The sequence below is a fragment of the Euzebya sp. genome, assembly GCF_964222135.1.
Classification (GTDB): domain Bacteria; phylum Actinomycetota; class Nitriliruptoria; order Euzebyales; family Euzebyaceae; genus Euzebya.
In genome coordinates, this window is record NZ_CAXQBR010000002.1 from 1 (window position 1) to 55,213 (window position 55,213).

Genomic DNA, 55,213 nt, shown 5'->3' on the forward strand with positions numbered 1-55,213 from the left:
CCCCCACCCGGAGCTCGTTTCCCCACGCGGCGCCCATCGCGTTGTTGAGGGCTGCGACTTGTTCCTCACCGGAGAGGTCTCCCCAGTCCTCGGCGTGTTCGGGGAACAGCCGTAGCTGTGTGCCCTCGGTGAGGACCGCGGCGTGGCGACGCTCCAGCGCCGCGTGGATCGCCGCCGTGCTGCTGGACGCCAGCCGCTGCATCAGGAGGACGAGGAACCCGACAGCGGGCCGGTTCTGGGCCAGCGCCTGCTTGTAGCCGTGGCGGACGTACTCGGTGACCGCGTCGTAGAGCTGCTGCTCGATGTGCCGTTCGCCGTAGGGGATGCTCCGCAACGTCGTAGTACGGGGCAGGAACAGCGGGTTGCCGTCTTGGTCGGTGGTGCGGCGCTTGTCAGCACGAACGACCAGCGGGCCGACCGTGTCACGGGTTGCCTCGAGCCCGTGGATGAAGCGGTCGTCGAGCAGCCCGAGCAGGCGGGCGAAGGCGTCGGACTTGCCTGGGTGGGGGGTGGCCGACAGCAGCAGCACGTTCGGGGCGCACTCGGCAAGTCTTCGGGCCAACTGGTGACGGGCGACACTCGGGTCGCTGCCGGCGACGTGGTGAGCCTCGTCGATGATGACGAGATCCCAGCCGGCGTCCACCAACGCGTCGACCCGGAGGCGGTTGTGCTCTTCGACCCGCTGGGGTGACCACCCTGCACGTGCCGTCAGCGGCTTGACCGCGTCCAGCGAGCAGATCACCTGGTCGAAGGTGGACCACGGATCGATCCCGGCGTCGAACGGCACGCCGCCGGGCCCCACGCGCACGAACTCCTCGTCGAAGTGGTCGGCCATCTCAGCCGCCCACTGCAGCTGCACGCCCTTGGGCGCGATGACGAGAGTGCGGCGGACCCGTCCACGGGCCTTCAACTCGGCGTGGATCAGTCCAGCCTCGATGGTCTTACCGAGACCCACCTCGTCGGCGAGCAACAGCCGAACCGGGTTGCGGGCGAGTCCCCGCTCGAGCGCGACGAGCTGGTGCGGGAGGGGGGCCAGGCGCGTGCCGTGCACGCCTGCTGACCCTGGTGGATCGAGTTGTTGGATGGCACGGCAGGCAGCTGCTCGCCACGCGACCTCTGCCGGCGCCCACGGTCGCGAGGTCAACGTCGCTAGCTCAGCCGTGGGACAGCGATGGACGGCCGCGCGGCTGGGGATGACGATCTGAGCCGTCTCAACCCGGTCTATCGAGGTCGTCCCCAGGACGCGCACGACCTCGTGGCCGGTCGGCCACCACATCCACTCGGTCACCATCAGCGGACGAGCATGTCCGCGTTGTCGACGTAGTAGCGGAGCGTCGGCTCGTCGACCAGTGCATCGGCCGGCAGGCGGCGACCGACGGCGACGATCAGGTCGTAGTCCTGGCGATCCCACGCGTCGTCGAAGCCGGCCTTCACCGCTTCTGAGCGGAACGTCGCGATCCTGCCGGTGCCGGCGGTCAGCGTCTCGAACTCCCGCAGAAGCGCGCGGGTGCGGAGCTTCTCGAGGTCGGCGGCCTTCTTAGGATCGGGGACGTACCAGCGGCCATCGTCGTCTTGGATGAAGTTCTCAGCCAGCAGCTCCCGCAGCTCTGGAAGCTGTTCCCAGTCCGCCAGACTGTTGCCGAGCTCTCGGAGGAAGGCGGGTTGGATGTCGCTGTAGGCGAGCGGGCGACTGCGTGCCTTGAGGTGTTGCCTCAGCCATTGGACCGCGGATGATTCGTCGGTGATGAAGAGGGTGTCGGCGAGCAGCTCCTTGAACGTCAAGCGGTGACGTTCGTAGGTCTCGACCTGTGTGTCGAGGAAGTACATGCCGTCGCGCACGGGGAACCGCTGGTCGAGACCCTCGTAGAACTCCGTGGTGGTCAACGGGACCGGGATCTTGCGGCTGACGTGGTAGGCGATCATGCGGTCGTACAGCCGATCGGCCATTCGCTCGCGGATCGGCACGGCTTCACCGCGCCGACCCTCGACGACCTGCACCTTGCCGAGATGCTCCGTGATGAACGCCCAGGCCGTCTGCGGGTCCCCGTCACCGATGGCGGCGATGTCCGGCGAGGGGACGGTGGGCTTGTAGCAGGAGATGACCAGGTCCTTCTTGGCCGCGGAGTCGGCAGTGACCTGTCGGTAGGACAGCTGCTCCTTGTCGAGGATGCGGGTGTCGGCGACCAGGAAGCCCGCGTGCTCGAGCGCCCGTTGGACGGTGAGCCACACGTCGTTGCTGTGGTTCGAGAACTCCACGGTCATCCACCGGCCGGGCTTGAGGACCCGGTAGAACTCCGCGAAGCAACGGGCCATGACCCGGCCGTACTCGCCGAGGCTACGGGGCACCGTCTTGCTCTGGTTCTCGATGGCCTCGTCGTCAGCTGACGTGTACACGCCATGCCATGCTTCGATGAGGTAGGCGAGGTCGGCGTAGTAGATGTTGGCGCCGAACGGCGGGTCGACGAACACGTAGTCGATCGAGTCATCCGGCAGGTCGATCGAGGTCGACGAGCCGGTGGAGATCATCACCTGGTCGAGCTTCGCCGGGGTCTGCTGCCAGGTCTTCACCAGCGTCTGCCGCTTCCCCCTCGCCGGTTGGCTGCCCTCCAGGTTGTAGCGAACCGAGCACTCAGAGTGGAGGGAGGGCACGTAGTACACCCCCGTCTGTTGGCGATTCACTTGTGAGTGGTCGGTCGGCTTGTAGCGGTTCTGCCAGGAAAGCCCCCACAGCGCCTGTTCGATCCAGAACTTCAGCGCGAACCTGGTTAGCGGTTCTGATTCGGCATTAGCTTCCGTCCAGAGCCAGGCGAGACTGTGGAGTGCGCGGTCTCCCCAGAGGTGGTGGACGCGGGTGAACCCCTTCTTGTCCATCGGGGCTCGCTCGTGGGTCATGTGCATGAACGGGAACTCGTGGTCGGGGACCGGACCGGCGAGCGGCGTGGTGGCGATGCGGTCCAGGACAGCGAGGTCGGCCTCGTCAGGCGCCTTGTCGTACCGGGCGCCGCCATATCGGTAGTGGATGCGGACGGGGCGCATCTCGATTCGAGAGGTGGTGTCGCCGACCGGGGTACGGACGGTGGTCAACCGTCGTTCGAGCCGCTTCTTGTCCTGCTCGGCGCCACAGGTGGGGCAGGGGAACGGCTCCTCGACGCGTCCGGTGCTCGCGTTGTACGCGACGTCGTAGAAGACAACTGGAGACGCGCACTGGTTGCAGGAGAAGACCTCCGACCAGACCGTGTACTCGATCTTGGCGGGGCTGCCGTTGCTGTGCGTCGTCTCGTACATCCAGCCGAGCTCGGTGTCGAAGCGCTTCAGCAGCGCCGCCGAGGCGATGTCGAAGGCGGCAGCGTCGATCGGCAAGTTCAGGCCCGCGGCGATGATCGATGCGGACGGGCCCAGGTCTGTCAGCACCGCCCGGCGATACCCCCACGACACCGGCCCGAGCTCGCCCTCGATCGTCTCCTTGGTCTTGGCGTCCGGCGCCCCGCATGCCTGGGCGGCGAGGCCCGTGGCGCCGGTACCGGCGAACCCGTCCAGGACCACGTCCCCGGGACGGGTGTAGTGCAGCAGGAAGCGCATGATCGCGGGGTGCGGCACCTTGGTCGGGTAGCTGTGCGCCTTGTAGAAGAAGTTGCCCTTGCCGACCGAGACGTCGGTGGCGAACGGACCTGGGTCGGGGCGCTCGTCGTCGGTGGTACGGACCCGTTCGAGCCACTCGGCCATGAACGGGTTGGGGCAGGTCGCGTGGTACGGCGGCAAGCTCGCGTCGACGATCGCGTCATCGTCGCCGACGGGGAACCCCTCCGTAGTGCGGACGTGGTCCAGTTCCTTGCGAAGCCCGTCACGTGCGGTGGCGATGTCCCAGTCGCCGGTCGATCCGGCGGTTGGGAAGAGCGGGTCGGTCATGCGTCGGTCTCCGGTGCGAGGACGATGCGGGTGCGGTCGGGGGTGTGGCCGTCGAGCAGGGTCTCGAGGAGCCCGTCGAGGCGTGCCCGTAGTTCCTCTGGTGCGGCCGGGGAACTGCCGGGGAACAAAGCGGCGCTCAGGTCGGCGGTGCTGACGGTGCGGATCTCGAAGCGCTTGAACACGAGGTCGACGGCCTTGACGAACTCGACGGTGACCGGGTCGGGCAACGTGCCGGTGTCGCGGAAGTGCTCGACCGCGTCCCTGACGCCGGCGTCGAGCAGGCCGATCTGTTCCTGCAGGTCGGGCTCGGCGAGGTTCTCGGCCAGCGTGGCGGTCCATCCCTCGTACAGCTCCAGGACTCGGGTTTCAAGCTGCTCGAGCCTGGCGTCGGCGGACGTTCCCTCGAGCGTGCCGGGTTGGCGACCTTGGTGGATCACCGACGTCGTCAGCGCAGAGGCGTCGAGGCTCATGATCGTCGGGATGTCGGCGAGCTCCTGCTTCAAGGTCGTGAACACGCCACCGGGCAGCATCTTGATGGTGGCCAGTCGTTCGACGACGATCCATTCGGGACTGGTCCGCAACTGCTCCTTGCGCTTGTCTCCAGCGGCGTCCAGGTAGTTGTGCGTGTAGGCGGCTGCAGCAGCCTTTGCGAAGTCTTGGCGGAGCTCGTCGGCTCGGGACGTGAGCGTGCTGACGGCGGCAGGGTCGATGGGAGTCGACTGCAACGTCGCGAGCATGTCCTCGCGAAGCGCCTTGGCGTCGTCGGACAGGCTGTGGTGCTCGCCGAAGGCGCTGACCGCCTCGCGCAGGTAGCTGGCCACACCGGCGAGCTTGGTCGCGGACTTGCGGAGGAGATCGAGGTAGGCGATCTCGTCCTTACCGGCCGTAGCAGCCTCGATCTGCGCAGGGGGCAGGTTCAGCTTGTTCAGCTTGCCTATGGAGTTGCGCGGCACGATGTCCTCGACGAACGCCTTGAGTCCGCGGATGCGGTGCCGGCGTTCCTCTCGGAGGTCGACGAGCTGGTCGCCCCAGAACTCGATGCCGTCGGCCACGACGTCTTCGAACTCGCTGATCCTGGATTGCAGCTCGACGGCACGGGTACCGAAGGTGGTGACGAGGTCGGTGGTGGCCCCTGTGGCGGGCACAGCACCGGGCGCAACGTCCAGAAGCGTCGCTGCAGCCTTGAGCGCGTCCGTGGGGGTGGCTGCTGGTGGTGCGATGTGGGAGAAGGCGACCAGTTCGTCCTGCGGCTTCTTCGCCAGCTCTCCTAGGGACAGGGCGTCGATGGTCTGCCCGGGGTAGGCCAGCTCCGCGTGGCCGAGGTGAACCAGTGCGGCGGCGACGACGACGAGCCACTCGGGCTCGAGGTGCCATGGGGACCAGCTCCACAGCCCAGGGTCGCGCTGGGTGAGCAGGTCGGTGCGGTTGAGCACCTTGGGGGCCGCATCGTCGAGGAACTTCAGCAGTGCCGCAGCGTATGTGCCGTCGGCGTTGATGGTTCCGGTGTGGTCCAAGAGCCCCAGCGCCGAAAGGACCGCACGGCTCGTGCTGGTCGACTTGGCCGGGGTGGCCAGCTGGTTCAGCCCGGCTCGTGCGGCCTCCATCACGTTGCCCGGTGTCACCTCGACGGTGAACGTGGGGTAGCCGGGGTAGCGCTGCCGGAAGTGGTCGGTCAGGATGTGCGACCAGACAGCCCGCAGCTGCTCGCGGATCGAGGTAGCCGGTTCGGGGACCTCGTGCAGCCACTCCGCGAGGGTGCGGGTCTCGCCCTTGTAGGTCAGGGTGACGGCATCGCGCATGTTGGTGCGCAGCCATGTGACGAGTTCCTGCCGGGCAGCCTGCGCCTTCGCGTCGTAGATGGGCCGCCGCTCCCCGGTCGACTCCTTCGCCAGAGCCAGCGCACCGGCGTACCGCTTCAGGACGGAGCGGAAGGTGTCGTCAGGTGCCGCGAGTCGCTGGAGCACCTCGTCGGACTGCTCCTCGTCGAAGAACTTGGGGGGGTCGTAGGGCTGGATGAAGAAGAGGTAGAAGTCGCGTGGGGGCTTCGCGGTCGAGCGCTGGTTGGGTGCACCCATGAACAGGTAGCCGCGGCGTTCGCTCTTCTTCTCAGGCCACGACAGGTCGTACTCCCACGTCTTGTAGGCGCCCTTGTAGGGGTCGTCTCGAACCCCGAGCGTCTCCTCCATCGCGACGTAGTAGGCCTCGTCCAGCCGGTTGTCATCTAGGGACTCGGCGCGTTGCGCGATCAGCTGGTCGTAGTCGACGTCCTTGTCGAGGTCGAGGTAGTACTGGCCGTTGTCCTGGTTCTTGCTGATGTACTCGCCGGACACCGCGACGAGCGTCTTCTGCAGGATGGACTCGAGCGTGATGCGGAGGAACGACGCGTCCTTCTTCGGCAATCCGGGCGGGAGGGGTAGGACCTGGTCGCGCAGCTCCTCGATCGTCATCCCGATCTTGCTGCGTGTGTCCTCAGTGGTCATCCGGTGGACTGCCAAGGCGTCGAGCAGGCGGGTCGCTGTCGGGATGAACTCCTTCTCGGGCAACGCGGACTGCACCTTGGTGCGGACGTCCTCGCTCTTGTCGAGCACCTCGGCCACCTCGGGCACCATCCGCGCTCCTGGGTCGTCGTCCATGCGCTGGCGGTAGCTGTCCAGGCATACGAGGCCGGGCTGGTCGTCCGGCACCTGCTGGTCGGCCAGCCGTAGGATCTCGTCCTGGATGGTGCGGAGGATCTCTCGCTTCTCGACCAAGCGGAGCTGCTCGAACGTGCCGAGGTAGGATGGGTGGACGGGGAACAGATCGACGAAGTCCTCTAGGCGCTCGGCCATCCCGTCGTACAACGGCGTGAACGTGGTGAGGTGGTCGCGGATGCGGTCGCGTTGCGTCGGCGACTTGGGCAGGAGGCGGTGCTTGACGACGAACGACACGTCCTCCTTGCTGATCCGCAGCTGCTCGAACCGGGCCTTGACCCGTTGCACCGCGCTGGCGGCGCCCTGGAAGCGTGGGTTGTCGAACAGCGATTCCTGCAGGCCGATGAGGGTACGGAACCGCGAGTTCTTGGAGGACTCCCCGACCTCTCGGAGGAAGGCAAGGTCCTGGAACAGCTCGGCGTCCTTGCGGCCGCGCAGGTAGTCGAGCAGCTCGTCCAGCGCGAACAGCAGACCCTTGTCAGGGTAGACGGCCTCGAAGGCGGCCATCATCTCGACCAGGTGATCCTTGGTACCGCTGACCTGGTCGAAAGGCGGGAACTGGTAGTCCACACCCATCGCGGCGAGGCCTTTGGTGAGCTCTTGGCAGACGATGTCGCGCAGCGACATGCCTGAGGCCCCGATGTCGAAGCGGATGACCTGGAAGGTTCCACGCAGGGGCTCCAGCGCCGTGCGGACGGTCTCTTTGGTCACAACGTCGAGTAGGTCCGGGAACTCCGCGATGCCCGCGATGACCGCCATGAGGTGGGTCTTGCCGGTCCCGTAGGTGCCGACGATGAAGAGGCCGCGGTTGTCGCTGGGTTGGTCGAACCGCAGGTGGGGGAGGACCAGCGTGGTCAGTTGATCGGCCATGCGGTCGGAGATGACGTAGGTCTCGACGTCACGGCGAGCCTTGTCCTCGCTGGCGGAGTCGCGGACCTGCTTCACCTGCTCGAGCGGGGGCGGGATGTCGATGACGTCGCGGTATTTCATGTCAGGCGATCTCCATGCGGTACGGAACTTCGTCGGGGAACGTGGTGGCGCGTGGATGGAGGATGACAAATCCTGTCGCTGGCGCATCGACGTAGTCGGCACGCCCTGCTGCGCTGTAGGTCAAGCGGTTGGCACGGACCGTGCCGGGCCATGCCGCGACCAACGGCGCGCGCCGGGAATGCTGCTTCAATAGCGCCGGAACATCGGTGGCCAGCATGGGGTGGAAGAGCACGTCGAAGTCGGTGAGGACCGTCGGCTCGTTGATGGCTCGCACGTGTTCGAGGACGTCGTGCGGTTCGTGCGCGACCTGGGCCACGAACTGGCCGATGGAGGTCAGGGTGACCGAGTGTTCCAGGGCGTCCAGCAAGACGGGGGTCGCCGGGTCGTGCTGAGGGAAGACCGCGGGACGTCCCCGTTCGACGTGGACCCGCAGCGGTTCCAGCACGGTGGTCCATCGCGTCATGCGTGGGGGCCGATGCTCGTGATCGTCCACGTCCGCGTGTCGTCGTCGACGTCCCAGTAGATGCGCAGGCACTGATCGGGACTAGTGGCCTCGTCGACCTTGAGGTGTGGGGACGGCTGGGCCCCGTAGCCGAACCCTCGGCGGGCGAAGAAGTCCGCGGGTGGCTCGCCGAGGTGGTCGTGGTGCACCAGCGCGCCAGCCTCCATCACCGCCTGCGTAGCGCGGAGTAGCTCACCGGGCTTCTTGTAGCTGGCGAAGCCGCGGGCAGACATGATCGCACCGTCGGTCAGCTCGACCTTGCCGGCGTACCACGTCGTCTCGGCCAGCTCCTCGATGCGGTCGACCGCGTCCGCGACCGTTGCTGGCTCGGCCGCGTCGACTGGACCGACAGGCCGGCCCCGGTGCTTCACCGCCTTGAACTGCTCCTCCAACGCCTCCGCTTTGGCTCTGGTGCGTGACAGATCGGTTTCAAGGTCGACCGCTCGTTGACGTTCGTCCCGCAGGTGGGCTGTGAGGTCCTCGTTGTCTGCCTCGTAGAGCTGGAGAAGCTCTCGGAGGTCGTTGACGTCGGAGCCTTCAATTGCCGCACGTGCGGCGACGCGTCGATCCTCGCGGAGCTGTGCGCGGGCAGGGTGTTCGGTGACGGCGGCAGCGGCCAGGGTGCCCATCCACGAGCGGAGCTGGCCGACGGTTCGGTCGCTGATGCGGTCCGGGAAGGTCAGGCGGTGCCGGTACGGGTCGTCGTCGGGGGTGAAGCTGGGGAAGTACACCCGCAGCGCTCCGTCGTAGACCGAGAGCTGCGCACCAACGACGTCCGTAAGCGTCCACGAGCTCTGCGGTGTCGACATGACGCGCACGTGGGCCATGCCCGCCAGCTGTCTGGACAGTTCCACCGGATCGAGCAGCAGGTCGCTGCCTCGGGACGTCCGGCTGACCACGATGACGGGCAGCCGACGGCTGTCGCTCTGCATCAGCGTCACCAGGTCCCCGACCTGTGACGGGCCCACCTCGGGGACGGGGTCGGCGTGGCACTCGTGCTCACCGTCGTAGACGTCCAGCTCTCGGAGCAGCGTCCGGACGAGTGCGGGTGACTTGAACTCGTACTCCAGCGGCGCGATCGAGCCTGTGGCGGCAGCGCGGATACCGATCCGGATCGTGACGTGTGCCCGCTCGTCGGGCGCCCCGTGGAGGATCTCGGTCCGCCACTGGACACCGTTGAGGGTCTGCTCCAGGCGGCAGACGCGACTGCCATCGGATGCATCGTCGATATGGATGAGCGCGCTGCCATCGCGGTGCTTGTCCATCCACTCATCAATGAAGGGCCGTGCTCGATGATTGGTCGATTCGCGGGCGTAGAGCGCGGCCGCGTAGAGCTCACGCAAGGGTGCCTCCTCCGTCTTCCTGTTGACGGCCCCAGCAGCCTGGCTGAAGGGCAGACGTTCGTTCGATTCGCCGCTGCACCGTGGGTGAGAGCTGATCTGAGCTAATGACCGTGACGCGTCGGCTTGACCGAGTGATGGCGGTGTACAACAGCTGTCGGGTGGTGCGGCGGCCATCGGGTGGCAGGGCGATGACCACGTCGTCGAACTGGGAGCCGTGGCTCTGGTAGATCGTCATGGCGTGGACGGTTTGGAGGCCGTGGAGGCGGCGAGGGTCGAGCGGCTGAAGGCCGGTCGAGGTGTCGAATGCGATGCGCAGGCGACTGCCGTCGCGGATGACGATGCCGAGGTCGCCGTTGAAGATGCCGAGGCGGTAGTCGTTGGTCGTCGCGCGGACCGGGCGACCGGGATAGGACTCCGGGCCCCAGGCGGGGATGCCCCGCGCGTCCACGAGCGCGTCCGCGCGTGGCGCTCGGTGGACGATCAAAGCCTCTGCCATGTCTGTTCTGGCCCCCTCGGCGCGACAGTGTTGCACACCTACCGAGGCGGACGGTGTTGCATCGGCGTCGGCGGATGAACCACTCGCAGTGCAGCACGGAAGGACAGACGGGACGAAGTGGGACGATCCCGCGCCTTAAGAGCTCTTGCCGCGCCCCCCGGCGTTGTCGGGCGCCCACGTGTCGCAGTCGGAGTCCGAACACTTCGGCGGGCTTCGCGGTGCTCAACGGCCCGGCGCCACAACGAACGGGCTGGTGGCAGACGGTTTCTGCTGAGGTCTGGGCGGGTGCGGGACGTAGGCCTACTGGCTCCTGAACGCGGTTGCCACCCTCAGCTCAACGCCGGTGGCAACAACGAGGGCGAGGGTTCTTGGCTACGATAAGTGCCGAGCGGAGGACCATCGGGAGGTCATTGATGAGTGCCGAACCAAAGGCTGAGGACTTGCTGCGCCCTTTCGAGGGTTACCGGCCAGGTGCCGTGCAAGGCCTGAAGCAGTTCTCATTTGTCCCGGACGAAGTGCGAGACAGGCTTGCCTCTCTCGCCTTGGATGAAGACTGGGGCGAGAACAACTTCGTTCTAGTGAAGTATCTCGCCGTTCAGGTGCCACTATCTCTTCAACAGGGCCGGTACACCTGGTTTAACAACCAACTCACCTTGACTGCGGGTACGCTGCAAACAAGGTACGGCACCCCGTTATACATCATCTTCGAACGGAACGAACGACCGGATGCCGCCCCGTGGTTCATGCGTATTGCGACTGATCGTCCGATGGCGGATGAATTGCCTCAGCCGGCCAACCTTCCCGATTGGCCTGATATTGCACTGAACTCTGAGATTGTCATCGCACACGAGCACATTCTTGATGATAACAAATCCCGAGTTGCATTCCTAGAACACACACCCCCCGTTGCGCAAATGTGCGCGGTCGCAGGAGCTATTCAATGGTCGATTCATCGCAGGCTATACATACCGCAACTCTACTGGGGAACGACGAGTTACTTCGTGCCGGTCTACCTCACGAGCCGGGAGGACATCACAGCGGCACCTGACCTCGTGGCCCCTGTGCAGGTCCAGCCTGGCTATCTCGTTGCCCGCACGCTGCTGGAGCCTTACATGAGCTACGCCAGAGCCCGGGTAGTCGCCCCCCGTGCGGATCAACTGCCCACCTGGCTCGTCAGCGCCTGGCGAGACCACAGCCAACACGTGTCGGAAGAAGAGGACGAGCTAGCTTGACGCAAGTGCAGGGATTCGGTGCGCCCGGGGTTCGAGTAGTAGCGACTCGTGGCCGGGCCGCCGTGGATCGTCCGCGGGAGGACAGCTACGGAGTGTCCGCCTGAGGCCTTTGGATAGGCGTCTCGACCCCACTCACAGGCGCTGTCACCCACTTCCGTTGGACTCCGTCTGTGGACTGGCGAGGCACCGAGGAACAGGCGCCTCAGGGCTGGATCATCTGCGTCACCCACCGCTGGATGAAGGGGGGCATGCCAGAGGCGTCGAGCGCCGTCAGCAGTCGCGCCCAGCTCACGCCGGTCAGTGCGGGGTGCGGAGCCGTGCCCGTCCGCGACAGCAGTCCGTACGTCGTCCGCCGTTCGAGCAACCGGTCGAACATGTGACGTTGCACATCGAGTTGCGACACACGATCGAGTCCGCGCTCATCGAAGATCGACTTCTCTGCCGCAGTGGTCGGGTAGCTGCTGATGCCGGACTCGAGCTTCGCCTCGACGCACAGCGCGCGGTTGCGGCCGTAGAGGACGACGAGATCCGGCTTGATGTTGAACGACCACTTGAAGCGGCAGGCGTCCAAGAGCTCGCTGTTCGACAGGGGTTCGCCCGTATCCAGGCGCAGCGTCTCGTGGAGCTGCGTCACTCCCCAGCGCTGCGGAGACTGGATGTGGTCCGAGGAGATGGGTCCCGCGACGCCGAACCGCCTGTTGAACGTGCGCGGATCGCAGGTCTCGAGCTCGGCCGCGTCGTCGGGCTGGACTGCGGCGAGGATGATCCGCCGGCGGGTCTCGAGCTCCGGGTGCTGATGCCAGAGATCACGCAGGTAGGCGAACTCGACGAACACCTCCGTGTCCACGTCGTCGAACGTGAGCCCCCCGGTGCCGAACAGGTCCCCGAACTCCGCCAGGTTGTCGCGGTGGAACAGCAACGCGTAGAGGGTCGCGACCGCGTTCCGCTCTTCGCGGTTGAAGGCGGAGTACGGCGTGTCTGGAGTCGGGATGGCGGGCACTCGAGTTCCTCTCCTATGGCCCCGTCAGCGTTCCGGGATGCCGTTCGCACGACGTGAGCTTCAGACGCGGCCCCTGGACCGTCCCCACACGAGAGCATCGAGCAGGCGCAGGTCTGTGAGTCCGCTCAAGCGTTGCACGTGGGTGACGGTCTGCTCAGAGTCCGCGGGAAGGTCCCTGAGCAGTTCCTTCATATGTGCCAGTCCGTCCGAGGAGGCGACGAGGTCCTCACGGAAGGCCATCCAGTAGGCGCGGACGTTCGCCGTCTTCGTCGGCGCACGTTGGTCTCCCACGGACTCCTTGATGCCCATGCTGGCGTTGTGGTGTTTGACCGCCCGCTCCTGGTAGACGCCGAGGAACTCGCTGTCCGTGATGGGGACGAAATCCGGCCACTTGATGTGGAGGAGCTTCCCGACCGTCCCGAAGGCGAGGCCGCCCAGGCTGGTCCAGTAGTCGAAGAGCACCCACATGGCAGCCACGCCTTCGGCATGCACGAACTGTTCGCCCCCTGCGTGCGCGGTCAGCGGGGCCACATCGAGTTCGGGCCACGGGGCGTCCGCGGCCTCGCGCAGCAGGACGTGGCTGCGTTCGTATGTGAGTCCCGCACCGATGCACGTCAGTCGGCCGAGGTCGGTGAGCGTGACGTCATCCACCGGAGAGCGGCGGTCCTCGCCGACCTCCATGTCGGCGTAGTCGTAGTAGCGGACGGTGTCCCGCGGGTAGCGCTCGACGAGGAACTCGACGGCGGCCCTCGGGTCGATCGGGTCGCCGGTGATCCAGATCTGTGGTGCGTCGCCGTCGGACATGCTCCCTCCCAGGTCGGTGACCGCTCTCAGCCGCGCAGGGTAGTGGAGGCCTTCAGCACGTGCTGGCGACGTCACACCACAGCGAGATGATGATCGCGATGCCACCCATCCCCTTCACGCATCAGCTGCTGGCGGCGTTCGACGCCATCGAGCATCGACATGAGGTGCTCATGGATCGCCCGCCCGTGGCGGTCCCACGGACCCCCGGGTGGATGGGGACTGCCCTCGAACCCGGTGAGTGGACGTGGGCAGCACCGCGGGGCACGACGACATCGTTGGCAGGACCGGTGGGGGTGCAGCTCGGGTGGATCTCGTCCTACATCGATGCGGTGGCTGACCGTCGCGACCCGGTTGTGATCGTCGCGCATGAGGATCTCCACGAGCTCGTCATGCTGGTGTTGATCGCGCACGGCGGCATCCGCCTCGACGTCCTGCGACGCGGAGACCTCCGCGCCGGGGACTGGCCGAGGCTCTCAGCGCGGCTCGGGGCCCTCGCCGAGGCACCAGTGGTCCTGGTGTCCCCGACGGGGTCTGCGCTTCCTGCGGAGGCGGACGACGCGTCGTTGGTGGCGTGCATCTGCCCCGACGACGACCTGGTGCGTGGAGCCGGAGATGCCGCGCGCACTCACGGCCCACGCGTCGTCTTGGGTTGTGCGTGGGCCGGCGCGGGCGCCACCGTCCGTCTGGAACCCGAGCACACCGCGGTGCGCGTGCAGGGTGTCGGCCGGTGGGCGTTCAGCTGGCCGACGCTGCAGGTGGTCAAGCCGTGGCCGATCGGTTGATCGCGGAGCGCAGGACCCAACCCTGGCTCCGTTGCTTCGCCATCCATGTCGCAGCCATGGGGCATCCTGAGGTGGACTGATCGACAGGGCCGGCCCGGCGGGAGACCGTGGCCTGGCGGAGGGGAACTCCATGGAACCGCAACTCGCTGCCGCCGTCCGGCAGCGGCTGGCCGACGCGGGGCTCGACGAGGCGACCGTGCAGCTGGTCACCGCGGCATGCACCGGCACGCCGTTGGATCGCTCAGCCGACGCGACGTGGCCGGATGATTCGGAACCCGACCAGCGTGACGATGGCGACGTGGCCGGGGTGTTCCTCGCGGGCATCGCCGTCGAGGGCTTCCGCGGGATCGGGCCGCGACGTGAACTGCCGCTGACGCCTGGTCCGGGTCTCACGCTCGTGGTGGGGCGCAACGGGTCGGGCAAGTCGAGCTTCGCCGAGGCACTTGAGATGTGCCTGACCGGCACGTCGTCGCGATGGGCCGGGCGACCGAAGGCATGGCAGGAGACCTGGCGCAACCTCCACCACGACGGCGACGCGGCGATCACCACCCGACTTGTGGGGGTGGGCGACGCCCCCTGCGACCTCATCCATCGGTGGCCGGACGGGGAGAACGATGTCACCGCCGGCCACAGCGAGCTGGACGACGGTCGGCGCCTGAGGGACCTCGGCTGGGCCGCTGCGCTCAACCAGTTCCGGCCCCTCCTATCGTTCAACGAGCTCGGCGGCATGTTCGACGGCCGGCCCGCGGACCTCTATGACGCCATCGCGGCCATCCTCGGCGTCGATCCGCTGCGGGGCGCCGTCGAGGTGCTGCGCCAGTCTCGACTCGCGGACTCGAAGCCGATCAAGGCCGTCACCGACGCGCGGAAGGAGTTGATCTCCCAGCTCCGAGCGAGCCACGACGACCGAGCCGACGACGTGCTCACGGCCATAGACGGCAAGGACTGGGATCTGCCTGCTGCGCTTGCCGCAGTGCAAGAGGACACGACCGCACCGACCTCGGACCTCTCACGCCTCCGCGCGCTCATCGGCATCGACGCTCCCCACCCCTCGGACGCCGCGCAGGTCGCCGAGCAGCTGCGGGACGCCGCAGCCGCGCACGCCGCGGCGGCGGCCACCGACGCCGGCCGTGCCGACCGCATCGCGCAGCTGCTCCGCCAGGCCATCGCCTGCGTCGATCACGACGGTCCCACGCCATGCCCCCTCTGTGGTTCCGGCACCGTGCTCGATGACGACTGGCGTTCCACCGCCGAGGCCGAAGCCGAGCGGTTGGCGGACCAGGCGCGGGTGGTCCGCGATGCCGAGGCCGCGATGTCGGTGGCCCGTCAGCAGGCACGCCGTCTGATGCCATCCCTGCCGGCGACGTTGGAGGACGCGAGCCTGGTCGGTGTCAACGCCGTCGAGGCGCTCGCCGCGTGGCAGCGGCTGCTCGACGCGCCCGAGGATCCGGGGGCGCTGGCAAGGCACCTCGTGGACGCCGTCGATGCGCTCGACGAGCAGCTCCGTGAGCTGCGCGCTGCAGCATCGCGTGAGCTCGACCGCCGGCAGGACGACTGGCGTCCGCTGGCCGTCGCCGTGACCCGGTGGGTCGAGGACGCGCGCGAAGCACGCCTCGCCGAGGCACGAGCCATCCAGGCGCAGACGGCGGAGAAGTGGCTGGCCGCCTGCGCGACGGAGATCGAGGCGGAGCGGTTCGCCCCCATCCGCGAGGCCGTGCGGTCCTACTGGGAGCGGCTGCGGCTCGAGTCGAACGTCAGCCTCGAGGACGTGTCGCTGTACCGGGCGGGTCAGCGGCGCAGCCTCGAGCTGGACGTCACCGTCGACGAGACCGGCGCCAACGCACTCGGCGTCATGAGCCAGGGAGAGCTGCACTCCCTCGCCCTCGCCGTCTTCCTCCCACGCGCCACGTTGGACGAGAGCCCGTTCCGCTTCGTCGTGCTCGACGATCCGGTGCAGGCGATGGATCCCGCGCGGGTCGAGGGGTTGGCCACCGTCCTGGCAGAGGTCGCCAAGACCCGTCAGGTCGTCGTCATGACGCACGACACACGCCTGCCGGATGCGGTCCGGCAGCTGCAGATCCCTGCCACCGTCTGGGAGGTGCATCGTCGGCCACGGTCCGAGATCGACCTCCGCACGGTCGATGATCCCGTCGACCGGTACCTGGACGACGCTCGTGCGGTGGCACGGACCGAGGAACTGCCGGCTCCCGTTCGCGCGAAGCTCGTGGCGCAGATGGGACGGGGGGCGCTCGAGGCGCTCACTGTCGACCGCATCCGCCGGCGGTGGCTCGGTCGGGGCATCCCACACAGTGAGGTCGAGCGCCGCCTGGACGGCAAGCGCGTCCACGACCTGATCGCCCTGGCGCTGTTCGACTCCGACGACCGCGACGCGACGACGAAGGTCACCCCGACCCTCGCGGGCTGGTTCGACGGCTACGCCGACGTGCTGAAGGACTGCAAGCGCGGCACGCACGTCGGGGAGCGGGTCATCGAGGACGCCGTCTTCGTGCGCCACCTGGACGGTCTCGTGAAGAAGCTTCGGCAGGAAGCACCAGCATGACGCCGGAGGAGGTGCTGGCGGAGGCGCGGACGCTCGCCAGTCGAGGCGTCGGCGAACTGGGTGGGACGGCGAGCAGGGCGGCCGCCCTGTTGGGTCGGAGTGCGCTGGAAGACGCGATCTGGGACCTGTTCCCCCAGCTGAAGGAGGTCAGTGGACGGGCGATGCACCTGACCCTCCCGTTCGTCTTCGATCGGCAGGTCGCGCGTCAGGCTGCCCTGGTGTGGGGGCGGCTGTCCGCCGCCAGCCACCACCACATCTACGAGATGCCGCCGACCGCGGTCGAGCTGGAACGGATGCTCGACACCGTCCACGACGTCATCGACGCGGTCCGTGACCGGCAGGAGCGCAGGCGTGAGAAGCGTTCGGCTGGTGTGACGAGGGCCAGCGGACGATGACGGGGTTCACGCGGCAAACCGGTTCCAGCCGCTCTGCGCTGGCTGCTGCGGTCAGACCGAGCCCCACGCCAGGACCTCCAGCTGCCGGCCGTCCCACGGTGCGGCCTCCCACCCGTCCTCGCCCTGCTCCAGCCACGTCGCGCAGCGGCTGCACCGCCGCGGGGTCGGCAGCAACGGTCTGATGCAGCCGCCTAGCTGCACCTCGCCCCTCTCGGCCATGTCCACCAACTCCGGGCTGGGGTAGCCGTACACCACGGGAACCTCGAGCTCGCCGCAGATCGGGCACGCCGTCGGTCGCCGTGGTGACCGCCGCCCTGGGTCGGGGATGCGGTACACCTGGGCGCCGCAGGGTTCGGCCTCGGCTTGGACGACGTACCAGCCAGGCCGGACGTCGAGCACGTCGTGTTGCGGGTCCCCCTCGGTGCTCCGGACCACGATCCGGCCGTCAGCAGCGTGCACCACCCGGCGGGGCGCTGGGGCGACCGGCCCCTCGAAGGCGTCGGTGTCGCCGACGAGGCGGATGGCGTCCACCTGCCCCTCGGCGTCGATCGACTGCAGGACGGCCAGTGGGATGCCGTCCGGCGGAGCGATCTCCACCGTGCCGCCGTCCGGCTCGGTGGTCTCGATCACGCCGCGCCACGCGCCGCCCAGCACCCAGCTGCCGGTCGGGCGCCACAACCGCCCGGCCAGTGGCAGGCCCAGGTGTTCGCGGGCCGACTCGGCGAGCCGGTCCACCTCCGCCAGGTCGAGGATCTGCCATCCGGCGCGCGAGAGGCACGTCAGCGGTTCATCGACGGCGGACAGGCGCGAAAGGGGAAGATCGGTCGGTGGGTCGCGGAGGAACCGGACGAGGTCGACGGCGTCGAGATCCTCAGCCGCCGCCGTCATCCTCCGGACGGTCTGATCCTCGATCGGCGAGGGCGACTCGAGGAAGATGACCTGGACACCGCGGTCGCGTGCCCAGCGGATGGCCTGGGTGCCGACCTCCTCCTCCAACCAGCCGTACCAGCGGCCGAGGACGACCGCGTCGACGTCCTCGAGGTGGTCGGCGACGACCTGCCAGCCCCTGTACCGGAGGTCGTCGTGCACGCCCACGTCCCAGGCGACCTTCTCGATCTCGTCGATGGCGCTCCCCAGCGCGTCGATCGACTGCTCGGGGATCGGACTCTCGTCCATCGCGCCCTCGTGGACCGCCACGACCGCGTGGCCCCCCTCCACGAGGGTGCGGATGAGCTCCGCGGTCCGATCCCACCGCAAGCCGATGACCCCCACGCGCATGACAAGATGATCGCACGGGGGTGCGACAGCGAGCACCCGCACGATCGACGGGAGAGGATCCGATGGACATCGAGCTCGGCCGCCTCGAACCGGTCGTGCCGCGCACCGTGTGGGCGCACGAGGCACAGGACTTCACGCCGTGGCTGCTCGCCCATCCCGATGACCTGGCGGAGGCGCTCGGCATCGAGCTCGAGTTCACCGCGGCGGAGCATCCGGTCGGGCCGTACGCCCTCGATCTCGTCGGCCGCGACCTGACGCACGATGCGGTGCTGATCGTCGAGAACCAGCTGGAGGCGACCGATCACAGCCACCTCGGTCAGCTCCTCACCCACACCGCTGGGACCGGGGCCGCGACGATCGTGTGGATCGCCACGAGGATGCGCGACGAGCACCGACAGGCGCTCGACTGGTTGAACCAGGAGACCGGGGAGGGCATCCGGTTCTTCGGCGTGGAGCTGCGGGTGGTGCGCATCGGCACCTCTGCGCCTGCGCCGCTCCTCGACGTCGTGGCCGAGCCGAACGACTGGCAGAAGCACGTCAGGGCTGCCGCGCGGGCCGAGCAGTCCGGCGGCAAGGGCGAGATCTACCTGCGGTTCTGGACCCGCTACCTCGAACGCGTCCACGATGAGCACCCGGGGTGGACGAGGGCACGGAAGCCGCAGACCGCGAACTGGATAAGCCAACCCGCGGGGGTACCCGGGGCGTACATCTCGGTGAGCTTCGCGGCGGGGGCACGGCTGCGCCACGAGCTCTACATCGACTCCGAGGATGGCGAGGTCAACCAGCGGACGTTCGACGCCCTGTCGGCGCACCGCGATCTGCTCGAGGAGCAGTACGGACGGCAGCTGTCGTTCGAGCCGCTCTCGAACCGTCGGGCGTGCCGCATCGCTGAGTACCGCGACGATGGTGATGCTGCCGACGTCGATCGGCACGAGGACTTCATCGATTGGTTCTTCGACGCGGGGGTGCGTCTCCGTCGCGCCATCGCTGCGTTGCCCGCGCGGTGGATCGACAGCGGTCCTGCACGGCCGGATGTGGACCTGTAGGCCGTCCACAGGCGTCCCGATCGGTCTCGCCACGTGAGCGGCCCGCCCGTAGCATCGGTCCAATAGCCGCCCCCCGGAGCCCCGATGTCCGATCTCGAAGGCCGCATGACCGACGCGGAGCACCGACTGGACGTGGTCGAGGCCGACCTCGGCGACATCAGTACTGCCCGCGGACATGACGTGGCGCTGCTGACCGCCCTTCGGCAGACGCAGGTCGAGCACTCCACCGTCCTGGCACAGCAGTCCGGGATCCTCGCCGAGCACTCCGCGACCCTGGCGGAGCACTCGGCCACATTGGCCAGGCATTCCGCCATGCACGCCGAGCACACCCGGCGGTTCGACCAGATCGACAGCGCCCTCGGGACGCTGACGGTGGGCATGCACGCGATCGAACGGCTCCTCACCCGCCTGGTCGAGGACGAGACTGACTGACTGGCGGGCGGAGCCCATGATCAGGCGGCCGGCGCGTCCTTGAACAGCGCTGCCAACGTGTACAACCCGGCCCGGCGGAGCTGGTCGGGGTCACCGACCAGGACCAGCAGCGAGCGGGCTCTCGTCGCCGCCGCGTAGACGTTGCGGCTGAGCTCCTCGGCGGTCTTGTCCGACCGCAGGTCCAGGCCGAGGACGACCGCGGGGCGCTCCATCCCCTTGAACGCCGCGGCGTTGGTGGTCACCGTCTCGCCGGCGTCGTCCTGGGCGATCAGCGCGGCCGGGTCGCCCTGCAGGGGGTTGTGGTACAGCCACAGGCAGGCGACGTCGCCGGCCGCGAACCCCTCGTCCCGCACGAGCTTCCGGGCGAACTCCGGCACCCTCCCCACCACCCGGTCGGCGGGGACGCGCTCGAAGCGGATCGGCGGGCCCGACCCGGTCAGGCAGTCGGTCTCCACCGCGCCGAACAGCCGGGCGAAGTTGGCGATCTCGACGGAGTTGCGGAAGTTCTCGCGCAGCTCGTGCTCGACGTCGACGAAGTCCCGCAACGTCGGGGCGGTGCCGAACAGGTCCTGCTGGCGGTCGGCGAAGGCGTACCACCGCCCGCCGTCGCGCAGCAGGCCGGCCAGGGCCATCAGCCACAGCTCGTTCGGGTCCTGCGCCTCGTCCAGCACGATCACATCGAACTCGCCGGCCACCCCGGACTGGCCCAACCGGTCGGGGAGGACCTGGTAGTACCACTCCGTCAGCCCCTCCCGGCCGGGCATCTCGCCCGGGTCGCTGACCAGCGAGACCAGGTCGTTGACGACGACGTGACCCGACACCTCCCCGGTGACCTCGTCAGCCGCCGGGGACTGGATCGCGCGCAACCGCTCCTCCAGCCGCCGGCGCAGGTGGGTGCTGAGCAGCTTGTGCCAGCAGGTCAACAGGACCCGGTCGCCCTGGGCGGCGAACTTCGCGGCGACCTCCAAGGCCAAGACCGTCTTGCCCGTCCCGGCCGCCCCGCGGACCAGCACCTTCTTGTCCCGGGTGAACCGGTGCATCACGTTGCGGTGCGACGCCGTCAGCGCCCGGACCCGCGCGTCGTGGGCACCGACCACCAGCGCCGTGCTGGGCGTCCCCTCCACCGATCGGCCCCGCAGCACCCGGGCGATCCGCTCGGCGCGGAGCTCGCCGATCGCCTCCTCCCCGTCGACCATCGGACCCTGCACGCGCCGCAACGACCCGGGCACGTCCGCCAGCGCCCGCGCGTCCCACAGCCGGTCGTCGCCGAGCACCGGGTCGCCAGGGGCGTCGAGGGTGCACTCCGGCGTGGCGACCGCCCAGCGGATCGGGATGGTCTCGACGGGCAGCTGCGCGTCGGCCAGCGCCCGGCTGAGGAACGACCGGACCCGCTTGACCTGGGCGACCGGGTCGCGGATCTCGGCCATGCCGGCCTCCCGGCGCCGCCACGACCGCCGGGTGGCGTCGTAGGACACCGTGCCGCCCTTCACCTCGACGACCACCACCCCGTGGTCGGGGTCCACGACGACCAGGTCCGCCTCCGCCTCGGCCAGCCGCCCGCGGTCGGGGACGCTCAGCATGACCTCGTTGAGCAGGATCGCCCGGTCACCCACCGACTCGGCGATCCGCTCGTACAGCATCCGCTCCGCCGGCGGGGCGTCGTCGGACCAGCGCGGGTCGTTCCACCCCTCCACCCCTCCGATGCAACCACACGCCGCCGGTCAGTACATCGTGGTCGGGGTCAGGTGGTGGGGCCAGAAGGTCGCGTGGTACGTCTTCCACAGGCGGTAGTCGATCTGGGGGATGATCACCTGCCGGTCGTCGGGCCGTCGCCGGTTGATCGCGTCGGTCAGCTGCGCGGTGGCGACGAGGGTGCTGGCCCGGATCTCGATCTCCTCGTCGCTGTCGCGCGCCACGATGCCCCGCTCGGTGATCGTGGCCTCCAGCTCCGGGCTGTAGGTGAGGATGCCCATGACGCGCAGGGCGACCGGGACGATGTAGTCGGCGAAGGCGGTCATGCGGTCGAGGTCGCGCAGCTCGATCAGCTCCGCGCCGCGCAGCGACCACAGGGCGAGCTGGGCCAGCTTGTGCAGCTGCACCTCCTGCCCGCGGTACGTCGAGACGTCGTCGAACCGCGGGAACTCGCGCACCAGCCGCTCCAGCATCCCCTGGCCGTCGGCGTACATGGCGGGTTCGCAGTCGCGGATGAAGGTGTGGAAGTGCCCGTCGTAGCGCTCGACGAGCCGTCGACCCACGTCGTTGAGGATCTGCGCCCGCTCGGCGTTGAGGGGCATGGTGATCGACCCCTCGAAGATCGTGTCGAGGTACCCCTCGGTGATCGTCGTCCAGTGCGCGCCGTCGAGGAGCGGCTCACCCCGCTCGAGCGCCTCGTGGAGGCAGGCCGACATCCCGTCGGTGTCGACCAGCTGCTCCCCGTCTCGCTGCACGATGAACGTCTCGCCCGTCTCGAAGTCGGTGAACGCGAAGTTGAGGCAAGCGACCAGCATCATCAGGTCGATCGCCTTGTCGGGGTCCCGGTCGACGTCGTAGGGGGCCAGGGAGAGGTTCCGCGGGAACACGAACGTCTCGTACGCCATCCACGAGGCCACCGACTCGATCGCCTCGGTTGAGATCTGCACGTGCTCGGCCGTCTCCGTCACGGGGAGGCAGGAGCGCAGCACGGGTGAGCTCCAGTGGGGCGGGGTCAACATGGTCTCCTGTGTCGTGGTCGAGGATCCAGAACCCCGGACCGTAGAGGAGCCCCAGCCATGCCGCCCGACCCGACGCCCACCCCGCGCATCGCCGTGGTGGGCAGCACGATGATCGACCTGATCGCCTACGTCGACCGCGTCCCGGCGGCGGGCGAGACCGTCATCGGCCGCCGGTTCAGCCAGGGCTTCGGGGGCAAGGGCGCCAACCAGGCGGTGATGGCCGCGCGGCTCGGTGCGCAGGTCGCGATGGTCGCCTGCGTCGGGGACGACGCCTTCGGCCAGCAGACGCTCGACAACCTGGTCGAGATGGGCGTCGACACCGCACACGTCCGGCAGGTCCCGGGCACCAGCGGGATCGCCCCGATCTGGGTGGAGGCCGACGGCAGCAACCGCATCGTGATCGTGCCGGGGGCGAACGACGAGCTGACGGCGGACGCCGCGGTCTCCGCGATCACCGCGCTGGCGCACGTGGATGTCGTCGTCGGGCAGCTCGAGGTCCCCCAGCCCGCCACCACCGCCGCGTTCGAGGCCGCCCGGCGCCGCGGAGCGGTGACGATCCTCAACCCCGCGCCGTTCGCCCCGCTGTCGACCGAGCTGCTGGCCGCCACTGACTGGCTGGTGCCGAACGAGGTGGAGCTGGAGGGTCTGGTGGGCCCCGTCGACCCCAACGACGACACCGCGTTGGAGGGGGCGGTCCGCGCGCTCGGACCCCGCCTGCTGGTGACCCTCGGCGCGGCCGGGGCTGTGCTGGTGGGGGAGGGGGCGGTCGTGCGCGTCCCGGCTCCCTCGGTCGACGCCGTCGACAGCACCGGCGCGGGTGACGCCTTCATCGGCGCCTTCGCCGTCGGCATGGCCCTCGGCCGCGGGGTGGAGGCGAGCATCGACCTCGGCGTCCGCTGCGCCAGCGACAGCGTGACCCGGCCCGGCACGCAGTCCTCCTTCCCCGACCGCAAGCGCTGCACGACCCTGCTCTCGGGGGCCACGAGCTGAATCGGGCTGGCCGTCCACAGGAGCATCGATCGGTCTCGCCACCACATCGGTCCCCGACTAGCATCAGAACTCACTCGATCGCGGAGTCCCCGGTGCCTGATCTCGAAGGACGCATCACCGATGTGGAGCAGCGTGTGGACGCCTTCGAGTCCGGGCTCGACGACATCCGCACTGCCCGTCGGCACGACGTGGAGCTGCTGAGCGCGCTCCGGCAGACCCAGGTCGAGCACTCCGCCGTCCTGGCCGACCACACCGCGATCCTGGCGGAGCACACCGCGATCCTGGCCGAGCACTCCGCGATGCACGCCGAGCACACCCGGCGCTTCGATCGGATCGACCGCACGCTCGGGGAGCTGACGGTGGGCATGCACGCGATCGAGGGGCTCCTGACCCGCCTCGTCGAGGACGAGGGCAGCTGACCAGCGGCCGCCGGCGTCCGGCCCGACAGCCGGACGGGCTGTCAGTCGCTGAGCAGGGACCGCGCGACGTCCCACTCGACCCCGCAGGTCCGCACGAGGCTGGCGACCGCGTCCTCGTGCGGGATCGTCTCGGCCTCGATGGCCTGCTTGAGGGACTCCACGCGCTGTGCCAGCTCCCGGTCGGTCACCCGCTGGTGCCGTGGTGGCGCGGGGCGGTTCGGCGCGGGCACGACGATGGGGGCGTTCGCCCGGTCCTGCCGACGGCTGTAGATGACCAGGACGATCACGACGACGAGGAGCAGCACCAGCAGCGGCATCACCTACGAGTGTGCCGTCCCGGGCGGGTCCTCTCAGCGATCACCCCACCGGCGCGATCGGTCCCGCGGGCCAGCCACCGCGCAGCCGCGAGGCCGAGCACGTTGGCGGCGACGTGCACACCGATCGGCGCGACCAGGTGCCCGGCCCGGCGCCGGAGGACGTGGAGGACGCCGCCGGCCGCGGTCATCGCCGCCACCTGGGCGACCAGGACGGGCAGCTCGCCGTGCGCCGTCGCCAGCCCCTCCACCGAGGCGTTCTGCCGACGCAGCTCCCGGGCCGGCAGGATGTGCCACACCCCGAACAGCAGCGACGACACCGCACCGGGTGCCCACGACGGTCGGCTCGTCCCCTCCAACAGGGCGGGCAGGACCCCGCGGAAGGCGACCTCCTCCGCCAGCGCCGTCCCCAGCGGGATCCGCACCAGGACGTGCCACCAGGCGGTTGACGTCGACAAGGAGGTGACGCGCTCGTCCGCGAACGCCGTCCGCCCCGCGCCCGAGGCCAGCACGGCGCCGTACCCGGCGGCGACCATCGCGGCCCCCGCCGCGCCCGCGACCGCTCCCCGCCGCAGGTCGCGGCGGTCCAGCCCCAGCGCCGCGTCGTCGCACCCGGCGCGACGCGCGAGCGCGACGAGCGTGGCGGCCAGCCCCAGGTTCCACGGGACGTAGGCCACCGGCGGCAGCACCCGGTTGGTCATCACGTTCGACGCCGCCAGCACCGACACGGCGGCCACCGCGGTGCGGTCCCGCGATCCCGCCCTCACCGGAGCGGCCTCCCCGTGACGTTCGCTGCGCCGACGCACATCGCGCCGGTCCCGCAGACGTGGCGTGGCCGCATCGTGACATCCTCCCACCCGAGGGCCTCCGTCGGGCGGGATGGCGCACACGGCGCGTGCGCCCCCAGCCCGCCCTAAGGATCCCGTCGCGAGATGCCGTAACCCTCCACCGAGGGGCGGGGACGCGAGGCAGAGGGAACGAGGATGTCGACGACGGTGCAGCCCACGCTCAACCACCGCCCGGCCGAGGGCGGTCCGGGGTTCCGCCCGCCGCCCCGACGGCCGCACGACACCCGGCTGGTGCAGGACCACCTCCTCGGCTTCGTCGCGGCCCTGACCGCCGCCGACGTCCTCGCTCTGATCGGCCTCCTCGGCGTGGTCGCCCTGCGGCACGCCCCGGAGCGGGACACGTCAGGCAGCGTCCACCTCGCCGCCGCCGTCATCGTCCTCCTCGTCACGCCGGTGGTGTGGCGCCGCCTCGGCCTCTACCGGATGGTCGGCAGCTGGACGCTCGCCTCCGCCGTCACCGCGGGCGCGGCCGGGGCCGGTTCCCTGGTGCTGATCGGCGCGACGGTGATCGTCGTCCTCGACGTGGGCGACGTCTCGCGCCCGCTCCTGCTCGGCGCCCTCGCCGCGACCGGCGCATGGGTCACCGCCAGCCGCGCCGTCACCGGGATCGTGCTCCGCCGCCGCCAGGCCGACCCCCGCTGGCGCCGCCGGGTCCTGCTGGTCGGCGGGGACGTCGAGGGCGCCCGCTTCGTGTCGGTCGTGCACGACAGCCCGGACCTGGGCATGACCCTGATCGGCTACGTGGGCCGTGACATCCCCGGCGCCACGGACGAGCGGCGGCTCGGCGACCTGGCGGACCTCGCGGACATCCTGGCCACCGAGATCGTCGACGACGTCGTCGTCTGCCTGCCGTTCACCGAGTGGAACCTGGTCCGCGACTGCGTGGCCGTCGCCCGCGAGCAGGGCAAGACCATCCGCATGCCGCTGTGGGTGGCCGAGGACCTGGGCTGTGGCACCCGGGTCGACGACGTCGTCGGCGCCCCGCTGCTGAGCCTGACCACCACCCCCGACGACGTCATCCAGGTCGGGGTGAAGCGCGTCATCGACGTCGTGATCGCCGCGATCACCGTCGTCTGCTGCCTGCCCGTCCTCGCCGCTGCCGCCGTGGCGGTCAAGGTCGGCGACGGCGGCCCGATCCTGTTCGCCCAGACGAGGGTCGGCCTGCACGGGCGTCCCTTCCGGCTGCTCAAGTTCCGCACCATGGTCGTCGACGCCGAGGCCCGACTGGCCGAGGTCGCCCACCTCAACGAGCGCGACGGCGTGGCGTTCAAGGCCACCAACGACCCGCGGGTCACCCCGATCGGGCGGTGGCTGCGGCGGCTGAGCATCGACGAGCTGCCCCAGCTCCTCAACGTCCTGAAGGGCGAGATGTCCCTCGTCGGTCCGCGGCCCGCGATGCCCCACGAGGTGTCGATGTACGACCTCCGCCACCGCCGGCGCCTGTCGGTCAAGCCGGGCGTGACCGGCCTGTGGCAGGTCTCGGCCCGCCAGGACGGCGACTTCGAGGCGTGGGTCGAGCTCGACCTCGCCTACATCGACACCTGGTCGCTCGCCTCGGACGTCCGGATCCTGTGCCGGACCGTGCCGGCGGTCCTGCGCGGCACCGGGGTCTGACGCACGTCCGACCGGCCTGCGAGGATCGGCGGCGATGGCCCACCCGCGGATGTTCGACGACGACGACCCGGTCCTCGCGCGCGTCCGGGCGATCGCGCTGGCCCTGCCGGACGCGGCAGAGAAGGTCTCCCACGGCCGGCCGGCGTTCTTCACCACCAAGGTGTTCGCCTACTACGGCGGATCGCTGAAGGTGGACGGTGAGTGGGTCCAGCACCCGCACAGCATCATCGTCCAACCCGACGGCGCGGACCGCGAGGCGCTCGTCCAGGACCCCCGCGCGTTCGTGCCCGCCTACCTCGGCCCCTCCGGTTGGGTCGGGGTGGACCTCGATGAGCGGACGGACGACGTCGAGCTCGCCGAGTTGCTCGAGGACTCCTACCGCCAGACCGCCGGGTCGCGCCGGGTCGCCCGCCTGGACCAGCCTCCACGCTGAGGCTGGGGACAACCCGCCGCCGATCGTCACACCCCCTCCTGAGGGTGGTCGCACCGCAGACCGACTCCAGGAGGATCCACCGTGGACGACCACGACATCAGCGACTTCATCGACGGCCTCGACGACGCCGGCGGGTTCGCCGGCAGGGGCACCCACGAGGCGGCGGCGACCCCCGCCCTGCTGCACCAACACCGCGCCGGCAGGGTCGAGGACTGGCTCGTGACCGCCGTCACCGCGCTGCGCGACGGGATGCGCGACGACCTGCAACCCCCCGTCGCCCGCGGACTGCTGCAGACCGCCCAGGCGGTGCACGCGAGCGAGGCCGAGCCGTGCTGTGCCACCGAGTGGTTCGCACACGAGCTCAGGCGTCGGGCGAGGGACCTCCCCGATGTCTGGGTCGCCCTCGCGGTCCCCGACCTGGGCCCGAGCCGGATCTCGACGGCGGACTGGAACCCGCTCAACCTGGGCCACGGCGTCCGGGTCCGCGACATGCGCTGGTTCGTCGAGATCCGCGGGAGGGGGCTCGGACTCGACCGGGGGAAGCTGGTCCGGACCGGACGCACCTCCCTCCTCACCGACGGGCCCGTCGACCTCGAGGCCGCCGACGACCCCGGCCTGATGCGGCTGGGTCGCCGGGTCCTGCGTGGCCACCCGGTCCGTCGGGCCGCACGATGATCCTGGAGGCTGCTGAGCGCTTGGACGTCGACGTCGACCTGGTGCTCGATCTGGTCCTCTCGGGCCTTGTTCCGTCCGTCCGGCGTCCGAACGGCAGGCCGTTGGTGAGGACGGACGACGTGGCCGCTGCGATCGATCACAACCCGACCGTGCGCAGTCCGAACTAGCCCGGAGCTACGCGACCTTCCGGCGGTAGGTGGCCATGGCGCCGGCGTAGGCGACGACGAGGATGCCGACGCACCAGGCCAGCGCGATCCAGATGTCGGCGTCGACCGGCTGGGAGGCGAACAGGTCCCGGATCGCGTTGACGATCGAGGTGACCGGCTGGTTCTCGGCGAACGCGCGGACCGGGCCCGGCATCGTGTCGGTCGGCACGAACGCCGAGCTGATGAACGGGAGGAACACCAGCGGGTAGGAGAACGCGCTCGCGCCGTCGACGGTCGTGGCGGACAGGCCGGGGATGATCGCGATCCAGGTCAGCGCCAGGGTGAACAACCCCAGGATCCCGACGACGGCCAGCCACGCCAGCACGCCGGCACCGGACCGGAAGCCCATGAGGAGGGCGACGAGCACGACGACGACCAGTGACGCCGCGTTGGCGACCAGCGAGGTCAGCACGTGCGCCCACAGCACCGAGGAGCGGGCGATCGGCATGGACTGGAACCGCTCGAAGATGCCGCCCTGCAGATCCTGGAACAGCCGGTAGGCGGTGTAGGAGATGCCCGAGGCGATCGTGATGATCAGGATGCCCGGCAGCAGGTAGTCGACGTAGGACCCCGTCCCCGTCTCGATCGCCCCGCCGAACACGTAGACGAACAGCAGCAGGAACGCGATCGGCATGATCGTGGTCGTGATGATCGTGTCGACGCTGCGGGTGATGTGGCGCAGGGACCGCCCCAGCAGGGTGGTGGTGTCGCTCAGGAACTGGGTGCTCATGACTGGTCTCCCTCCGAGGTCGTGCCACCGATCAGGGACAGGAAGACGTCCTCGAGCGTCGGCTGCTTCTCCACGTACTCGACCGTCGCCGCGGGCAGGAGGCGCTTGAGCTCCTCGAGGCTCCCGCTCACGATGATCCGCCCCTCGTGCAGGATCGCGATGCGGTCCGCGAGGTGCTCGGCCTCCTCGAGGTGCTGGGTCGTGAGCAGCACCGTGGTGCCGGCGTCCGCGAGCTGCCGCACCGCCCGCCACACCTCGATGCGCGCCTGCGGGTCCAGCCCCGTCGTCGGCTCGTCGAGGTAGATGACCGGGGGGTCGCCGATCAGGCTCATCGCGAGGTCCAGGCGGCGGCGCATCCCTCCGGAGTACTCGCCGACCTTCCGCCCGCCGGCGTCGGTCAGCGAGAAGCGCGCCAGCAGGTCGTCGGCGACCCCGCCGGGGTCCGCGACGTGGCGCAGCTTGGCGATCAGGACCAGGTTCTCGCGCCCGGTGAGGATCTCGTCGACCGCGGCGGACTGGCCGGTGAGGCTGAAGGACTCCCGCGCGCGGGCCGGGTCGGCCGCGACGTCGACCCCGTGCACGGTGGCCGTGCCCGCGTCCAGACCGAGGTGCCATGGCCGACAGCGACACGACGTACGTCTCGGTGTGGGCCAAGCCGGCACCGGAGACCCGTTCGACGCTGACCCGCGACCAGATCGTGGTCGCGGCCATGGAGCTCCTCGACCGCGACGGCATCGAAGGGCTCAGCATGCGCAACCTCGCCAGCGGGCTGGAGGTCGGCGCCACCACGCTCTACTGGCACGTGGCCAACCGGCAGGAGCTCCTCGCCCTCGTGGTCAACGAGGTCTACGGCGAGGTCGAGCTGCTCGACCCGGAGGAGGCGGACTGGCGGTCCGCCGTGCGGCACCTGGCCCACCAGACGCGCGCCGGGGTCCTGCGCCACCCCTGGGTCGTGTCGGTCCTCGACCTGTTGGTGGGGGACTCATTCGCCCCGAACCTCGTCCGCATCACCGAGCACATGCTGGTCGTGCTCGAGGGGGCCGGCTTCGCGCTGCGGGAGGCCGAGCGCGCGCTGTCCACCGTCTCGGCCTACGTGCTGGGCATCTCACTGAGCGAGGCCGCGTGGCGCGGTGCCGGGTACGCCGACGAGCAGGGCGACGAGGCGGTGGCTGCCGAGTGGCAGCGCCTGGCGATGACGGCGACCGAGGACGCCCCGCGGCTGCGCGCGCTCTTCACCGCGTACGAGGACGTCGACGTGGAGCGGACCACGACCGACGACTTCGAGTACGGCCTCGACCGGGTCCTCGACGGCCTCCAGCTCCGCCTGGACGCCATCGCGGGCACCGGGTCGGGGGGTCGGGGATAGCCTCGGATCGTGCTCGACCACCGTGATGTGCTGGCGACGCTGGTCGCCGTCGCGGATGACGGCCGCCTGGCGACGATCTGCGAACGCCACGGGGTGGTCGTCCTGGGCGCGCACGGCAGCGCAGTCGACGGCGACCGCCCGGCGCGCGACCTGGACCTCGCGGTGCTCCTCCGACCGGACGCCTCGCCTGACGACGTGCTCGCGCTCACCGAAGAGCTGGGCGAGCTCCTCGGCGACGTGGTGATCGACGTCATGGACCTGCGGCAGGCCTCGCCGGTGGCGCGCACCCACGGCCTGGGCGGGATGCCGCTGTACGAGGACCGGCCCGGGCGCTTCGCCCACGAGTGCGTGGCGGCATGGTCTGAGCGTCTCGACACGGCCTGGCTCCGCCGGCTCGAGCGTGAGGTGCTGGCCGGATGACCCCGCGGGCGCTCGACCCGGAGGTGGTCCAGCAGAAGGTGCGTCACATCGCCCGGTTGCGGGATGACCTCCGCGCGATGGGTGTCGTCGAGGCCGCCCGCCTCGAGGCCGAACCCGTGACCCGACACGCAGGGGAGTGGATCCTCACACAGGTGGCCCAGCAGGCTGCCGCCGCGGCGACGTACCTGGTGGTGCGCTCAGGGGGTCAGGTGCCGACGACCTACCGGGAGTCGTTTCGCCTGCTGGCTGCCGACGCCGTCATCGATCCCGATCTTGCCGAGCGGCTGCAGGCGCTCGCCGGGATGCGCAACCTCCTGGTCCACCGCTATGACGACATCGACCTGGACCGGCTGGCTGCCGGGTTGCGACGGCTCCCAGAGGACGCCGACGCCTTCGTCCACCAGGTGACCGCCGAGGTTCGTCGCCTCCTGGGAGAGGGCACGGACCCGCCACCGTCGTGACGACGGCGTCCGCACGAGACGACGAGGCCCGCCAGATCGATGGTGGGCGTGGCCTCAGGCGGTCAGCGGGCCTGCGCGGCCTGGGGATCGTCCGTGCCGCGCCACAGCGCCCACGCGCCGGGCAGGGTCCCGATCCCGGTGCCCATCATCGGCCACACCGGCCAGAAGTAATCCGCACCCGTGAGCGCCCAGATCGTGAGGAACAGGGCGCACAGCGCCAGCCAGCCGGCGACCATCGACCGGGCCGCCGCGCGCCGGCGGGCTCGCGACGACGCCGGGGCCGTCCGCGGCAGGTCCGCGGTCACCGCCGCCAGCTCGGACTCCGTGACGGCCGCGAAGACGCGGTCCAGGCGCTCCTCGAACTCCACCAGGGTCAGCCGGCCGGCGGCCATGTGGACGCCCAGCGCCTCCGACGCCTCCCGGCGGGCGGCGTCGTCCACCCGCAGGTCGGCGCGCGCCGCGCCCGTGCGCTGTCGGGAGCGCGACGTCGGGGGGAGGGGCAACGACCCGTTCCGCCGGTCCGCTGGACGTTCGTCGACGTGCGTCCCGCCGGTCGACCTGCCGCCGCCGACCGACACCGCCGACTCGAGTCGCTGCGAGGTGCACCACATGCCCATCCCTCCTCCGAGACACCGAATCACTTGACAGTGTCAAGCCTACGCCGTGACTTGACACTGTCAAGCCGGATCCGGACGATGACCCGGTGCCGCGCCCACCGACCGACCCGCCTGCCTCCGACGGCGCCCGCGCCGCCCTGCTGGCCGCCGCCGAGGCCGAGGTCGCCGAGGGCGGGAGCGCCGCGGTCAGCCTGCGGGCGATCGCCCGTCGAGCCGGCGTCAGCCACGCCGCCCCGGCCTACCACTTCGGCGACAAGGCGGGGGTCCTCACCGCCCTGGCGACCGAGGGGTTCCGCCGCCTGACCGCCGCGATGCGCGACGCGATCGCGGACTCAGACGCCCCGACGCCGGCGCGGGAGGTCCAGGCCGCCGGCATGGGCTACCTCCGCTTCGCCCTCGACAACCCGGCGCTGTTCGACGTCATGTGGCGGCCCTCCTCCCTCCACCGCGACGACCCCGACCTGCGTGCCCGCGGCGACGACGCCTACGCGATCCTCGTCGACGCCATCGCCGCCGCCCAGGCGCGCGGGTGGGGAGACGGACGCGACGCCGACCTGCTCGCCGTCCTGATGTGGAGCTGGATCCACGGCATGGCGACCCTGCTCCGCGACGGCCCGCTCGCCGAGCAGGGCGACGCCCAGACCGCCGACACGCCCTCCGCGGAGGAGCTGGCCCGGGCCGTCGGCCGCATCCTGATCGACGCCCTCGCCGCCCCGCCCACCGGCTGACGCCTCACCCCAGCTCCGGCGCCCGCGCCGCGAGCCACGCCGCCTCGTCGTCCCACGCCGACAGCGGCACGCGGCCGAGGAACGACGCCCACGGCTCGCGGCCGGCCACGCCCCACCGGGCGGTCCGCCGGTGCTCGCGGCGCTGGAGCACCTGCAGCGCCCGCACGACCTGCCCGGGATCGAACCGGCCGTAGCCGTCGCACAGCACCGCCAACCGCACCCGCAGGTCCCCGCACGCGGCGACCCCGGCCTCCTGCCAGCGCCGGCTGAGCGGCACCGCGTACCAGGCCAGCCACGCCACGTCGCGGATCCGCGGGCCCGGCTCGGCCAGGTCCCAGTCGATCAGCGCGACCGGCTCCTCGCCCTGCCACACCACGTTCCACGGCGCGACGTCGCCGTGGCACACCACCTCCCACGGCTGCACCGTCCGGGCGGCGGCGCACCACCGCAGCGCCCCCTCCGGCCGCCAGCCCGCCACCGCGTCGTGGTAGCCGCGCAGCAACCGGGCCATGCGCCACAGCCCCTCCCCGCCCACGGGTGAGGGGGCGAACGGCCGGTGCGCCACCTCACCCGGGATCCACGTCAGCACCTCCCGGCCTGCCTCGTCGATCCCCCGCACCCGCGGCGCGCCGTCGAAGCCGACCGCCTCGAGGTGGCCGAGCAGCCGGTGCACCGCCGGCGTCCACACCCCCGTCGGCCGGCGGACGGTGTCGCCGAACCGGACCACCCCCGCGGTCATGCGCCCGCCGTGGAGCCGCTGCTCCGCCGAACCGGTCAGCTCGACCCCTCCGGATCGGCCCGCAGCAGGGGAGGGACGAGGGTCCGCGCCGGCCCGGCCCGGTACAGCAGCGCCGGTCGGCCGCCGGTCGCGGTGCGCTGGCCGGTCGGCTCGACGAACCCCTCGCTGCGCTGGACCTTGCGGTGGAAGTTCGGGGCGTGCAGCCGCTGTCCCCACACCGCCTCGTAGACCCGCCGGAGCTCCCCGAGGGTGAACTCGTCGGGCACGAAGCTGGTCGCCAGGGTGGTGTGCTCGAGCGCGGTGCGGGCCCGCTCGACGGCGTCGGCGACGATCGTGGCGTGGTCGAAGGCGAGGGTCGGCAGGTCCTCGGTCGCCCAGAACCGGGCGGCGGCGGCGTCGCCCCCTCCCACGGGTCCGGGGGGTGCGGGCACCAGCGCGAGGTAGGCGACGGTCACCACCCGCATCCGGGGGTCCCGGTCGGGGGCGCCGTAGCTGGCCAGCTGCTCCAGGTGCTCGACGGACGCGGCCAGCGCCGCCCCGGCCTCCTCCGCCAGCTCGCGGCGGGCGGCCTGCCCGAGGTCCTCGTCGGGGCGGACGAACCCGCCGGGCAGCGCCCACCCGCCGGCGAAGGGCGCCTCGCCGCGCTCGACCAGCAGCACCGACAGCTGGCCGGCCAGGACGGTCAGCACCCCCACGTCGCACGTCACCGCGACCGGGGGGTAGTCCCGGGGGTCGTAGGTCGCCGGCGCGTCGGGGGATGCCATCTGTGAGGATTCTGTCATTGCCCCGGGCCGGCGCCGACGCCTATATTTCTCCACATGAGAATAAGTCGCCGAACCGGTCTCCTCCTGCTCCTCAGCACCGTCACCTCCACCGCCGCGACCGCGGCCGCCGCGGCCGGGTGGCTCCCCCTCGACTGGTCCGCGACCGAGGTCCTCGCCGTGGTCACCGGCGCGTGGAGCGTCGCGCTGCTGGCCCGCAACCACCCCCTCGGCTGGTGGGTCGGCCTGGTCAGCGTCACCGCCTTCGCGGTCGTGTTCTGGCGGGTGCGGTTGTTCGCCGAGGTCGGCATCCAGGTCGTCTACCTGGTCACCAGCGTGCAGGCGCTGTGGGTGTGGGCGCGGACCGGGCCGGGGGAGGGGGAGCGACCGGTCGCCACCGTCCCGCGCCGCGTCGTCGCGCTCACCGTGCCGGCGGTGGTCGTCGGCGTGGTCGCGTTGCGGGCGCTGCTGGTCGAGCTCAACGGCGCCGCCCCGTTCTGGGACGCGCTCACCACGGTCGGGAGCCTGACCGCCCACCTGTGGCTGGTCGGCCGCTGGACCCAGGCGTGGTGGATCTGGATCGCGGTCGACGTGATCTACGTGCCGCTCTACGCCTCCCGCGGCCTGACCCTCACCAGCGGGCTGTACGTGGTGTTCCTCATCCTGTCGATCAGCGGGCTCCTCCGCTTCCGCGCCGAGGCCCGAGCCGCGGCGGAGGAGGGACCGGTGCCCGACGACCCCGCGGACGCGGTCGCGGTGGCCGCGGGATGACCCTCGGCGTCACGGTCGGCAAGTTCAACCCGTTCCACGTCGGCCACGACCACCTGCTCCGGACCGCGCTCGCCCGGGTGGACCACCTGGTGGTGGTCCTCGGCGACCGGCCCGGCGAGACGATCCCGGCGGCGACCCGGGCGGGGTGGCTCCGGGACGAGCACCCGGAGGTCGAGGTCCTCGTCACCCTCGACGACCTGCCCGACGCGCCCGAGCCGTGGGCGCAGCGGACCCTCGACCTGCTGGCCGGCCGCCGTCCCGACCTGGCGTTCACGTCCGAGCCCTACGGCGACGCCTGGGCGGCCGCGATGGGTGCCCGGCACGTGGCGGTGGATCCGGCGCGCGCCGCGTTCGGCGTCTGCGGGTCGGCGTTGCGGGCGGACCTGGGGTCCGGCTGGCGCTGGCTCGCGCCCGCCTCCAAGGCCGGGCTGGCCCGCCGGGTCGTCGTGGTCGGGGCGGAGTCCAGCGGCACGACCACGCTGGCCGAGGACCTGGCGGCGGCGCTCGGCACGGTGTGGGTGCCCGAGCACGGCCGCTGGTACTGGGAGGGCCGGCGCCACCTGCCCGACGCCGACCGCTGGGACCCCGAGGAGTTCGTCCACATCGGTCGGGCGCAGGCGGCGTTGGAGGACGCCCTCGCCCGCCGGGCCGACCGGGTGCTGGTCGCCGACACCGACCCGCTCGCGACCGTCGCGTGGGCCGAGCGGTACCTCGACGGGCCTGCCCCCGATGCGCTCGTCGACCTGGCGGCCGCCCGCCGGCCGGACCTGTACTTGCTGACCGCCCCGGACTTCGGCTTCGTCCAGGACGGCACCCGCGAGGACGGCCCGCACCGCCAGCGGATGCACGAGCGGCTGGCCGCGCTGCTGGCGGCGACCGGCGTGCCCTGGCACGTGCTGTGCGGCCCGCCGACGGCCCGGCTGGCCGAGGCCCGACGGCTGGTCGAGCCGCTCCGCGCGTTCGCGGTGCTGGCCTAGTGGCGCGTCACACCCTTCGGGCATCCTCTGGGGGCATGCGGATCGACAGGGATCGCGCGGCCGGCGCGCTGGTTGGCCTCGCCGCCGGCGACGCGCTGGGTGCGGGGTTCGAGTTCACCGTGCCGGCCGACGACGAGCCGATCACCATGAGGACCGGCGTGATGGGCTTCGCGCCGGGCGAGTGGACCGACGACACCGCACAGGCCGTCGGCATCGCCCGGGTGACCGCGACCGGGTCGACCGACGTCGAGGCGATCGGCGCGCAGTTCCTCGACTGGTACGCGACCGACCCGCGCGACGTGGGCACGACCACGCGGGCCGCACTGGACCCGGTGGAGGGACCGGGTCAGCTCGCCGCCGCCGCGGCTGATCACTTCGCCGCGACCGGTCGGGGGGCGGGCAACGGCAGCCTGATGCGGACCGCGCCCGTCGCCCTGGCCCACCTGGGCGACGACGGCGCCATCGCGCGGCTGGCGACCGACGTGAGCCTGCTGACCCATGGCGACCCGTTGGCCGCCGAGGCGTGCGTGCTGTGGTCGATCGCGCGCGACCGGGCCGTCCGCGAGGGGGTCCTCGACGTGCGGGCCGGCCTGTCACTGCTGGGCGAGGGCCGGCGAGCGTTCTGGGCCGACGCGCTCGACACCGCCGAGGCCACCCCGCCGGCGCACTTCCGCCAGGGCAACGGCTACGTCGTCACCGCCCTGCAGGCCGCCTGGTCGGCGATCCACCACACCCCGGTCCCCGAGGACCAGCCGTGCCGCCACCTGGCCGACACCCTCGAGGCGGCGGTGCGGGTCGGCGGGGACACCGACACGGTCGCGGCCATCGCCGGTCAGCTGCTCGGGGCGCGTTGGGGCAGCTCGGCCGTGCCGTGGCGGTGGCGGCGGATGCTCCACGGGTGGGGTGCGGCCGGGGTGCACGACCTCGTCCGCCTGGCGATCCTGACCGCGTCGGGCGGCGCCGACGACCACCTCGGCTGGCCGAGCGCGCCGTCGCTGGTCGAGACCGCTCGGGCCCGCGGTGAGCGGCAGGTCTTCTGCGCCCCCGCCGACCATGACGGCGACCTGCTGCTCGGCAACCTCCCAGGCCTTCCCACCGCGGTGTCCGAGGGGGTCGATGCCGTCGTGTCGCTGTGCCGCACCGGCCGCGCCGAGACCCCGCCCGGCGTGGAGCACCACCGCTTCTGGCTGGTCGACCAGCCCGGACCGGACGTGAACCCGAACCTCGCCTTCGTGCTGGACGACGCCGCCGAGGCGGTCCGCACCCTCCGCCAGGAGGGCAAGCGCGTCTACCTGCACTGCTGGGGCGGGCGCAGCCGCTCGGCCACCGTCGCCGCCCTGGTCGCCGCCGCGGTCACCGGCGAGGATGCCGCGACGACCCTCGAGAAGGTCGGTCGGGCGCTGCCCGAGGCGCGCCCGAACCCGACGTTCGCCGAGCTGCTGCGGCGTCGACTGGGGTGACGGCGGTCACAGGTCCGCCAGGACCGCCCGCGCCCACGCCGTGACCCGGTCGGCGTGGACGTCGGGGTCGGGCGGGCCGACGTCGGCGACCGTCATCGACCAGCGGCGCAGGGTCGGGGGCGGGGCATCGTCGCCGCGCACCCGCGCAGCCCCGTCGAAGGCCCCGCCCATCCGCGAGCAGATCTCGCTGATCGGGACGTCGTGGACGACGACGTCCTCGAGCGCACGGCGCAGCCCCTCCCTCGCGGCGGTGGGGAGGGTGAACGCCGCCGGGTGCTGCAACTGGTAGCAGACGACGGTGTGGAAGTGGACCGGGCCGGCGCGGACGTCGGAGAACTCGAGGGCCAGCAGCTCGTCCCACTGCCCCCGGCAGCCCAGGCCGTCGCGGTCGGGGGCACCGCACTCTGCGCACGTTCCCATGGGTGGGAAGTCTCGCAGTCACACCCCTGGGCTACGGTGCGCAGGTGGACATCGAGGTCAAGCCGGCGACGCTCGAGCGCTTCGACGACGTCGCGATCATGGTCGGCCCGAAGAAGCCGACGTCGAACGTCTGCTGGTGCCTCAGCCACCGGATCGATTCGAAGACCAACCGCGAGCTCGCCGGGCCGGCGCGGGGCGAGTACATGCGCGACCTCTGCGCCCGCGACGTCGCCCCGGGCGTGCTCGCCTACGACGGCGACGACGTGGTCGGCTGGGCGGCCGTCGCCCCCCGCGCCGAGCTGCCAGTCGCGCGCTCGAAGCTGATCCCCCACGTCGACGACCTGCCGGTCTGGTCCGTGATCTGCATCCGCGTCCGCCCCGGCCACCGGGGTGCGGGGATCCGCCACCACCTCCTCCGCTGCGCGGTCGAGTACGCCCGCGCCCACGGCGCCCCGGCCGTCGAGGGCTACCCGACGGACAACGAGGGCGAGAAGGTGGACACCACGATGGCGTTCGTCGGCACCCGGTCGCTGTTCGAGACGGCCGGGTTCACCAAGGCGTCCGACACCGGTTCGGTGGCCGGCGGGTTCCCGCGGGTGCTGATGCGCCTGGACCTGCGCTGAGGCTGCGCTCGGCCCGGCGACCGATCCGGCGCCCGATCCGGCGGCTACGCGCCCTCGCCGAAGGTGAACGCGAACAGGTCGGCGAGGGGGACCTCGATGCCGCAGGCCATCAGGACCTCGTCCGCGCGGTGCCGGCTGACCGCGGCGAACACACCGTCGACGGGATCGGTGTGGACGACCACCTGCCGCGCACCGAGGTCGACGATCCAGTAGGCCGGGACCGACGCCTCGGCGTAGATGGGTGCCTTCACGACCAGGTCGCGTCGCAGGCTGCTGCCCGCCACCTCCACGACCAGCTCGGCGACCTGCGGGTGGCTGCGCACCCCGTCCGGCGGTGACCAGCGCGCTGGCACGATGGCCAGGTCCGGCTCCGGTTCGGAGTCGTCGGTCGCGGCCCACGCGCTCTGCACCCGCACGTGGAGGTGATCGGGTAGCCGCCGGGCCAGCCACATGTTCAACCACTGCACCGCCATGTCGTGCGGCACGCCCTTCGCGGCCATCGTGACGACCATCCCCCGCAGCAGCTCGACCGGTTCGTCCTCGAGCACCCCCGTCTCGACCAGCGCGTCGTACTCCCGCCGCGTCAGGCCGCGCACGGCCTCACCCAGCTCGCCGGCGATCTCGAGGGTGGTCATCGCATCCATCGCACACCTGCCGCGCAGATCAGGTCAACCAGTGGGTGTGGACAAGTGTGCCCCGTCACGCCGCCGCTGACGGGGCGGCGTCCCGGCCGAGGGATCCGCTGAGGACCCGCCACATGGTGCGCGGGTGCATCAGCGCCTGCGGGCGGTCGACCAGGCCGATGACGCGGATCAGCGCGTCCGCGACCTCGGGGTCCCGGTGGGCCACGGGCAGGACGTGCTGCAGGTAGGCGGTGGTCGCCTTCCACGCGAGCGGCCGGGGCCCCTCCACCTCGGGGTGGGCCAGCACCGCGCCGCTCGAGAGGTCCCACGCGTCCTGGACGACGGGCAGGCTCGCCTCCGCCAGCCGTGGGCCGACGGTGGCCGGGCCGTGCGCGTCGAGCACCTCCCCCAACGCGATCGCCTCCGCGATCCCGACCGCCATCCCCTGGCCGAAGCGCGGGTCGAAGGAGCAGACCGCGTCGCCGAGGACCGCGAAGGACCCGGGCATCCGGTCCAGCCGGTCGTAGCGGTTCCACGCGAAGGCGGGGAACGCGTGGCGGGCCGGCTCGCTCACCGGCGTCGCGCCGTCGACGATCCGGTGGAGGTCGTCGACCCACAGGCTGCCGGCGTAGGCGGCGAACCCCTCCAGGTCGGCCGGTGGGCGCTCGCCGAGCATCCCCATCAGCGTGACCAGCCACCGGTCGCCCTCCACGGCGAGGGCGACCCCGCCGCGGCGCTGGCCGGGTGGGATGTCGACCAGGACGTTGCGGGCGCCGCCCAGGTCGGCGGGATCCCGGTCGAACAACCGGGTGGTGTAGTGCACGCCGACGCTCAGGCGCTCCTCGGTCGGCGGCGTGTAGCCCAGGTCGGCCAGCCACCGCGGCGCGGCGGACCCGCGGCCGGTCGCGTCGACGACCAGGTCGGCGTCGAGGTGCCGCTCCTGCGCGGGATCGGCCTCGGACTGCAGCCGAACGCCGGTCACCGTCGCGCGGTCGTCGGTGGTGACCAGGTCGCGGGCGCTCCACCCCTGGAGCAGATCGACACGCTCGAGCGCCCGGACCCGGTCGCGCACGACCTGCTCGAGCAGCGGGCGGGTGGCACCGGTGATCCGCAGGGAGGGGTCGCGGGCGGCGACGCGGCCGCCGCCCATGTGGAAGCGCCACTCGGGGGCGGGGATGATGCCGGCGCCGGCGGCGGCCAGGTCGTCGGCGATGTCCGGGAGGAGCGATTCCAGCCGTTGCAGCCCGCCGGGCACCAGGAGGTGGATGTGACGGCCCTGCGGCACCCCGTCCCTCGCGGTCGGACCGGTGGGGGCGGTGTCGCGGTCCACGACCGTGACCCGGTCGTGGCGAGCGGCGAGCGTGGTGGCGGCGGCGAGGCCGGCGATGCCGGCTCCGAGGACGACGGCGTGACGGGTCATCGGGATCCTCCTGCGGTCGGAGCGGACACCGATGACGCTATGGAGGGGGAGGGGTGGGCCGCGTCGGGCGAACGGCGCAACCTCGCGGTCGGCGGCCTACACCATCTGGTGCACGGCGACGAGGCCCCGCCGAGGCGTCGATCGCCCCGACCGCCGCGCGGTGCGTGCACGATCGGGGCCTCCCTCGTCCCACGGCGAGATAGGCCCCGATCGCGCCCGGGCGGGGCCGTCACAGCGGGGCCGTCACACCAGGCCGTGCTCGTAGGCGTACGCGGTGGCCGCGGCCCGGTTGGGCAGGTCGAGCTTGGTGAAGACGTTGTGGAGGTGACGGGCGACGGTCTTGTCGCTGACGACCAGCCGGCCGGCGATCTCGCGGTTGGTGAGCCCCGCGGCGACCAGTCGGATCACCTCCACCTCGCGTGGGGTCAGCGCCGTGGACTGGTCCGGGCCGCCGGCGTGCACGCCGTCGAGGTGGTCCAGGTCCGGGGTGGCGCCGAGGGCTGCGAAGACCTCCCGGGCCGCCTGTCGCTCGATCGCCGCGGTGTCCGCGTCGCCGAGCTGGTCCAGGGCTCGGGCCACCAGCACCCGGACGCGGGCCGTCTCGTGAGGTGCATCGAGGGCCAGCCAGCACGACCGGGCCTCGACGAGCGCGTCGAGCGCCGGCCCCGGACGGCCCTCCGCGAGCAGCAGGGCGCCGCGGGCCGCGGTGGCCAGGGCGACGACCACCGGCGTGGCCTGGGCGTCGGCGAGCGCCTCGAGCTGGGCGCAGGCGTCGGCGGCGGCGTCGCGCTCGTCCGCGGCGAGCACCACCTCCACCGCGGCGGCCAGCGCCTCGGCCCGCGGGCGGGTGTGGTGGACCTCCGTCGTCACCGGGGGGTACACGGCGGTCCGGTCGTCGATCACGCGGCGCATCGTGGCGACGGCCGTGCGGACGCGGCCCTGGGCCAGCCAGAGCAGCGCGAGGCCGGGGTGGGGGTCGTGGCCCCTCGCGGTCGCGTGCTGGTAGGCGGCCTCGGCGTCGGCGTGCTCGCCGCGGAGCCGGTGCAGCTCGGCCCGTTGGTAGAACGCCATCCCGGCCGCCGGGTCCGGGGGGTCGGACAGCCGGTCGCAGGCGTGGTCGGCATCCTCGACCGCCTGGGTCCAGTCGCCGCGGAGCTGGGCGAGCTCGGCCCGGTGGACCAGGCAGGTGCCGCGGAAGGCGACCAGCCCCGGCTGCGCCTCGCACCACCGGGTGAGCGCATCGGTCCACCGCTGGGCGCGACGGACGTCGGCCACCTGCTTGCAGGCGAGGATCACCCCGCAGTACACGATCCCCGCCGGCAGCGGGGCGACCTCGCGGGCGTCGACGGCCACCATGACCTCGTCGAGTAGCGCGATCCCCGCCGCGGTCTCCCCCAGGCGGATGCGGGCCTGCCCCTCTCCCAGCCGGCCGAGCGCCACCAGGTCGGCGTCCCCGTGCTGGGCCCCGATGCGCGCGGCGTCGGCGAACCGCTCCCGGGCCATCTCCGCGTCGTCGCCGTCCAGCGCGGTGAGGGCGGCGATGAGCCGGGCGATGCCGACCTCGGCGCGGTCGGGGGATGCCGTGGTGGAGATCAGCCGGGTGGCGCGGGCGAACCACCCGCCGCCGCGCTCCACGTCGCCACGGCCCATGACCAGCGCCAGGCCGAGCCAGAAGGCGCACCGCGCCGCGCGCAGGGGCTCGCCGTCGGCCAGGAACGCGGTGTGCGCGCGGACCCAGGCGTGCTCGGCGACGTCGTCGTGGCCGGTCAGCCAGGCGCTCTCCGCGTACCGCTGCAGGTCCTCCGCGGCCATGGCCGCCGGTTCGTCCGCCTCGACGGCCGCGAACGCGGTGCGCGCCTCCTCCCAGGTCCAGGCCTCGGCCGCGGCGCGACCCCGTCGCAGCTCGGCGGTCACGTCGATCACGGTGCGGGCCTTCCCACAGACCCACCGTAGTCACATCCGGACCTAGACTTCTCCACAGCGCGACGCGATTCCGCGTCGCGCGACGGCAGATCTGGTGTCGGATGAGGAGGTGACCAGCGTGCTCGCCCCCAGCCCGACCCTGCCGGAGGAGTTCCGGCCGTTGCGCGTCGACGAGTACCACCAGCTGATCGAGCTCGGCGTCTTCGAGGGGACGAAGGTGGAGCTCGTCGGAGGTGTCCTCGTCGAGATGAGCCCCCAGGGACCTGCGCACTTCGGGTTGATCCCCTATCTGAACCACCTGCTCGTCAGCCTGGTGGGGGACGACTACACCGTGAGCCCACAGGGGCCGGTGATCGCCGACGAGATCTCCGAACCCGAACCGGACTTCGCGATCCTGACCAAGCGGGACACCCGCCGCACCGGGAAGCCCACCGACGCGCTGCTCGTCATCGAGGTCTCGAACAGCTCCCTCCGGTTCGACCTCGGCGAGAAGGCCCGCCGCTACGCCGGCGCCGGGTTCGGCGAGTACTGGGTCATCGATGTCCAGGACCGGTCCATCCACGTCCACCGCGGGCCCCGACCCGACGGCACCTGGACGGCGGTCGAGACCGTCCGCGAGGGTGAGCTGCAGGCCGTCGCCGTCCCGCCCCTCCACCTCGACGTCGGGGACCTCCTCGACTTCTGACGCTCAGACCGTCACGACGACCTTGCCGAGCGTCCGCCCGCGCCAGACGTGGTCGATGGCCGCGGCGCCCTCGGCGAGTGCGTAGGTGCGGTCGATCGGTGGGGTGAGCGCACCCTCGGCATGGGCGTCGAGGAGGGTCCGGACGTCCTCGGCTCGCTCGGGGGCCACCACGGTGCGCAGCCGCTGCGACGTGACGAGGTCACCCAGCCGCATGGCGAGCATCAGGGGGATGGGTCCGCCCCAGGGCCCGCCATCCCCGGTCACCGACACCAGCGTCCCCGTGGAGGTCAGCGCGCGGCGGAGGTCGCGCAGCCGCAGGTGCCCGGCGACGTGGACGATCACGTCGTACGGGCCGTCGCCGGGCACGGGCTCGCGGGTGCGGTCGATCACCGCAGCGGCGCCGAGGGAGCGGACGAGGTCGACGTTCTCGGTCCGGCACACCCCGGTGACGTGCGCGCCGGCGGCGGTCGCCAGCTGCACCGCGGCGCTGCCGACCCCGCCGGATGCGCCGGTGACGAGCACCCGCTGGCCGGTGCTGACCTGCGCGACGTACCGGATGGCGTGCAGCGCCGTCGTGGAGGCGAGCGGGATCGACGCGGCGGTCACCGCGTCGACGTCCGGGGGCCGGGCGACCAGCCGCTCGACGGGGACGGCCACGCGCTCGGCGAGGGCACCTCCCTGCACGATGCCGACGACCGGGTCACCGGGCGCGAACGCGGACACCGCGGTCCCGACCGCTCCCACCCGACCGGCGACGTCGGAGCCGGGGATGCGGCGCGTCGGCCGGCGGAGCCCGAGGGCCACCCGGGCGAGCCGGGGCTCGCCGGTGGTGATGTGCCAGTCGGCGGCGTTGATCCCGACGGCCTCGACGTCGACCAGGACGTCCGTCGGACCGAGGGTCGGTTCGGCGACGTCGGCGAACCGCAGCACCTCGAGGGGCGGGCCGTAGCGGTCCTGCACCAGCGCCTTCACGCCTGGCCGCCGGCGGTGTCGCGGTGGCCGTCCGTCGCGGCGGCCACGGGGGTGCTGCGGTGGAGGATCAGCGCCTCGCGGAGCCCGACGCTGCGGTTGCTCCGCTGCTCGCGCGCGGAGAAGAGGCTGTCGACCTGCTCGATCGGGACGACCTCGGGTCGCTCGACCGCCACGCGGTCGCCGTCGTGCTCGAGGACCCCGCCGCCGGCGGCCTCGAGGTTGCGGAGCCAGTCGGTCTCGGGCCCGTAGGGGAGCACGATGGCGAAGGCGTCCCCGCGCGGCACCGCCACGACCGGCGTGCGGTACGGCGTCCCGCTGTTGCGGCCGACGTGGTGCACGACCGACGCCCACGCGCCCGGCTGCCCCGCGGACCCGCGCAGCTGGATGGGGTTCGTCACCCGGCGGTTCAGCCGCCTGATCGCCGTGAGGACGGGCCGGAACCGGAAGCGGAAGGACAGGACGAAGCCGGCGGCCAGCAGGACGAGGGTGCCGACGACGGCGACGGCGGCGGTGACGAGCGGTGGCATGGAGGTGTTCCCTTACGACGTATGGTGGCCTTACGGCGTACGGTAGACATACGCCGTAAGGCCGTCAAGGGCCGGATCGTGTCCGCGGGTCAGGTCCAGGGCAGCACGGACCGTCGGGCCCAGTAGGCCGCCGGATCCTCAGGCGCGACGGGGGGCACGTCGTCTGGGTCCACGGCGAGGGCCGTCAGGTTGGACCCCAGGTGGGCGACCGTCGCCGCCCCGGACAGGACCACGTCGACGAACGGCTGAGCGAGGGCCGCGGCGATGGCGAGGGCGTCCGTGGGTGCGGGGCCGTCGAGGCGCGCATCGCCGCGGTCGGTCAGCCGGCCGTTCGCCACGGCCTCCTTCACGATCACGCCCCAGCCGGCGGCGTGCGCCTCGGCGAGGGCCGGTCCGACGGACGGCTCGAGCAGGTTCCACGTCGCCTGGACGCACCGGAACGGCGTGTCGGGCAGGGCGAGCGCACGCCGGACGACCGCGGCCTGGTCCGGCCCGCTGACGGTCAGCCCGACCGCGACGGGTTCGGCGCGGAGGGCCTCGAGCACCTCGGCGTCGTCGAGGATCCCGCTGTCGAGGGTCGCGGAGTGCACCTGGTACAGGTCGAGGTGGTCGCCGAGCAGGGCCGCGGTCTCCGCGCGCTGGCGGCGGAACGTGGCGGCGGAGTGGTCCTTCACCTCGTGCTGCTCGGCGTCGACCCGCCAGCCCGCGGTGTAGGTGTAGCCCCACTTCGAGCCGACGGTGGTGCCCGACCCGAGCCCGGGCCAGGAGGCGAGGAACGCCTCGGCCAGGCCGTAGGAGCGTGCCGCGTCCACGTAGGTGATGCCGGCCGCGGTGGCCTCGTCCAGCACGCGGTGGGTCCGGTCCTCCAGGACCTCGACCGACCGGTCCTCGACGAGGTCCCGGTCGTGGCCGATGACGAGGTAGCCGGGTCGTCCGAGCGCGGCCAGGCCGAGGCCGATCCGGCTGACGGCGGGCCCGTCGCGGCCGAGCGTGGTGCGGGGCATCTGCGGTGGCATGCGGTTCCCCTCCTGCGGGGGTGGGGCGGTGGGCCTCAGCCTCGCGCGAGGGCGGCGACGTCGTCGACCCCTGCCAGCTTCTCGGGGTTGAACATCGCGTACACGCGCGTGATCCGCCCGTCCTGGACGTCGAGGGCCATCGCCGCCGTCACGACCCCGTCGACGGTCAGGCGCAGGCCCGGGCTGCCGTTGACCCGCACCGGCTCGGCGGCGAAGGCGACCCGGCGGGCGAACATCGCGACCAGTGCGGCCACCGTGGCGGCCCCGGTGACCGGGCGGCGCGACGCGGGCACCAGCCCACCGCCGTCCGGGATCACCACGACGTCGGGGGCCAGCACCTCGAGCAGCCCCTCCACGTCGCCGTCTCGCACGGCGTCGAGGAAGCGCTCGACGACGCGCGCCTGCTCCCCCTCGCCCACGTCGACCCGGGGTCGACGCGCGGCGACGTGGTCGCGGGCCCGGTGGGCGATCTGGCGGACCGCGGGGACGGACCGCCCGACCGCCGCGGCGATGTCGTCGTAGGGGGTGTCGAACACCTCCCGCAGCACGAACACCGCCCGCTCGACCGGCCCCAGCGTCTCGAGCACGGTGAGCATCGCCATCGAGATGCTCTCGGCGAGCTCGACGTCCGCGGCGACGTCGGGGCCGGTCGCGAGCGGTTCGGGCAGCCACTCGCCGACGTAGTCCTCCCGCCGCCGCGAGAGGGTCCGCAGGCGGTTCAGCGCCTGCCGGGTCGTGATGCGGACCAGGTAGGCGCGGTGGTCGCGCACCGCCGCGTGGTCCACCTCGGCCCACCGCAGCCACGTCTCCTGGACGACGTCCTCGGCGTCGGTGGCCGAGCCGAGCATCTCGTAGGCGACGGTGAACAGCAGGCGGCGGTGGCGCCCGAACGCGTCGTCGCGCGCGGGCGCGGTCATGTCGGCGCGCCCGCGGTGGACGACGGTTCGGCGAGGGGGACGCGGCAGGCCGTGGAGAGCCCCTGGGACTCGATCCCCATCGCGACGTTCGAGCGGGTGACCAGGTTCGCGTAGCCGATCCACGCGGTCAGCTCGACCACCCCCGGGGCGCCGAGCGCCGCGACCAGCCGGTCGACCTGGGCGTCGGTGGCCTGCGGCGGCGTCTGGCTCATCGCCTCGGCGTACGCCATCACGTCGCGCTCGAGCGGGCTGAACACGTCGCTCTCCCTCCAGCGGGGCACCTGGCTGATCGTCTCCTCGTCGAGCCCTTGGTCGTGGGCCCTGTAGTAGCCGTAGTCCAGGCAGAACGCGCAGCCGACCAGCGCGGCGACGGCCATGTGGGCGCAGACCTTCAGGTGCGGGTCGACCCGGTCCCAGCGCTCGGCCTCCTGGCCCATCGCGCTGAGGACCACCAGCACGCGGCGGTGGTGCCACATCACGCCGAGGGCGTCGGGGACCTCTCCGAGCGCCCGGCGGCTCATGCGCGTGGCCAGGTACCCGGTCAGACCGGTGAGCGGTGTCGGGGGGATGCGGGGCATGTCGTCCTCCTCGGTGATCGTCGGTGTCATGGAGACACCGGCCGGACCCGAGTCGTGACAGGCGGGGTCGTCGCGTTGTCGAGGTGCTGGTCGGTCACCGGTCCGCCCGCAGGTGGCCGGCCAGCCCGGGCAGGCCGAACTCGAACCGGCCCCGCCCGGGGGCCATGCGGATCAGCCCGCGGTCGACCAGCGCCCGGACCGTCGAGCCGAGCTGGGAGGACCGGCGGCCGAGCCGCGCGGCGACCGCTCCCGTCGTCCGGTCGGCGTCGTCGACGGCCGCCGCCGCCCGCAGCCAGTCGTGCTGCAGGTCGCCGAGCCCCCTGAGGCGCTCGGCGTAGAACCCGTCGAGATCGGCCCGGGCGATCGCGTACCCCTCGTCGACCTCCTCGACCGTGATCACCGGCCCCGTCCCCGCCGTCCACACCCGGTGGCCGATGAGGTGCAGGAAGTACGGGTAGCCCTGGACCAGCTCGACCAACCGGTCGAGGGCCGGCGCGTCGATCGCGACGTCGCGGTTGGCCGCGAAGGCGACCAGCCCCTCCCGGACGTCGGCGTCGCCCAGCAGGCCGAAGTCGAGGTGCCGGCTGCGCTCGAAGAACGTCGCGCCGGCCTGCTGCAGCTGGCCGACGACACCCGGCAGCCCGGCGACGTACACGCCGATCGGCAGGTGCCGTCGGACCCGCGCGCCGTTCGGCGCGGTCTCGAGCGTCGCGGTGGACTGCGCCTCCTGCAGGGCGTGGCACAGGTCGGCGAGCGCGGGCGCGGCGATGTTCTGCGCCTCGTCGACGAGGACCAGGAGCACCGCACCGCGCTCGGCCGCCAGCCGGCCGGCCTCGACCAGAAGGCGGGACAGCTCCGCCCCGCGGTCGATCGTCGCGCCCGACGGCCGGGCGACCTCGATGCCGATGCCCTCGGGGCCCACGCGGATGCCCGCGAGCAGCCGCAGCGCGTCGAGGCTGCGGGCCGACAGCCGGCGGGCCAGGTGGTGGGCGTCGAGCGCCTCGGCGAGGCGCTGCAGCAGGTCGGCCACCACGCCCTCGCCTGGCCTCGCCGACACGCGGACCGGCCAGTCGCCGGCCTCGCGGGCGTCCTGCTCGAGGTGGAGCAGGAACACGGTCTTGCCCACCCCGCGGTCCCCGGTGACCAGGCGGGCCTGCTCGTAGACGCCGTCGCGGAGGCGGGGGAGGAGGACGTCGTCGAACTCCGCGAACTCCGCCCGACGGCCGGCGAAGACCTCGGGCACCGCGCCGTAGCCCGGCGTGAACGGGTTGTTCCGGGCCGTCCGGCGATCCTCCGTCACGGACGTAACCTTACACGAGGATGTACCGGTGTGTCGCTGTCGCGGTCGTTGCGCTGGCCGGTCTACGATCCCGCACGCCACGGGGCCCACCGACGAGGAGCCACCCCACATGCCCGTGCTCGCCGACCTGCTCGCCGCGCTGTCCGACGGATCGATCGAGGTCATCGACCTGACCGCCCCGCTGTCGGAGGAGACGCCGATCCTCGAGCTGCCGCCCGAGTTCGGTCAGACCCAGCGCTTCACGCTGTCCGAGATCAGCCGCTACGACGACCGCGGCCCGGCCTGGTACTGGAACAACTTCCACACCGGCGAGCACACCGGCACCCACTTCGACGCCCCGAACCACTGGGTGACCGGGCAGGACGGCGCGTCGATCGACGCCGTCCCGGTGCGGGACCTGATCGCCCCGGCCGTCGTGCTGGACGTCACCGCCGAGGTCGAGGCGGACCCGGACTTCCTGATCGAGGTCGCGCACCTCGAGGCCTTCCAGGAGACCCACGGCCCCCTCCCCGCGGGCGGCTGGCTGCTGTGCCGGACCGGCTGGTCGTCCCGGACGTCGCAGGAGGACATGATCAACAACACCCAGACCGGGCCGGCCAGCCCGGGCATGTCGGCGGCGTGTGCCCGCTGGGTGGCCGAGGAGTCCCCGCTGCAGGGCATCGGCGTGGAGACCGTCGGCACCGACGCCGGCGCCGCCCACTCCTTCGACCCGCCGTTCCCCTGCCACGCGTTCCTGCTCGGCAACGACAAGTACGGCCTGGCCCAGCTGCAGAACCTCGACCGCCTGCCGCCGACCGGCGCCGTCGTCATCGCCCCACCCCTCAAGATCGTGGGAGGGTCGGGGTCACCGGTCCGGGTGCTCGCGCTCGTCGAGGGCTGATGGTGGGGGTGTCGGTGGGGGCGTCGGCGGTGGGGTCGGTGTCACGGGTCCTCAGATCTGAGCCGCGGGTGCCTGGGGGGACCCACCTCTCGGATCTGAGCGCCAGGGCGGCGGGATCCAGGGGGGTGCAACCGTGAACGTGGCGGAGGCCGTCGGGCGGGCCCTCGTCGCCGTCGGGGTGGACCTGGTCGCCGGCGTGGTGGGCTCCGGGAACTTCCACGTCACCAACGCGATGGTGGCCGCCGGCGCCCGGTTCGTCGCCAGCCGGCACGAGGGCGGGGCCGCGACGATCGCCGACGCGTACGCCCGCACCGCCGACCGGCCCGCCGCGCTGAGCGTCCACCAGGGCTGCGGGCTGACCAACGCGATGACCGGGATCGCCGAGGCCGCGAAGTCCCGCACCCCGCTGATCGTGCTGGCCGCCGAGGCGACGAACCGGCACTCGAACTTCTTCGTCGACCAGGACGCGCTGGCCACGGCCGTCGGCGCGCTGTCCCACCGGATCGCCGACCCCGCCACCGCGGTCGCCGACACCGTCGAGGCCGTCGCCGCCGCCGTCCACGGCCGCCGGACCGTGGTGCTGAACCTCCCCCTCGACGTCCAGGTCGCCGAGATCCCCGACGGGATCGCGCCGGACACCGCGGTCCTGCCCCCGCCGCCGGCGCCGCCCCATCCCTCCCCCGAGGCGGTGGCCCGGCTGGTCGAGGCCCTGCGCGTCGCCGAGCGGCCGGTCTTCGTCGCCGGCCGTGGGGCCAGGTCCGCGGCGGCCCGGGACGCGGTGGTCGACCTCGCGGAGCGGTGCGGGGCGCTGCTCGCCACCTCCGCGGTGGCGAAGGGCCTGTTCGTCGGCCACCCGTGGTCGCTCGACGTGTCCGGCGGGTTCTCCTCACCGGTCGTGGCCGAGCTGATCGCGGACGCCGACCTGATCGTCGGGTGGGGCTGCGCGCTCAACATGTGGACCATGCGCCACGGGGCGCTGATCGGCCCGGGTGCCACGGTGGTGCAGGTGGACGACACCGCGTCGGCACTGGGCGCTCACCGGGCGCTGGCGTTGGGGGGGGAGGGGGACGTCGCGGTCACCGCGCGGGCAGCGGGGGAGGGGTGGGGTCGCGAGGGGTGGGGTCGCGTCGCGTCGGGGTACCGCTCGCCGGCGGTGGCCGAGCGGCTGCGGAGCGGGCGGCGCTGGCAGGACGTGCCCTTCGAGGACACCTCCACGCAGGAGCGGATCGACCCGCGGACCGTGTCCCTCGCCCTCGACGACCTGCTGCCCGCGGACCGGGTCGTCGGCGTGGACTCCGGCAACTTCATGGGCTACCCGTCGATGTTCCTCGATGTCCCGGACGAGCGGGGGTTCTGCTTCACCCAGGCGTTCCAGGCGATCGGGCTGGGCTTGGCGACCGCGATCGGGGCGGCCCTGGCCCAGCCCGACCGGCTGCCGGTCGCGGCGGTGGGGGACGGTGGGCTGACGATGAGCGCGGCCGAGCTCGACACCGTCCGGCGGCTGGGGCTGCCCATGGTCGTGGTGGTGTACGACGACGACGCGTACGGGGCGGAGGTCCACCACTTCGGCCCCGACGGCCACGACATCTCGACGGTGCGGTTCCCCGAGACCGACCTGGCCGCCGTCGCCCGCGGGTACGGGTTCACGGCGGTGACGGTCCGGTCCGTCGCGGACCTCGATCCGGTCCGGACGTGGCTCGCTGGCCCGCTGGACACCCCGCTGCTGATCGACGCGAAGGTCGTCGAGGACCAGCCGTCGTGGTGGCTCGAGGAGGCCTTCCGGGGGCACTGACCGGGAGCTCGACCGGGGCCGGTGCTGCGCGACCGGTGCGGTGGGGCCGGTGCGGTGGGCCGGTGTGGGCGGGGGCAGTGGCTGGGCGCGTGCCGTTCGGCGCCCGTGGGTCGATGGCGGGGACGTACGGGTGCCGCGCGGTCCGGAGATGGCGTCCCGTGATGCGCCCGTGGGTCGATGGCGGGTCTCGTGTTGGCCGTCGCCGTCCTGTGGTGCGCCCGTGGGTCGATGGCGGGTCTCGTGTTGGCCGTCGCCGTCCTGTGGTGCGCCCGTGGGGCGATGGCGGGTCGCGTGCTGGCCGTCGCCGTCCTGTGGTGCGCCCGTGGGTCGATGGCGGGTCGCGTGCTGGCCGTCGCCGTCCTGTGGTGCGCCCGTGGGTCGATGGCGGGTCTCGTGCTGGCCGTCGCCGTCCTGTGATGCGCCCGTGGGGCGATGGCGGGTCGCGTGCCACCGCCCGGCCACCCGTTCGACGCCTATGGGTTGATCGCGGCACCTCCCCCCGGGGGTCCTGAGGCACCCTGCTCCGCCGAACCCCTACCGCCCGGCCAGGAACGCGACCACCCGCTCGGTGAGCAGCGCCGTCGCCTCCTCGTCGTAGCTCGGCAGCGAGCGGTCGGCGAAGTAGTGCTGGTCGCCGGGGTAGGTGAACACCGCCACCTCCGGGTGATCCGCCGCCAGGGCCTCCGCCGCCTCGAGGTCCCCCTCCTCGGCGAAGATCGGGTCTGCGTCCATGCCGTGCACCTGCGCGGCCAACCCGTCCGGCCATGCCCCGACGTACTCCGCTGGTAGGCAGGAGTACAGCAGCACCGCCCCGCGCGCCCCCGGTCGGGTCTGGGCCAACCGCTGGGCCGGCACGACCCCGAGGGACATGCCCGCGTAGACCAGCTCGGCCGGCAGGTCCTCGGCCAGGCGCACGGCCCGCTCGGCGATGACGTCGAACCCCTCGGACTTGACGCGGGCCATCCCCTCCTCGATCGACCCGTACGTGTGCCCGTCGAACAGGTCGGGGGTGTGGACGGTGTGGCCCGCCTCGCGGAGTTCGTCGGCGAACGCGATCACCCCCTCGGTCAACCCCTGGGCGTGGTGGAACAGCAGGACCTCGGCCATGGCTGGCCTCCTTGTGCCCGACGGCGGGCGCGGTGATGATCGGACGTGACGATCCGGAACTCTAGAACGATCCAACTATCCCGATCAATAGGCGGCCATGTCTGACCTGCCCGACTACGACCTCGACGACCTGCAGATCATCACGACGCCGCAGGAGATCAAGGCCGCGTTCCACGACCTCCGCGAGACGATCTGCGACCTGCTGCTCGAACGGGCTGCGACGGTCGGCGAGCTGGCCGAGGCCGTCGACCGGCCGAAGAGCACCGTCGCCTACCACGTCGGGGTGCTGGTCGACGCCGGCCTGCTCAAGGTCGTCCGCACCCGGCGGGTCCGCGCCATCGAGGAGCGGTTCTACGGTCGGACCGCCCGGATCTTCTACGTCGGCCAGATCCAGCCCGAGCAGCTGCGGGACATCCCGAACCTGCTCAAGCACGCCGCGGCCGAATCAGGCCCAGCTCACGCCGCGGACCGCCTTCGTGCCATCCAGCGCCACGCCCGGATCCCGCGGGAGCGCGCCGCTGAGTTCTGGGACCGCGTCTTCGACCTGACCCGCGAGTTCAGCGCGATCCCGCGGGACGGCGACACCGTCTACGGGTTCGTCGCCGGCCTGTACCCGACGTCGGGCCGCCCCTCCCTCCCCGACATCGACGATCCACCGGCCGACCATCCACCGGCCGACCATCCCCAGGCCGGCCGTCCACAGGCCGGCGGATCTTGACCGCGCCGCCACCGCGTGCCCCACTACGCGCATGGCCATGAGCGATGTGCTCGCCGAGCTGTCGTCGACCGTCCGCCCGATCTCCCGGCGCGAGTTCAACGCGTGGGCGGCGGAGGGGTGGTTCGCCGACGAGCAGGTCGAGCTGATCGACGGGGTGATCGTCACCATGGCCGCAGAGGGCGGACCGCACCTGAAGGTGGTGATGTGGCTGAACAACCACCTCGCCCGGGCGCTCGCGGACGACCGGATGGTCGGGGTGTCCCACCCCTACGCGGTCAGCGAGTGGAGCCAGCCCCAACCCGACGTCGCGATCGTCCGGACCGCCGACTTCGAGCGGATCACCGACGCCGTCGCCGCGGCCGAGCTGGTCATCGAGGTCGCCCACTCGAGTCGCCGCCGTGACCTGTCGATCAAGACCCGCCTGTACGCCGAGGCCGCGGTGCCGGAGTACTGGGTCGTCGACCTGGTGCAGCGCCGGCTGGTCATCCACACCGAGCCGGCCGGCGACCGCTACGCGACGGTCCGGACCCTCGACCCCACCGCGGCCGCGACCGCGGTGGGGGTGGAGGTCGACCTGTCGACCCTGTTCGGTCTGGCCGAGCCCGCCTAGCGGCTACGCGCAGTTCGCCTGGGGCTGGCTGTACAGCTGGTCCAGGGTCACCGCGGCGGAGTCGGTGATCACGTCGGTCCCACCCGCCAGGAAGTGCTGGCCGCCGAGGGCGCTGAACCCGCAGTAGACCCCCAGGACCGGGTCGGTCACGACCGACCCGTCGTCGCCCTCCAACGGGACGAACAGGTTCCCGAAGGTGCTGATCAGCGTGGCGGACAGCACGTGGGTGAAGTCGCGGCGCAGGTTCACCGCCACCGTGCCGATGCCGCTGTCCACGCCGTCAGCCACCAGCTCGTTGAACATCAGCACGCTGACGGCGAGGGACGTCTCGACCCGGCTGGGTCCGGCCAGCCGGTCCACGGACAGGCCGAGCGCGCCGATCTGCTGGGCGACAGCGTCGCTCAGCACGGCGGTGCCGCCGACCAGGAACACCCGGCTGGGTTGCAGCTGGGTGAGGGCCTGACGGGTCACGTCGTTCAGCGCGCCGGTCTCGGTCACCAGGATCGGGATGCCGAAGTAGCTGGCCATCTGCCCGGCGCCCACGGCGTCGGGCCAGTTGCCTGCGAAGGTCACGAACGCGAAGTCGCGCTCGCGGCGGTCGGTCACGGCCTTGATCTCCTCCACCAGCTCGCTGCCCAGGGCGGCGGTCTCGAACCGGCTGTTCCCGGCCAGGCGGATGATCCGGTAGCCCATGGCCTGCAGCTCGCCCTCGAGGGTCGCGGGCAGCGCGGCCGTGCCGCCCATCAGCACCACCTGGCCGCCGGGCGGCAGGACGCGCTGGATCTCCGCGGCGGTGGCGGAGGCGAGCGGCCCGGTCGAGGTGGTGTACAGGAGCGGGCCCAACCCGTAGCCGACCGCGCTGCCCGACAGGGCGTCGGCGAAGTTGTCGACGCGGGCCAGCACCACGTGGGCGGCCGACTGGTCGGGCAGGCCGCTCGACACCGCGACGGCTTGGGCGATCGGGTCGGTGGCCCCGCCGGTCGAGACGCGGATGATGCCTTCGGGCGTGCCGCCGGGCGGGGGAGGGGTCGGGGGCGCGCCGCCCTCGGCCGGGAAGCTCGGGCGGGGGCCGAGGATCAGCCCCTCGCCGCCCTGCGCCGCCGCGAGCGCAGCCGCCACGTCGACGAGGCCCTCGCCGAACTCGACGTCGCGGCCCGGTCCGCCGAGGTCCTGGGCGGTGTTCTCGATCACCGCCTGGACCTGGTCGATCGACAGCGACGGCACCACGGACCGGATCAGCGCGACCACCGCCGCGATGTAGGGCGAGGAGAAGGACGTCCCCGTGATCACGTCGTAGGCGAACCCGGGGTCGCACCCGAGGGTCTGCCCGCCGTTGCCCGGCAGGCAGGTCGTCAGGATCATGTTCGCGATGGCCGCGTCGACGGTCTGCTCGGCGGGGAAGACGCCGCCCGGCGCGGCGACGTCGACGAAGTCGTTGGTCTGTGAGTAGTCGGCCCGTTGGTTCTGCGAGCCGGTCGCGCCGACGGAGATCACGCCGTCGCAGGACGCCGGGACCGACGTGCCCGAGGTGCCGTTGTTGCCGGCGGCGGCGACCACGACGATGCCGCGTGCGCGCGCGTTGTTGATCGCCGCGGTGTAGGCAGCGGGGCAGGCCGGACGGTCGCCGCCCAGGCTGAGGTTGATCGCGAGCGGCGGCTCGGGGAGGGAGGCCATCGCCTCGATCGCGGCGATCGTGGCGTCGTCCGGCGGGCCGGGGGGGCAGCCGTTCCGGTTGGAGGTCAGGGCGACGTCGATGATCCGCGGCTCCCACAGCACGCCGGAGACGCCTCCGCCGTTGTTGCCCCGGGCGCCGACGACGCCCGCGACGGCGGTGCCGTGGCCGATCCCGCACTCGTCGTTGGCGAGCTGGCCCGGTGCGACCTGGCCGTTCGCGGCCTGGAGGCTCTGGACCACGATGCCGTTCAGGTCCGGGTGGTCACCGGCGACGCCGGAGTCGAGGACGGCCACGAGGGGCCGGCCGTTGCCGACGCTGACGTCCCACGCCGCCTCGATGTTGGTCCGCTGGTGCGCCCACTGGGCCCCGTAGAGCTCATCGTTCGGCGCGGCCGCCCACTCGTTGATCAGGTTCGGCTCGACCGCGATGACGCCGGGCAGGGAGGCGAGCTCGCGGGCCACCTCCACCTCGCTGCCCTCGGCCGTGCGGACCAGGGCGACCTGGCTGCCGATCGCGTCCGCCGAGGCGAAGCCGGCGGCGGCGAACCGCGGTGCGGCCACGTCGGCCAGGACCCCGTCGAGGGCGACCCCGTCGGTCGTGGTGACCAGCAGGCTGCCCGGCACCACCTCGGGCGCGTCCTCGTCGGAGCCGATCTCGCCGCTGGCGAACGCGAACCGCAGCGCCGCGAGATCGGCGGTGGTGTCCTCGGCCGCGGTGTCGGCGACGCCGGC

The 55,213-nt window shown here is 71.9% G+C and carries 55 protein-coding genes and 1 pseudogene (1 of these 56 cut by a window edge); 26 read left to right on the plus strand and 30 right to left on the minus strand.

The window, feature by feature from the left end; translation table 11 throughout:
- From ACEQ2X_RS00480 to ACEQ2X_RS00505, 6 genes are all read right to left on the minus strand, one after another.
- The coding region (locus tag ACEQ2X_RS00480; RefSeq protein WP_370323774.1) for a DEAD/DEAH box helicase at positions 1-1,051 on the minus strand (1,051 nt) is incomplete at its 3' end.
- Positions 1,052-1,290: 239 nt separating this feature from the next.
- Positions 1,291-3,906 carry a DNA methyltransferase gene (locus tag ACEQ2X_RS00485; RefSeq protein ID WP_370323775.1) on the minus strand — a complete coding sequence of 872 codons (2,616 nt, stop codon included), beginning with the start codon at positions 3,904-3,906 and terminating at the stop codon, positions 1,291-1,293.
- Positions 3,903-7,586, minus strand: coding sequence for a DUF6079 family protein (locus ACEQ2X_RS00490; protein WP_370323776.1), 3,684 nt, complete (start codon positions 7,584-7,586; stop codon positions 3,903-3,905). The genes ACEQ2X_RS00485 and ACEQ2X_RS00490 overlap by 4 nt, the downstream gene beginning before the upstream one ends.
- A gap of 1 nt (position 7,587) precedes the next feature.
- Positions 7,588-8,079: a BREX-3 system P-loop-containing protein BrxF gene (gene brxF, locus ACEQ2X_RS00495; RefSeq protein ID WP_370323777.1), complete on the minus strand. Its 492-nt coding sequence runs from the start codon at positions 8,077-8,079 to the stop codon at positions 7,588-7,590.
- Positions 8,046-9,431, minus strand: a complete 1,386-nt coding sequence (locus ACEQ2X_RS00500; protein ID WP_370323778.1) for a hypothetical protein — start codon at positions 9,429-9,431, stop codon at positions 8,046-8,048. The genes brxF and ACEQ2X_RS00500 overlap by 34 nt, the downstream gene beginning before the upstream one ends.
- Entirely contained in the window at positions 9,424-9,927 is a 504-nt protein-coding gene (locus tag ACEQ2X_RS00505) for an ATP-binding domain-containing protein (protein ID WP_370323779.1), read from the minus strand. The genes ACEQ2X_RS00500 and ACEQ2X_RS00505 overlap by 8 nt, the downstream gene beginning before the upstream one ends.
- Before the next feature lie 413 nt (positions 9,928-10,340).
- Between ACEQ2X_RS00505 and ACEQ2X_RS00510 the strand changes: the two genes are divergently transcribed.
- Positions 10,341-11,159, plus strand: a complete 819-nt coding sequence (locus ACEQ2X_RS00510; RefSeq protein ID WP_370323780.1) for a DUF3825 domain-containing protein — start codon at positions 10,341-10,343, stop codon at positions 11,157-11,159.
- A gap of 202 nt (positions 11,160-11,361) precedes the next feature.
- Here ACEQ2X_RS00510 and ACEQ2X_RS00515 read toward each other — a convergent pair whose 3' ends face one another.
- Both ACEQ2X_RS00515 and ACEQ2X_RS00520 read right to left on the minus strand, forming a co-directional pair.
- On the minus strand, positions 11,362-12,159 hold the full coding sequence (locus tag ACEQ2X_RS00515) for a hypothetical protein (protein WP_370323781.1): 798 nt from the start codon (positions 12,157-12,159) through the stop codon (positions 11,362-11,364).
- A 60-nt stretch (positions 12,160-12,219) separates the two neighbouring features.
- Positions 12,220-12,963: a DUF6308 family protein gene (locus ACEQ2X_RS00520; protein WP_370323782.1), complete on the minus strand. Its 744-nt coding sequence runs from the start codon at positions 12,961-12,963 to the stop codon at positions 12,220-12,222.
- Between the two features lie 98 nt (positions 12,964-13,061).
- Here ACEQ2X_RS00520 and ACEQ2X_RS00525 point away from each other — a divergent pair, with 98 nt between their 5' ends.
- The 3 genes from ACEQ2X_RS00525 (at position 13,062) to ACEQ2X_RS00535 (ending at position 16,700) form a co-directional block, all read left to right on the plus strand.
- The gene (locus tag ACEQ2X_RS00525) at positions 13,062-13,745 is read left to right on the plus strand and encodes a hypothetical protein (protein ID WP_370323783.1); all 684 of its coding nucleotides are present in this window, start codon (positions 13,062-13,064) and stop codon (positions 13,743-13,745) included.
- 130 nt (positions 13,746-13,875) lie between these two features.
- Positions 13,876-16,305 carry an AAA family ATPase gene (locus tag ACEQ2X_RS00530; RefSeq protein ID WP_370323784.1) on the plus strand — a complete coding sequence of 810 codons (2,430 nt, stop codon included), beginning with the start codon at positions 13,876-13,878 and terminating at the stop codon, positions 16,303-16,305.
- Complete coding sequence (locus ACEQ2X_RS00535; RefSeq protein ID WP_370323785.1) at positions 16,302-16,700, plus strand: hypothetical protein; 399 nt, start codon at positions 16,302-16,304, stop codon at positions 16,698-16,700. Before ACEQ2X_RS00530 ends, ACEQ2X_RS00535 begins: the two co-directional genes overlap by 4 nt.
- Before the next feature lie 51 nt (positions 16,701-16,751).
- On the opposite strand, the gene ACEQ2X_RS00540 is transcribed toward ACEQ2X_RS00535, so the two are convergent.
- A complete protein-coding gene (locus ACEQ2X_RS00540; RefSeq protein ID WP_370323786.1) occupies positions 16,752-17,978 on the minus strand; it encodes a hypothetical protein in 1,227 nt (408 codons plus the stop codon).
- Between the two features lie 62 nt (positions 17,979-18,040).
- Here ACEQ2X_RS00540 and ACEQ2X_RS00545 point away from each other — a divergent pair, with 62 nt between their 5' ends.
- Together ACEQ2X_RS00545 and ACEQ2X_RS00550 are read left to right on the plus strand one after the other, a co-directional pair.
- Entirely contained in the window at positions 18,041-19,024 is a 984-nt protein-coding gene (locus ACEQ2X_RS00545) for a DUF4268 domain-containing protein (protein ID WP_370323787.1), read from the plus strand.
- Positions 19,025-19,108: 84 nt separating this feature from the next.
- The gene (locus ACEQ2X_RS00550) at positions 19,109-19,456 is read left to right on the plus strand and encodes a hypothetical protein (protein WP_370323788.1); all 348 of its coding nucleotides are present in this window, start codon (positions 19,109-19,111) and stop codon (positions 19,454-19,456) included.
- 20 nt (positions 19,457-19,476) lie between these two features.
- Here ACEQ2X_RS00550 and ACEQ2X_RS00555 read toward each other — a convergent pair whose 3' ends face one another.
- Positions 19,477-21,150, minus strand: coding sequence for an AAA family ATPase (locus tag ACEQ2X_RS00555; RefSeq protein ID WP_370323789.1), 1,674 nt, complete (start codon positions 21,148-21,150; stop codon positions 19,477-19,479).
- A gap of 27 nt (positions 21,151-21,177) precedes the next feature.
- Entirely contained in the window at positions 21,178-22,095 is a 918-nt protein-coding gene (locus ACEQ2X_RS00560) for a queuosine salvage family protein (protein WP_370323790.1), read from the minus strand.
- Positions 22,096-22,224: 129 nt separating this feature from the next.
- Between ACEQ2X_RS00560 and ACEQ2X_RS00565 the strand changes: the two genes are divergently transcribed.
- Together ACEQ2X_RS00565 and ACEQ2X_RS00570 are read left to right on the plus strand one after the other, a co-directional pair.
- Positions 22,225-23,157 (plus strand): ribokinase, encoded by a 933-nt coding sequence (locus ACEQ2X_RS00565; protein ID WP_370323791.1) that lies wholly within the window; start codon positions 22,225-22,227, stop codon positions 23,155-23,157.
- 92 nt (positions 23,158-23,249) lie between these two features.
- On the plus strand, positions 23,250-23,576 hold the full coding sequence (locus ACEQ2X_RS00570) for a hypothetical protein (RefSeq protein ID WP_370323792.1): 327 nt from the start codon (positions 23,250-23,252) through the stop codon (positions 23,574-23,576).
- A gap of 41 nt (positions 23,577-23,617) precedes the next feature.
- On the opposite strand, the gene ACEQ2X_RS00575 is transcribed toward ACEQ2X_RS00570, so the two are convergent.
- Together ACEQ2X_RS00575 and ACEQ2X_RS00580 are read right to left on the minus strand one after the other, a co-directional pair.
- Positions 23,618-23,893, minus strand: coding sequence for a hypothetical protein (locus ACEQ2X_RS00575; protein ID WP_370323793.1), 276 nt, complete (start codon positions 23,891-23,893; stop codon positions 23,618-23,620).
- Complete coding sequence (locus ACEQ2X_RS00580; RefSeq protein WP_370323794.1) at positions 23,893-24,657, minus strand: CPBP family intramembrane glutamic endopeptidase; 765 nt, start codon at positions 24,655-24,657, stop codon at positions 23,893-23,895. The genes ACEQ2X_RS00575 and ACEQ2X_RS00580 overlap by 1 nt, the downstream gene beginning before the upstream one ends.
- 228 nt (positions 24,658-24,885) lie before the next feature.
- Between ACEQ2X_RS00580 and ACEQ2X_RS00585 the strand changes: the two genes are divergently transcribed.
- The 4 genes from ACEQ2X_RS00585 (at position 24,886) to ACEQ2X_RS00600 (ending at position 27,627) form a co-directional block, all read left to right on the plus strand.
- Entirely contained in the window at positions 24,886-26,352 is a 1,467-nt protein-coding gene (locus ACEQ2X_RS00585) for a sugar transferase (protein WP_370323795.1), read from the plus strand.
- Positions 26,353-26,386: 34 nt separating this feature from the next.
- Entirely contained in the window at positions 26,387-26,785 is a 399-nt protein-coding gene (locus ACEQ2X_RS00590; protein WP_370323796.1) for an MmcQ/YjbR family DNA-binding protein, read from the plus strand.
- Positions 26,786-26,866: 81 nt separating this feature from the next.
- Positions 26,867-27,460, plus strand: a complete 594-nt coding sequence (locus ACEQ2X_RS00595; protein WP_370323797.1) for a hypothetical protein — start codon at positions 26,867-26,869, stop codon at positions 27,458-27,460.
- Positions 27,461-27,480: 20 nt separating this feature from the next.
- The gene (locus ACEQ2X_RS00600; RefSeq protein ID WP_370323798.1) at positions 27,481-27,627 is read left to right on the plus strand and encodes a hypothetical protein; all 147 of its coding nucleotides are present in this window, start codon (positions 27,481-27,483) and stop codon (positions 27,625-27,627) included.
- A gap of 7 nt (positions 27,628-27,634) precedes the next feature.
- On the opposite strand, the gene ACEQ2X_RS00605 is transcribed toward ACEQ2X_RS00600, so the two are convergent.
- Complete coding sequence (locus ACEQ2X_RS00605; protein WP_370323799.1) at positions 27,635-28,396, minus strand: ABC transporter permease; 762 nt, start codon at positions 28,394-28,396, stop codon at positions 27,635-27,637.
- Positions 28,393-29,004, minus strand: a pseudogene (locus ACEQ2X_RS00610) (ABC transporter ATP-binding protein); the annotation flags it as partial. The pseudogene ACEQ2X_RS00610 and the gene ACEQ2X_RS00605, both read right to left, overlap by 4 nt.
- 5 nt (positions 29,005-29,009) lie before the next feature.
- On the opposite strand from ACEQ2X_RS00610, the gene ACEQ2X_RS00615 reads away from it, so the two are divergent.
- Genes ACEQ2X_RS00615 through ACEQ2X_RS00625 form a run of 3 tightly spaced genes read left to right on the plus strand, consistent with a single transcriptional unit; the run spans position 29,010 to position 30,643 of the window.
- A complete protein-coding gene (locus ACEQ2X_RS00615) occupies positions 29,010-29,762 on the plus strand; it encodes a TetR/AcrR family transcriptional regulator C-terminal domain-containing protein (RefSeq protein ID WP_370323800.1) in 753 nt (250 codons plus the stop codon).
- 9 nt (positions 29,763-29,771) lie between these two features.
- Positions 29,772-30,182, plus strand: a complete 411-nt coding sequence (locus ACEQ2X_RS00620; protein ID WP_370323801.1) for a nucleotidyltransferase family protein — start codon at positions 29,772-29,774, stop codon at positions 30,180-30,182.
- Positions 30,179-30,643, plus strand: a complete 465-nt coding sequence (locus ACEQ2X_RS00625; protein ID WP_370323802.1) for a DUF86 domain-containing protein — start codon at positions 30,179-30,181, stop codon at positions 30,641-30,643. Before ACEQ2X_RS00620 ends, ACEQ2X_RS00625 begins: the two co-directional genes overlap by 4 nt.
- A 62-nt stretch (positions 30,644-30,705) precedes the next feature.
- On the opposite strand, the gene ACEQ2X_RS00630 is transcribed toward ACEQ2X_RS00625, so the two are convergent.
- Positions 30,706-31,254, minus strand: a complete 549-nt coding sequence (locus tag ACEQ2X_RS00630; protein WP_370323803.1) for a DUF1707 domain-containing protein — start codon at positions 31,252-31,254, stop codon at positions 30,706-30,708.
- Positions 31,255-31,346: 92 nt separating this feature from the next.
- Between ACEQ2X_RS00630 and ACEQ2X_RS00635 the strand changes: the two genes are divergently transcribed.
- Entirely contained in the window at positions 31,347-31,988 is a 642-nt protein-coding gene (locus ACEQ2X_RS00635) for a TetR/AcrR family transcriptional regulator (protein WP_370323804.1), read from the plus strand.
- Between the two features lie 4 nt (positions 31,989-31,992).
- On the opposite strand, the gene ACEQ2X_RS00640 is transcribed toward ACEQ2X_RS00635, so the two are convergent.
- Complete coding sequence (locus ACEQ2X_RS00640) at positions 31,993-32,727, minus strand: aminoglycoside phosphotransferase family protein (protein ID WP_370323805.1); 735 nt, start codon at positions 32,725-32,727, stop codon at positions 31,993-31,995.
- Positions 32,728-32,762: 35 nt separating this feature from the next.
- Positions 32,763-33,491, minus strand: a complete 729-nt coding sequence (locus ACEQ2X_RS00645) for an NUDIX domain-containing protein (RefSeq protein WP_370323806.1) — start codon at positions 33,489-33,491, stop codon at positions 32,763-32,765.
- A gap of 54 nt (positions 33,492-33,545) precedes the next feature.
- Here ACEQ2X_RS00645 and pnuC point away from each other — a divergent pair, with 54 nt between their 5' ends.
- From pnuC to ACEQ2X_RS00660, 3 genes are read left to right on the plus strand one after another with little or no spacing between them, the layout of a single operon-like run.
- On the plus strand, positions 33,546-34,259 hold the full coding sequence (gene pnuC, locus ACEQ2X_RS00650; RefSeq protein ID WP_370323807.1) for a nicotinamide riboside transporter PnuC: 714 nt from the start codon (positions 33,546-33,548) through the stop codon (positions 34,257-34,259).
- The gene (locus ACEQ2X_RS00655; RefSeq protein ID WP_370323808.1) at positions 34,256-35,236 is read left to right on the plus strand and encodes an AAA family ATPase; all 981 of its coding nucleotides are present in this window, start codon (positions 34,256-34,258) and stop codon (positions 35,234-35,236) included. The genes pnuC and ACEQ2X_RS00655 overlap by 4 nt, the downstream gene beginning before the upstream one ends.
- A 35-nt stretch (positions 35,237-35,271) precedes the next feature.
- Complete coding sequence (locus ACEQ2X_RS00660; RefSeq protein WP_370323809.1) at positions 35,272-36,696, plus strand: ADP-ribosylglycohydrolase family protein; 1,425 nt, start codon at positions 35,272-35,274, stop codon at positions 36,694-36,696.
- Positions 36,697-36,702: 6 nt separating this feature from the next.
- On the opposite strand, the gene ACEQ2X_RS00665 is transcribed toward ACEQ2X_RS00660, so the two are convergent.
- Positions 36,703-37,116 (minus strand): DUF5946 family protein, encoded by a 414-nt coding sequence (locus ACEQ2X_RS00665; RefSeq protein ID WP_370323810.1) that lies wholly within the window; start codon positions 37,114-37,116, stop codon positions 36,703-36,705.
- 44 nt (positions 37,117-37,160) lie between these two features.
- On the opposite strand from ACEQ2X_RS00665, the gene ACEQ2X_RS00670 reads away from it, so the two are divergent.
- Positions 37,161-37,739, plus strand: coding sequence for an N-acetyltransferase family protein (locus ACEQ2X_RS00670; protein WP_370323812.1), 579 nt, complete (start codon positions 37,161-37,163; stop codon positions 37,737-37,739).
- A gap of 44 nt (positions 37,740-37,783) precedes the next feature.
- Here the strand turns inward: ACEQ2X_RS00670 and ACEQ2X_RS00675 are convergent, their stop codons facing one another.
- The 3 genes from ACEQ2X_RS00675 to ACEQ2X_RS00685 form a co-directional block, all read right to left on the minus strand.
- Entirely contained in the window at positions 37,784-38,374 is a 591-nt protein-coding gene (locus tag ACEQ2X_RS00675; RefSeq protein WP_370323813.1) for a Uma2 family endonuclease, read from the minus strand.
- A gap of 64 nt (positions 38,375-38,438) precedes the next feature.
- The gene (locus ACEQ2X_RS00680; protein ID WP_370323814.1) at positions 38,439-39,782 is read right to left on the minus strand and encodes an FAD-binding protein; all 1,344 of its coding nucleotides are present in this window, start codon (positions 39,780-39,782) and stop codon (positions 38,439-38,441) included.
- A 243-nt stretch (positions 39,783-40,025) separates the two neighbouring features.
- Complete coding sequence (locus tag ACEQ2X_RS00685; RefSeq protein WP_370323815.1) at positions 40,026-41,705, minus strand: LuxR C-terminal-related transcriptional regulator; 1,680 nt, start codon at positions 41,703-41,705, stop codon at positions 40,026-40,028.
- Between the two features lie 118 nt (positions 41,706-41,823).
- Here ACEQ2X_RS00685 and ACEQ2X_RS00690 point away from each other — a divergent pair, with 118 nt between their 5' ends.
- Positions 41,824-42,390, plus strand: coding sequence for a Uma2 family endonuclease (locus ACEQ2X_RS00690; RefSeq protein ID WP_370323816.1), 567 nt, complete (start codon positions 41,824-41,826; stop codon positions 42,388-42,390).
- Positions 42,391-42,393: 3 nt separating this feature from the next.
- Here ACEQ2X_RS00690 and ACEQ2X_RS00695 read toward each other — a convergent pair whose 3' ends face one another.
- The 6 genes from ACEQ2X_RS00695 to ACEQ2X_RS00720 form a co-directional block, all read right to left on the minus strand.
- Complete coding sequence (locus tag ACEQ2X_RS00695; RefSeq protein ID WP_370323817.1) at positions 42,394-43,362, minus strand: NAD(P)-dependent alcohol dehydrogenase; 969 nt, start codon at positions 43,360-43,362, stop codon at positions 42,394-42,396.
- A complete protein-coding gene (locus ACEQ2X_RS00700) occupies positions 43,359-43,889 on the minus strand; it encodes a nitroreductase family deazaflavin-dependent oxidoreductase (protein WP_370323818.1) in 531 nt (176 codons plus the stop codon). Before ACEQ2X_RS00700 ends, ACEQ2X_RS00695 begins: the two co-directional genes overlap by 4 nt.
- A gap of 89 nt (positions 43,890-43,978) precedes the next feature.
- Positions 43,979-44,905, minus strand: coding sequence for an aldo/keto reductase (locus ACEQ2X_RS00705; protein WP_370323819.1), 927 nt, complete (start codon positions 44,903-44,905; stop codon positions 43,979-43,981).
- A 35-nt stretch (positions 44,906-44,940) separates the two neighbouring features.
- Entirely contained in the window at positions 44,941-45,822 is an 882-nt protein-coding gene (locus tag ACEQ2X_RS00710) for an RNA polymerase sigma-70 factor (RefSeq protein ID WP_370323820.1), read from the minus strand.
- Positions 45,819-46,400 carry a carboxymuconolactone decarboxylase family protein gene (locus ACEQ2X_RS00715; protein ID WP_370323821.1) on the minus strand — a complete coding sequence of 194 codons (582 nt, stop codon included), beginning with the start codon at positions 46,398-46,400 and terminating at the stop codon, positions 45,819-45,821. Before ACEQ2X_RS00715 ends, ACEQ2X_RS00710 begins: the two co-directional genes overlap by 4 nt.
- A gap of 94 nt (positions 46,401-46,494) precedes the next feature.
- Positions 46,495-47,700 carry an ATP-binding protein gene (locus tag ACEQ2X_RS00720; RefSeq protein WP_370323822.1) on the minus strand — a complete coding sequence of 402 codons (1,206 nt, stop codon included), beginning with the start codon at positions 47,698-47,700 and terminating at the stop codon, positions 46,495-46,497.
- Positions 47,701-47,809: 109 nt separating this feature from the next.
- On the opposite strand from ACEQ2X_RS00720, the gene ACEQ2X_RS00725 reads away from it, so the two are divergent.
- The 3 genes from ACEQ2X_RS00725 (at position 47,810) to ACEQ2X_RS00735 (ending at position 50,789) form a co-directional block, all read left to right on the plus strand.
- Entirely contained in the window at positions 47,810-48,580 is a 771-nt protein-coding gene (locus tag ACEQ2X_RS00725; RefSeq protein WP_370323823.1) for a cyclase family protein, read from the plus strand.
- A 133-nt stretch (positions 48,581-48,713) separates the two neighbouring features.
- Positions 48,714-50,372 (plus strand): thiamine pyrophosphate-binding protein, encoded by a 1,659-nt coding sequence (locus tag ACEQ2X_RS00730; protein ID WP_370323824.1) that lies wholly within the window; start codon positions 48,714-48,716, stop codon positions 50,370-50,372.
- A 177-nt stretch (positions 50,373-50,549) separates the two neighbouring features.
- On the plus strand, positions 50,550-50,789 hold the full coding sequence (locus ACEQ2X_RS00735; RefSeq protein WP_370323825.1) for a hypothetical protein: 240 nt from the start codon (positions 50,550-50,552) through the stop codon (positions 50,787-50,789).
- Between the two features lie 117 nt (positions 50,790-50,906).
- Here ACEQ2X_RS00735 and ACEQ2X_RS00740 read toward each other — a convergent pair whose 3' ends face one another.
- On the minus strand, positions 50,907-51,479 hold the full coding sequence (locus ACEQ2X_RS00740; RefSeq protein WP_370323826.1) for a dienelactone hydrolase family protein: 573 nt from the start codon (positions 51,477-51,479) through the stop codon (positions 50,907-50,909).
- A gap of 97 nt (positions 51,480-51,576) precedes the next feature.
- On the opposite strand from ACEQ2X_RS00740, the gene ACEQ2X_RS00745 reads away from it, so the two are divergent.
- Both ACEQ2X_RS00745 and ACEQ2X_RS00750 read left to right on the plus strand, forming a co-directional pair.
- Entirely contained in the window at positions 51,577-52,197 is a 621-nt protein-coding gene (locus ACEQ2X_RS00745; RefSeq protein WP_370323827.1) for an ArsR/SmtB family transcription factor, read from the plus strand.
- A gap of 37 nt (positions 52,198-52,234) precedes the next feature.
- Positions 52,235-52,807: a Uma2 family endonuclease gene (locus ACEQ2X_RS00750; protein WP_370323828.1), complete on the plus strand. Its 573-nt coding sequence runs from the start codon at positions 52,235-52,237 to the stop codon at positions 52,805-52,807.
- A 3-nt stretch (positions 52,808-52,810) separates the two neighbouring features.
- On the opposite strand, the gene ACEQ2X_RS00755 is transcribed toward ACEQ2X_RS00750, so the two are convergent.
- Positions 52,811-55,213, minus strand: the 3' portion of a protein-coding gene (locus ACEQ2X_RS00755; protein ID WP_370323829.1) for a S8 family serine peptidase. The gene runs 117 nt beyond the window's last position; the window shows 2,403 of its 2,520 coding nt (coding positions 118-2,520); its start codon lies beyond the right edge, outside the window — the gene reads right to left on this strand; its stop codon occupies positions 52,811-52,813.

Excerpts from the sequence above, each read along its gene's own strand:
- ACEQ2X_RS00485 (WP_370323775.1), bottom strand. The coding sequence starts at position 3,906 with ATGACCGACCCGCTCTTCCCAACCGCCGGATCGACCGGCGACTGGGAC.
- ACEQ2X_RS00490 (WP_370323776.1), bottom strand. The coding sequence starts at position 7,586 with ATGAAATACCGCGACGTCATCGACATCCCGCCCCCGCTCGAGCAGGTG.
- ACEQ2X_RS00505 (WP_370323779.1), bottom strand. The coding sequence starts at position 9,927 with ATGGCAGAGGCTTTGATCGTCCACCGAGCGCCACGCGCGGACGCGCTC.
- ACEQ2X_RS00510 (WP_370323780.1), top strand. The coding sequence starts at position 10,341 with ATGAGTGCCGAACCAAAGGCTGAGGACTTGCTGCGCCCTTTCGAGGGT.
- ACEQ2X_RS00520 (WP_370323782.1), bottom strand. The coding sequence starts at position 12,963 with ATGTCCGACGGCGACGCACCACAGATCTGGATCACCGGCGACCCGATC.
- ACEQ2X_RS00525 (WP_370323783.1), top strand. The coding sequence starts at position 13,062 with ATGCCACCCATCCCCTTCACGCATCAGCTGCTGGCGGCGTTCGACGCC.
- ACEQ2X_RS00530 (WP_370323784.1), top strand. The coding sequence starts at position 13,876 with ATGGAACCGCAACTCGCTGCCGCCGTCCGGCAGCGGCTGGCCGACGCG.
- ACEQ2X_RS00535 (WP_370323785.1), top strand. The coding sequence starts at position 16,302 with ATGACGCCGGAGGAGGTGCTGGCGGAGGCGCGGACGCTCGCCAGTCGA.
- ACEQ2X_RS00540 (WP_370323786.1), bottom strand. The coding sequence starts at position 17,978 with ATGCGCGTGGGGGTCATCGGCTTGCGGTGGGATCGGACCGCGGAGCTC.
- ACEQ2X_RS00545 (WP_370323787.1), top strand. The coding sequence starts at position 18,041 with ATGGACATCGAGCTCGGCCGCCTCGAACCGGTCGTGCCGCGCACCGTG.
- ACEQ2X_RS00550 (WP_370323788.1), top strand. The coding sequence starts at position 19,109 with ATGTCCGATCTCGAAGGCCGCATGACCGACGCGGAGCACCGACTGGAC.
- ACEQ2X_RS00565 (WP_370323791.1), top strand. The coding sequence starts at position 22,225 with ATGCCGCCCGACCCGACGCCCACCCCGCGCATCGCCGTGGTGGGCAGC.
- ACEQ2X_RS00575 (WP_370323793.1), bottom strand. The coding sequence starts at position 23,893 with ATGCCGCTGCTGGTGCTGCTCCTCGTCGTCGTGATCGTCCTGGTCATC.
- ACEQ2X_RS00590 (WP_370323796.1), top strand. The coding sequence starts at position 26,387 with ATGGCCCACCCGCGGATGTTCGACGACGACGACCCGGTCCTCGCGCGC.
- ACEQ2X_RS00605 (WP_370323799.1), bottom strand. The coding sequence starts at position 28,396 with ATGAGCACCCAGTTCCTGAGCGACACCACCACCCTGCTGGGGCGGTCC.
- ACEQ2X_RS00615 (WP_370323800.1), top strand. The coding sequence starts at position 29,010 with ATGGCCGACAGCGACACGACGTACGTCTCGGTGTGGGCCAAGCCGGCA.
- ACEQ2X_RS00625 (WP_370323802.1), top strand. The coding sequence starts at position 30,179 with ATGACCCCGCGGGCGCTCGACCCGGAGGTGGTCCAGCAGAAGGTGCGT.
- ACEQ2X_RS00630 (WP_370323803.1), bottom strand. The coding sequence starts at position 31,254 with ATGTGGTGCACCTCGCAGCGACTCGAGTCGGCGGTGTCGGTCGGCGGC.
- ACEQ2X_RS00640 (WP_370323805.1), bottom strand. The coding sequence starts at position 32,727 with ATGACCGCGGGGGTGGTCCGGTTCGGCGACACCGTCCGCCGGCCGACG.
- ACEQ2X_RS00645 (WP_370323806.1), bottom strand. The coding sequence starts at position 33,491 with ATGGCATCCCCCGACGCGCCGGCGACCTACGACCCCCGGGACTACCCC.
- pnuC (WP_370323807.1), top strand. The coding sequence starts at position 33,546 with ATGAGAATAAGTCGCCGAACCGGTCTCCTCCTGCTCCTCAGCACCGTC.
- ACEQ2X_RS00655 (WP_370323808.1), top strand. The coding sequence starts at position 34,256 with ATGACCCTCGGCGTCACGGTCGGCAAGTTCAACCCGTTCCACGTCGGC.
- ACEQ2X_RS00660 (WP_370323809.1), top strand. The coding sequence starts at position 35,272 with ATGCGGATCGACAGGGATCGCGCGGCCGGCGCGCTGGTTGGCCTCGCC.
- ACEQ2X_RS00665 (WP_370323810.1), bottom strand. The coding sequence starts at position 37,116 with ATGGGAACGTGCGCAGAGTGCGGTGCCCCCGACCGCGACGGCCTGGGC.
- ACEQ2X_RS00675 (WP_370323813.1), bottom strand. The coding sequence starts at position 38,374 with ATGACCACCCTCGAGATCGCCGGCGAGCTGGGTGAGGCCGTGCGCGGC.
- ACEQ2X_RS00680 (WP_370323814.1), bottom strand. The coding sequence starts at position 39,782 with ATGACCCGTCACGCCGTCGTCCTCGGAGCCGGCATCGCCGGCCTCGCC.
- ACEQ2X_RS00700 (WP_370323818.1), bottom strand. The coding sequence starts at position 43,889 with ATGCCACCGCTCGTCACCGCCGCCGTCGCCGTCGTCGGCACCCTCGTC.
- ACEQ2X_RS00705 (WP_370323819.1), bottom strand. The coding sequence starts at position 44,905 with ATGCCACCGCAGATGCCCCGCACCACGCTCGGCCGCGACGGGCCCGCC.
- ACEQ2X_RS00710 (WP_370323820.1), bottom strand. The coding sequence starts at position 45,822 with ATGACCGCGCCCGCGCGCGACGACGCGTTCGGGCGCCACCGCCGCCTG.
- ACEQ2X_RS00715 (WP_370323821.1), bottom strand. The coding sequence starts at position 46,400 with ATGCCCCGCATCCCCCCGACACCGCTCACCGGTCTGACCGGGTACCTG.
- ACEQ2X_RS00725 (WP_370323823.1), top strand. The coding sequence starts at position 47,810 with ATGCCCGTGCTCGCCGACCTGCTCGCCGCGCTGTCCGACGGATCGATC.
- ACEQ2X_RS00735 (WP_370323825.1), top strand. The coding sequence starts at position 50,550 with ATGGCGGGTCTCGTGTTGGCCGTCGCCGTCCTGTGGTGCGCCCGTGGG.
- ACEQ2X_RS00740 (WP_370323826.1), bottom strand. The coding sequence starts at position 51,479 with ATGGCCGAGGTCCTGCTGTTCCACCACGCCCAGGGGTTGACCGAGGGG.
- ACEQ2X_RS00745 (WP_370323827.1), top strand. The coding sequence starts at position 51,577 with ATGTCTGACCTGCCCGACTACGACCTCGACGACCTGCAGATCATCACG.
- ACEQ2X_RS00750 (WP_370323828.1), top strand. The coding sequence starts at position 52,235 with ATGAGCGATGTGCTCGCCGAGCTGTCGTCGACCGTCCGCCCGATCTCC.